The 57,671-nt window shown below is 38.0% G+C and carries 56 protein-coding genes (1 of these 56 running past the window's edge); 42 read left to right on the top strand and 14 right to left on the bottom strand.

The window, feature by feature from the left end; all coding sequences use genetic code 11:
- Positions 1 to 116: 116 nt before the first annotated feature.
- On the bottom strand, positions 117 to 254 hold the full coding sequence (locus IGI37_RS11750) for a hypothetical protein (RefSeq protein ID WP_438762140.1): 138 nt from the start codon (positions 252 to 254) through the stop codon (positions 117 to 119).
- Positions 255 to 697: 443 nt separating this feature from the next.
- Here IGI37_RS11750 and IGI37_RS11745 point away from each other — a divergent pair, with 443 nt between their 5' ends.
- Positions 698 to 2,026 carry an ISL3 family transposase gene (locus tag IGI37_RS11745; RefSeq protein WP_438759476.1) on the top strand — a complete coding sequence of 443 codons (1,329 nt, stop codon included), beginning with the start codon at positions 698 to 700 and terminating at the stop codon, positions 2,024 to 2,026.
- Positions 2,027 to 2,105: 79 nt separating this feature from the next.
- On the opposite strand, the gene IGI37_RS11740 is transcribed toward IGI37_RS11745, so the two are convergent.
- The 5 genes from IGI37_RS11740 to IGI37_RS11720 all read right to left on the bottom strand — a co-directional run bounded on the left by IGI37_RS11740 (position 2,106) and on the right by IGI37_RS11720 (position 4,167).
- Positions 2,106 to 2,657, bottom strand: coding sequence for a GNAT family N-acetyltransferase (locus IGI37_RS11740; RefSeq protein WP_438762138.1), 552 nt, complete (start codon positions 2,655 to 2,657; stop codon positions 2,106 to 2,108).
- Between the two features lie 110 nt (positions 2,658 to 2,767).
- On the bottom strand, positions 2,768 to 3,067 hold the full coding sequence (locus IGI37_RS11735; RefSeq protein ID WP_438763639.1) for an isochorismatase family protein: 300 nt from the start codon (positions 3,065 to 3,067) through the stop codon (positions 2,768 to 2,770).
- Entirely contained in the window at positions 2,995 to 3,279 is a 285-nt protein-coding gene (locus tag IGI37_RS11730) for a hypothetical protein (RefSeq protein ID WP_438762136.1), read from the bottom strand. Before IGI37_RS11730 ends, IGI37_RS11735 begins: the two co-directional genes overlap by 73 nt.
- 105 nt (positions 3,280 to 3,384) lie before the next feature.
- Complete coding sequence (locus tag IGI37_RS11725) at positions 3,385 to 3,555, bottom strand: hypothetical protein (RefSeq protein WP_438762134.1); 171 nt, start codon at positions 3,553 to 3,555, stop codon at positions 3,385 to 3,387.
- Positions 3,556 to 3,816: 261 nt separating this feature from the next.
- Positions 3,817 to 4,167 (bottom strand): hypothetical protein, encoded by a 351-nt coding sequence (locus tag IGI37_RS11720; protein ID WP_438762132.1) that lies wholly within the window; start codon positions 4,165 to 4,167, stop codon positions 3,817 to 3,819.
- 510 nt (positions 4,168 to 4,677) lie between these two features.
- On the opposite strand from IGI37_RS11720, the gene IGI37_RS11715 reads away from it, so the two are divergent.
- The 15 genes from IGI37_RS11715 to IGI37_RS11645 all read left to right on the top strand — a co-directional run bounded on the left by IGI37_RS11715 (position 4,678) and on the right by IGI37_RS11645 (position 22,960).
- The gene (locus IGI37_RS11715; RefSeq protein ID WP_438762131.1) at positions 4,678 to 5,277 is read left to right on the top strand and encodes a TetR/AcrR family transcriptional regulator; all 600 of its coding nucleotides are present in this window, start codon (positions 4,678 to 4,680) and stop codon (positions 5,275 to 5,277) included.
- A 28-nt stretch (positions 5,278 to 5,305) separates the two neighbouring features.
- Positions 5,306 to 5,971, top strand: coding sequence for a hypothetical protein (locus tag IGI37_RS11710; protein ID WP_438762130.1), 666 nt, complete (start codon positions 5,306 to 5,308; stop codon positions 5,969 to 5,971).
- Complete coding sequence (locus IGI37_RS11705; RefSeq protein ID WP_438762128.1) at positions 5,968 to 6,639, top strand: GNAT family N-acetyltransferase; 672 nt, start codon at positions 5,968 to 5,970, stop codon at positions 6,637 to 6,639. Before IGI37_RS11710 ends, IGI37_RS11705 begins: the two co-directional genes overlap by 4 nt.
- A 501-nt stretch (positions 6,640 to 7,140) precedes the next feature.
- Positions 7,141 to 8,238, top strand: coding sequence for a baeRF6 domain-containing protein (locus tag IGI37_RS11700; RefSeq protein ID WP_438762126.1), 1,098 nt, complete (start codon positions 7,141 to 7,143; stop codon positions 8,236 to 8,238).
- 521 nt (positions 8,239 to 8,759) lie between these two features.
- Positions 8,760 to 8,960 (top strand): cold-shock protein, encoded by a 201-nt coding sequence (locus IGI37_RS11695; protein WP_438762124.1) that lies wholly within the window; start codon positions 8,760 to 8,762, stop codon positions 8,958 to 8,960.
- 414 nt (positions 8,961 to 9,374) lie between these two features.
- Positions 9,375 to 10,814 carry a proline--tRNA ligase gene (gene proS / locus IGI37_RS11690; RefSeq protein WP_438762123.1) on the top strand — a complete coding sequence of 480 codons (1,440 nt, stop codon included), beginning with the start codon at positions 9,375 to 9,377 and terminating at the stop codon, positions 10,812 to 10,814.
- Positions 10,815 to 11,134: 320 nt separating this feature from the next.
- Positions 11,135 to 11,815: a response regulator transcription factor gene (locus tag IGI37_RS11685; RefSeq protein ID WP_438762121.1), complete on the top strand. Its 681-nt coding sequence runs from the start codon at positions 11,135 to 11,137 to the stop codon at positions 11,813 to 11,815.
- A 9-nt stretch (positions 11,816 to 11,824) separates the two neighbouring features.
- Positions 11,825 to 12,808 (top strand): sensor histidine kinase, encoded by a 984-nt coding sequence (locus IGI37_RS11680; protein WP_438762119.1) that lies wholly within the window; start codon positions 11,825 to 11,827, stop codon positions 12,806 to 12,808.
- Positions 12,809 to 13,025: 217 nt separating this feature from the next.
- Complete coding sequence (locus IGI37_RS11675) at positions 13,026 to 13,799, top strand: ABC transporter ATP-binding protein (RefSeq protein WP_438762117.1); 774 nt, start codon at positions 13,026 to 13,028, stop codon at positions 13,797 to 13,799.
- On the top strand, positions 13,771 to 15,867 hold the full coding sequence (locus IGI37_RS11670) for an ABC transporter permease (protein ID WP_438762115.1): 2,097 nt from the start codon (positions 13,771 to 13,773) through the stop codon (positions 15,865 to 15,867). Before IGI37_RS11675 ends, IGI37_RS11670 begins: the two co-directional genes overlap by 29 nt.
- A 316-nt stretch (positions 15,868 to 16,183) precedes the next feature.
- On the top strand, positions 16,184 to 18,967 hold the full coding sequence (locus IGI37_RS11665; RefSeq protein ID WP_438762114.1) for a helicase C-terminal domain-containing protein: 2,784 nt from the start codon (positions 16,184 to 16,186) through the stop codon (positions 18,965 to 18,967).
- A gap of 106 nt (positions 18,968 to 19,073) precedes the next feature.
- Positions 19,074 to 19,577, top strand: coding sequence for a cell wall elongation regulator TseB-like domain-containing protein (locus tag IGI37_RS11660; protein ID WP_438762112.1), 504 nt, complete (start codon positions 19,074 to 19,076; stop codon positions 19,575 to 19,577).
- A 22-nt stretch (positions 19,578 to 19,599) separates the two neighbouring features.
- Positions 19,600 to 20,790, top strand: coding sequence for a pyridoxal phosphate-dependent aminotransferase (locus IGI37_RS11655; protein WP_438762111.1), 1,191 nt, complete (start codon positions 19,600 to 19,602; stop codon positions 20,788 to 20,790).
- A 49-nt stretch (positions 20,791 to 20,839) separates the two neighbouring features.
- Positions 20,840 to 22,138, top strand: a complete 1,299-nt coding sequence (gene asnS, locus IGI37_RS11650; RefSeq protein ID WP_438762109.1) for an asparagine--tRNA ligase — start codon at positions 20,840 to 20,842, stop codon at positions 22,136 to 22,138.
- A 162-nt stretch (positions 22,139 to 22,300) separates the two neighbouring features.
- Entirely contained in the window at positions 22,301 to 22,960 is a 660-nt protein-coding gene (locus tag IGI37_RS11645) for an SGNH/GDSL hydrolase family protein (RefSeq protein ID WP_438762108.1), read from the top strand.
- Positions 22,961 to 23,062: 102 nt separating this feature from the next.
- On the opposite strand, the gene IGI37_RS11640 is transcribed toward IGI37_RS11645, so the two are convergent.
- Positions 23,063 to 23,719, bottom strand: a complete 657-nt coding sequence (locus IGI37_RS11640; protein WP_438762106.1) for a Crp/Fnr family transcriptional regulator — start codon at positions 23,717 to 23,719, stop codon at positions 23,063 to 23,065.
- Positions 23,720 to 24,018: 299 nt separating this feature from the next.
- Here IGI37_RS11640 and IGI37_RS11635 point away from each other — a divergent pair, with 299 nt between their 5' ends.
- The 15 genes from IGI37_RS11635 (at position 24,019) to IGI37_RS11565 (ending at position 43,566) form a co-directional block, all read left to right on the top strand.
- Positions 24,019 to 25,245: an MFS transporter gene (locus IGI37_RS11635; protein ID WP_438762104.1), complete on the top strand. Its 1,227-nt coding sequence runs from the start codon at positions 24,019 to 24,021 to the stop codon at positions 25,243 to 25,245.
- 7 nt (positions 25,246 to 25,252) lie between these two features.
- Entirely contained in the window at positions 25,253 to 25,435 is a 183-nt protein-coding gene (locus IGI37_RS11630) for a hypothetical protein (protein WP_438762102.1), read from the top strand.
- A 293-nt stretch (positions 25,436 to 25,728) separates the two neighbouring features.
- Positions 25,729 to 27,180 carry an APC family permease gene (locus IGI37_RS11625; RefSeq protein ID WP_438762100.1) on the top strand — a complete coding sequence of 484 codons (1,452 nt, stop codon included), beginning with the start codon at positions 25,729 to 25,731 and terminating at the stop codon, positions 27,178 to 27,180.
- 552 nt (positions 27,181 to 27,732) lie between these two features.
- A complete protein-coding gene (locus tag IGI37_RS11620) occupies positions 27,733 to 28,173 on the top strand; it encodes a CopY/TcrY family copper transport repressor (protein ID WP_438762098.1) in 441 nt (146 codons plus the stop codon).
- A gap of 46 nt (positions 28,174 to 28,219) precedes the next feature.
- Complete coding sequence (copZ, locus tag IGI37_RS11615) at positions 28,220 to 28,429, top strand: copper chaperone CopZ (RefSeq protein WP_438762096.1); 210 nt, start codon at positions 28,220 to 28,222, stop codon at positions 28,427 to 28,429.
- A 1-nt stretch (position 28,430) separates the two neighbouring features.
- The gene (locus tag IGI37_RS11610) at positions 28,431 to 30,614 is read left to right on the top strand and encodes a heavy metal translocating P-type ATPase (RefSeq protein WP_438762094.1); all 2,184 of its coding nucleotides are present in this window, start codon (positions 28,431 to 28,433) and stop codon (positions 30,612 to 30,614) included.
- Between the two features lie 213 nt (positions 30,615 to 30,827).
- Positions 30,828 to 32,987, top strand: coding sequence for a heavy metal translocating P-type ATPase (locus tag IGI37_RS11605; RefSeq protein WP_438763638.1), 2,160 nt, complete (start codon positions 30,828 to 30,830; stop codon positions 32,985 to 32,987).
- Positions 32,988 to 33,358: 371 nt separating this feature from the next.
- Entirely contained in the window at positions 33,359 to 34,711 is a 1,353-nt protein-coding gene (locus tag IGI37_RS11600; protein WP_438762092.1) for a hypothetical protein, read from the top strand.
- Between the two features lie 72 nt (positions 34,712 to 34,783).
- Complete coding sequence (locus tag IGI37_RS11595; RefSeq protein ID WP_438762090.1) at positions 34,784 to 35,296, top strand: type II toxin-antitoxin system Phd/YefM family antitoxin; 513 nt, start codon at positions 34,784 to 34,786, stop codon at positions 35,294 to 35,296.
- Positions 35,297 to 35,753: 457 nt separating this feature from the next.
- Positions 35,754 to 36,230, top strand: a complete 477-nt coding sequence (locus tag IGI37_RS11590) for a hypothetical protein (protein ID WP_438762088.1) — start codon at positions 35,754 to 35,756, stop codon at positions 36,228 to 36,230.
- Positions 36,231 to 36,551: 321 nt separating this feature from the next.
- Entirely contained in the window at positions 36,552 to 37,730 is a 1,179-nt protein-coding gene (locus IGI37_RS11585; protein WP_438762086.1) for a pyridoxal phosphate-dependent aminotransferase, read from the top strand.
- A gap of 409 nt (positions 37,731 to 38,139) precedes the next feature.
- Positions 38,140 to 38,994: a BglG family transcription antiterminator LicT gene (gene licT / locus IGI37_RS11580; protein WP_438762085.1), complete on the top strand. Its 855-nt coding sequence runs from the start codon at positions 38,140 to 38,142 to the stop codon at positions 38,992 to 38,994.
- A 120-nt stretch (positions 38,995 to 39,114) separates the two neighbouring features.
- A complete protein-coding gene (locus tag IGI37_RS11575; protein ID WP_438762084.1) occupies positions 39,115 to 40,974 on the top strand; it encodes a beta-glucoside-specific PTS transporter subunit IIABC in 1,860 nt (619 codons plus the stop codon).
- Positions 40,975 to 40,995: 21 nt separating this feature from the next.
- Entirely contained in the window at positions 40,996 to 42,453 is a 1,458-nt protein-coding gene (locus tag IGI37_RS11570; RefSeq protein WP_438762082.1) for a 6-phospho-beta-glucosidase, read from the top strand.
- Between the two features lie 222 nt (positions 42,454 to 42,675).
- A complete protein-coding gene (locus tag IGI37_RS11565) occupies positions 42,676 to 43,566 on the top strand; it encodes a phosphate ABC transporter substrate-binding protein (protein ID WP_438762080.1) in 891 nt (296 codons plus the stop codon).
- Between the two features lie 103 nt (positions 43,567 to 43,669).
- Here the strand turns inward: IGI37_RS11565 and pnpS are convergent, their stop codons facing one another.
- Positions 43,670 to 45,439, bottom strand: coding sequence for a two-component system histidine kinase PnpS (pnpS, locus tag IGI37_RS11560; protein ID WP_438762079.1), 1,770 nt, complete (start codon positions 45,437 to 45,439; stop codon positions 43,670 to 43,672).
- Positions 45,436 to 46,146, bottom strand: coding sequence for a response regulator transcription factor (locus IGI37_RS11555; RefSeq protein ID WP_438762077.1), 711 nt, complete (start codon positions 46,144 to 46,146; stop codon positions 45,436 to 45,438). The genes pnpS and IGI37_RS11555 overlap by 4 nt, the downstream gene beginning before the upstream one ends.
- Before the next feature lie 180 nt (positions 46,147 to 46,326).
- On the opposite strand from IGI37_RS11555, the gene IGI37_RS11550 reads away from it, so the two are divergent.
- Genes IGI37_RS11550 through ffh form a run of 3 tightly spaced genes read left to right on the top strand, consistent with a single transcriptional unit; the run spans position 46,327 to position 48,580 of the window.
- Complete coding sequence (locus tag IGI37_RS11550; RefSeq protein ID WP_438762075.1) at positions 46,327 to 46,797, top strand: DUF523 domain-containing protein; 471 nt, start codon at positions 46,327 to 46,329, stop codon at positions 46,795 to 46,797.
- A gap of 10 nt (positions 46,798 to 46,807) precedes the next feature.
- Positions 46,808 to 47,146 (top strand): putative DNA-binding protein, encoded by a 339-nt coding sequence (locus IGI37_RS11545; protein WP_438762073.1) that lies wholly within the window; start codon positions 46,808 to 46,810, stop codon positions 47,144 to 47,146.
- A gap of 15 nt (positions 47,147 to 47,161) precedes the next feature.
- Complete coding sequence (gene ffh, locus IGI37_RS11540; protein WP_438762072.1) at positions 47,162 to 48,580, top strand: signal recognition particle protein; 1,419 nt, start codon at positions 47,162 to 47,164, stop codon at positions 48,578 to 48,580.
- Positions 48,581 to 48,677: 97 nt separating this feature from the next.
- Here the strand turns inward: ffh and IGI37_RS11535 are convergent, their stop codons facing one another.
- Genes IGI37_RS11535 through IGI37_RS11520 form a run of 4 tightly spaced genes read right to left on the bottom strand, consistent with a single transcriptional unit; the run spans position 48,678 to position 51,688 of the window.
- Positions 48,678 to 49,205 carry a VanZ family protein gene (locus tag IGI37_RS11535; RefSeq protein ID WP_438762070.1) on the bottom strand — a complete coding sequence of 176 codons (528 nt, stop codon included), beginning with the start codon at positions 49,203 to 49,205 and terminating at the stop codon, positions 48,678 to 48,680.
- Between the two features lie 7 nt (positions 49,206 to 49,212).
- Positions 49,213 to 50,412, bottom strand: a complete 1,200-nt coding sequence (locus IGI37_RS11530; RefSeq protein WP_438762068.1) for a hypothetical protein — start codon at positions 50,410 to 50,412, stop codon at positions 49,213 to 49,215.
- 9 nt (positions 50,413 to 50,421) lie between these two features.
- Positions 50,422 to 51,309, bottom strand: a complete 888-nt coding sequence (locus tag IGI37_RS11525) for an ATP-binding cassette domain-containing protein (protein ID WP_438762066.1) — start codon at positions 51,307 to 51,309, stop codon at positions 50,422 to 50,424.
- Positions 51,299 to 51,688, bottom strand: a complete 390-nt coding sequence (locus IGI37_RS11520) for a GntR family transcriptional regulator (protein WP_438762064.1) — start codon at positions 51,686 to 51,688, stop codon at positions 51,299 to 51,301. Before IGI37_RS11520 ends, IGI37_RS11525 begins: the two co-directional genes overlap by 11 nt.
- Positions 51,689 to 51,891: 203 nt before the next feature.
- Here IGI37_RS11520 and IGI37_RS11515 point away from each other — a divergent pair, with 203 nt between their 5' ends.
- The gene (locus IGI37_RS11515; RefSeq protein ID WP_438762062.1) at positions 51,892 to 52,419 is read left to right on the top strand and encodes a dihydrofolate reductase family protein; all 528 of its coding nucleotides are present in this window, start codon (positions 51,892 to 51,894) and stop codon (positions 52,417 to 52,419) included.
- A gap of 62 nt (positions 52,420 to 52,481) precedes the next feature.
- Here the strand turns inward: IGI37_RS11515 and IGI37_RS11510 are convergent, their stop codons facing one another.
- A complete protein-coding gene (locus tag IGI37_RS11510) occupies positions 52,482 to 53,039 on the bottom strand; it encodes an NADPH-dependent FMN reductase (protein ID WP_438762060.1) in 558 nt (185 codons plus the stop codon).
- A 274-nt stretch (positions 53,040 to 53,313) separates the two neighbouring features.
- Between IGI37_RS11510 and rpsP the strand changes: the two genes are divergently transcribed.
- From rpsP to trmD, 7 genes are all read left to right on the top strand, one after another.
- Positions 53,314 to 53,589, top strand: coding sequence for a 30S ribosomal protein S16 (gene rpsP, locus IGI37_RS11505; protein WP_010769040.1), 276 nt, complete (start codon positions 53,314 to 53,316; stop codon positions 53,587 to 53,589).
- Positions 53,590 to 53,600: 11 nt separating this feature from the next.
- A complete protein-coding gene (locus IGI37_RS11500; RefSeq protein ID WP_438762058.1) occupies positions 53,601 to 53,846 on the top strand; it encodes a KH domain-containing protein in 246 nt (81 codons plus the stop codon).
- A 773-nt stretch (positions 53,847 to 54,619) separates the two neighbouring features.
- Positions 54,620 to 55,480 carry a hypothetical protein gene (locus IGI37_RS11495; RefSeq protein WP_438762056.1) on the top strand — a complete coding sequence of 287 codons (861 nt, stop codon included), beginning with the start codon at positions 54,620 to 54,622 and terminating at the stop codon, positions 55,478 to 55,480.
- Positions 55,481 to 55,659: 179 nt separating this feature from the next.
- On the top strand, positions 55,660 to 56,286 hold the full coding sequence (locus tag IGI37_RS11490; RefSeq protein ID WP_438762054.1) for an endonuclease III domain-containing protein: 627 nt from the start codon (positions 55,660 to 55,662) through the stop codon (positions 56,284 to 56,286).
- Between the two features lie 110 nt (positions 56,287 to 56,396).
- Positions 56,397 to 56,858, top strand: a complete 462-nt coding sequence (locus tag IGI37_RS11485; protein ID WP_438762052.1) for a GNAT family N-acetyltransferase — start codon at positions 56,397 to 56,399, stop codon at positions 56,856 to 56,858.
- A gap of 215 nt (positions 56,859 to 57,073) precedes the next feature.
- Complete coding sequence (rimM, locus tag IGI37_RS11480; protein ID WP_438762051.1) at positions 57,074 to 57,598, top strand: ribosome maturation factor RimM; 525 nt, start codon at positions 57,074 to 57,076, stop codon at positions 57,596 to 57,598.
- Positions 57,588 to 57,671: the 5' portion of a tRNA (guanosine(37)-N1)-methyltransferase TrmD gene (gene trmD, locus IGI37_RS11475; RefSeq protein ID WP_438762049.1), read on the top strand. Its footprint extends 654 nt past the window's final position; the window shows 84 of its 738 coding nt (coding positions 1–84); its start codon is at positions 57,588 to 57,590; its stop codon lies off the right edge, out of view. The genes rimM and trmD overlap by 11 nt, the downstream gene beginning before the upstream one ends.

Here is a 57,671-nt window from a genome sequence, read left to right as displayed (position 1 = left end):
TAATAAATTTCTAAGTCTAAAGTGTATCAGAGACTCCACTTAGTTTCAATGATTGATAGAAAACCTTAAGAAAGCCATGAAAAATGGATAGATAAAAAAATGTCAAAAAAAAATCGTCATGGAAGACGATCTCTTTTGGCTTTTTCTGGTACTCTCACTTGTTGACTTTCTTTTTGCATATAATTACTTAACCCATATAAAGAAATTCCTGTTAATAGAACTAACGTTACGACTGTTAATGTATTAATCATCATTTATTCCGCCTCTCATCATTTGTAACGTGGAAGGTAGGATTCGAACCTACACCTTGTGAAGAAGAAAAAATCATCCGATTTCATATCCTACGAACGGAACATCCTTGTTCATCCACCTAATAAACATAGTATACAGGAAAGAAATAAACTTTTACCTAAGGAAAGGTGTAGAATTCGGTAAGTATTTGTGAAGATTTTGCGAACTTTGGAAGCGATTGACTGATTCTACTTTTCTTTCAGAAAGCTATCAGAATCACTTCAGAAAACTAGCGCAGAGACCACAAAAAAAACTGGCACATTCGTCCAGTTTTTTCTTATTGGCTCTATAATATTTGGTGTTGTTACTCAAAAAATGAGTAGGAACTCCAAATTTTTTTATAACAAAAAGCATTTGGTTCCTCTATAATTAAGTCGCCTAAACAAAATATAGAAGGAGAAACCAAATGCCTATAACTAAGATTAACAGAAAAAAACAGGAAAAGACAAGTGAATTGATAAAAAAATTATTAAATATAAAAGATCCAAACCTTTACTTTGTAGAGGACCCCTTATCTAAAGAAACGATCTCCGGCAAGCTATCCAACGTCTTTACCGGTGTACTTACTTATACACCTTCTTGTTGCCCTGCTTGCGGCTCTGTCAATGAAGGACACTGTATTATTCGTCATGCGTATTATGAGAGTCTTATTCAGCTCATTCCGTATCAAGAGGTTCCTACCTACTTACGGTTATTTAAGCAGCGCTTCCGTTGTAAACAATGTACCGCCACTTTTTCTGCCCAGACGACCTATGTTCAGGAAAATTGTTACATTTCGAACCCATTGAAATTCGCTATTGCCATTGATTTGAAGCGGAAAATTTCAATGAAAGATATTGGCGAACGCTATTTTGTCTCTTTTAAAACGGTTGAACGAGTTCTAGACTCTTTTCATAGAGAACCCCGTTTTAACCCTCATTACTTGCCAGCTCATTTATTGATTGACGAGTTTAAAGGAACGAAAGATTGTGAAGGAGCCATGTGTTTTATTGTCAGTGACGCAGATACAGGACAAATTTTTGACATTTTAAGCGACCGAAGAAACTTCAAGCTACGTGCGTATTTTCAGCGTTTTACGCTAAAGGCACGAAAGAAAGTCACCCATATTGTCATGGACATGAATGCTTCTTATAGTAGCTTTGTAAAAGATGTATTTCCTTACGCCAAAATTTCGATTGATCGATTTCATGTGATTCAACAACTGAGTAGAGCTTTTAATAAACAACGAATTCAAACAATGAATCAACTAAAAAAAAGTGATGCCCTTGCCCAAAAGGACTATCGCAAGTTAAAAAAATATTGGCGGACTCTTTTAAAGAAACATAAAAATATCAACTACAGTGCGCTCAAGCAGTTTCCCCTCTTTCAAAAGAGATATGTAACAGAATCAGAGGTTTTGGACCATCTCCTAACCGTGGATTCTGACCTCAGAGAAAGCTATGAAATTTATCAAGAACTCTTAGAAACCTTTGAAACTAAGGATTATGAGGGCTTCTTTACTTGTATCGACCAACTTCCTGCGCAATTGAATAAAGGATTCAAGAAAGCCATTCTCTACCTGCGAAAGCATCGAAAAGCCATTTGTAATGCCTTGATGTACAGCTATTCTAACGGGAAACTAGAAGGAAAAAACAACCTAATCAAAGTAATCAAACGTATTGCCTTTGGATTCCGAACATTTCGCCATCTACGCCTGCGGATTCTAGTCCAACAAGGTCTCTGTGAACTCATTTAAAAAACAAAAAGAGAACACCAAAAGTGTTCTCAATTCTGTGACTTATTTTTAAAACAACACCATTTGACAAAGTGCCTTCTTATTTATGCCAGTCTTCTTTCAAAAGTGCATAGCGGTTCATATCCCGAAGCTCGCCATAGATAGTTACATCTTGACGATCGGTTCCAACCAAAGTAAAACCACTTGATTTGGCCACTTGATTACTTGGTAGATTTTCAGTATCTGCGACAATTGATAGTTTGTTTAATCCCATCTCTTCAAAAGCAATCTCACATACCTTATGGACAGACCTTGTCATAATACCTTTTCCTGTAAACTGTTTTCCTAACATATAACCGATTTCTGCGCGTTTATGTAGTTGACTAATAAAATGTAAATCGATATTCCCAACTATTTGGCCTTCATATTCAATTAAGAATAATCGATCGGTGCCACTCAGTTCATTCGTTAACTTCATTTTGAAATAATTTTCCTCATCCGTAACAGAAAGAGTCGTATCCACAAAATCCAGGTAGGGACGAAGATGATCACGGCTCGAATCGACTACTTGAAAAATTTCATCTGCTAATGAAAGGGTCGGAAAAACAAAGTTAATCTGATCATCAACAACGAGTCGAAATTTATTTTTCATAACAATTCCTCATTTCATTTTAATGGGAATTTTATCAAGGAGTGCGTTGAAAGCCAAACAGTTTTCTATAATTCTTTCATTTCGTTTCAAGCTAGCAATAATTTTCTTCCTTAATCATCTAGAAAAGATACAAATCGTCTATCCCAGATTGATTCATAAAACGAAATCGTTTGACTGGCCGTCATAAATTCCGTCGCATAGGTTGTCGTTGCTCCACGTTTCATAAAAATTTGATAGCCTAGCCCATGAGCAAATTTGACCGTCGCATCAACACAAAATTGCGATTGTGCTCCGCAAATTTCCACAGATGAAACAGATAAACGTTTGAGTAAATTCGCTAGTTCTGTCTGATAAAAGGCATTGGCATGTGTTTTTTCGATAAAATATGCGGGCGTGAGGGTCGTATTAATTTGCGGAATAATCGCCCAAGCGGGGGCCCCGTCATCAACTCTTCATCACAATGCTGAACAAAAATAATCGGGCGTTTCTCGTTCGCATATTGTTCCATTCGTTTATTCACAAGCTCAGTCAATGCTGCTAGGTGATCAATTGTCTGTTCCTCATTAAAACAAACCCCATTTTGTAAATCAATGACCAATAATACGTCTCCCATAGTTTCCATAACATATCTCCGTTTTCTGTTTTCTCAATTGTAGCATAAAAATTAGGGATTCTTAACAAACGGTCAATTAGCTAGCACCAAACATAAATCTGGTCTCTCCCTATTCTAAATACCCTCAACGATAATGCCAATAACCGATCCAGCGGTTGCTTGCGCGATTCTCAAAAGTTTATTTTTTGTTTCCAATACAGAATATAACTCTCGAAAATTCCTTTGAAATGAGTAAATTATAAAAATCAAAATAAGTACTACTAACCCTTTTAATAAAAACATCATTCATTCTCCTCCAATAAGTTCCTATCTTACACTTTAACAATTTTTGTTGATGAGACCATCAGACTTTAGAATGAAAAAAGAAGGGGACTTATGTCGGAAAAAGAGGGGGCAAATGAACATCTCAAACATGTAACACACCTCCTTCCAGTCGCAAGACTGTAGGATAGGCGACAGTTTATTATAGCAGATTTAAGAAAATAAAATCCTACTTAAAAATAAAAAGAAGTATATTGTATATCTAAATTAAATATATTTTACAAACTAATACCATATGATAGGCACATTAAATCTCATAGTGGATTGGAAACCCGTATCCCAACCAAAGTATTCAGAAGAACCCTGCATCCAAATCTCTACACCACTTACATTGGTATCAAGATTTTCTACTATTATAGCATTATTCGATCTTTGTACTTCTAATACTTTGCTTGTGTCATGACTTGGGCGAACCTCAACATCAATTTTTTTAAATTGTGAAGAATACTTAACTGGTTGCTCCAAAATAAATGTTTTAAGCTCCTTACTAACATAAACTGTAGGCAAATCAACGGTATTTCCATACGAATAAAAACTATGAAGATTATTTAAGTTTTCAAGAGGAGTTATATCCACAATATTTGCATACCCTAAATAAATCTTTTTACTATTTTTAAGCGAAGCAAATGGTTTTAAATCAATCAGGTTGTCCCCGCCAAGGCCTAGTGAGCTATATGCCTAGTAACTCTCTAGTGATGTTAAGTAAGATATTGGACGATAATCTAAAATACCTTCTGAAAATTTAAATGAAAATGAACTTTTCTTAAAAACGACTGTTTATGAGAAAGAGAAGATAAAGGATGAAAATCCTGTCACTTTTTAAGTTATTTGGCGTTATTTTATTTGATAAATGGCGCATAATTAACTTTTTTATTTAAGTCAAATACTTTATTCATTACTAGTTTCTGTTATTGAATGCCAACAGCTCCTAAAATGTGATCGTGAATAAGTTGTGATTAACGCCAAATAAAATGAAAGGAACATCCAATGTTCTGATCCTTCTAATTCTTTTTTAGCTACCACCGAATCTTTACAGTGTAAAGATTCGGTGGTATACTTTTATAAAAATATCAAGGAGGTCTTTTTATGAATAGTGAAACCTACCATCATGGCAATCTAAAACAAACACTCATTGAGTCTGGAATTGTGATGATAAATGAGGTTGGTGTAGAATCTCTATCACTTCGAAAAGTGGCAAAAAAATGTGGCGTGAGTAACGCTGCTCCATATGCACATTTTAAAAATAAGGAAATATTTCTAAATGATATACAAAGCTACATAGAAAAACAATTTGTTGACGTATTAAAATCAATTGTGATGGAGCATCATACTCAGTCAGATCTCTTACTTAAAATTGGAGAGGGCTATGTCTTTTTTTTTATCGACAATCCACACTATTACTATTTCTTATTTTCAAGAGAAAATAGTGAACTAAATTTTTCTTTAAAACTCTCAAACGAAAGCTCCATCAAACCATTAGAGTTCTTCAAAAAAATATCATTAGATGTGCTATCCAAAAGCAAGTTATCCCGTGAGGATATTCAAAATAAATTTATAGCTATGTGGTCACTCGTTCACGGATTGGCCAGTATTGCCATTATGCCCAACCAAACATCAGATATTGATTGGAAATCGAAAACCAATGAAATTATCCAATCTATATCAATGCCGTATCATTATGAATAGCACATTATCTAATCACTTAGGAAGGACCATGTTAATGAAAAACCTGTCAAAAAAATATCTAGTATTATCCTTTGTTATTTTTCTTCTTTTTATGTTAGAACTCTTTTCTTTAGGAATTTTAGAGCCCCTTCTTTTCAAGGTCACTTACATTAATTATTCTAATAGCCAGAAAGGGGGGCATTGGATAATGGCAGCTATTTTATGGCTGATTTCTAGTAGTTGTGTTATCGCATATGGTAATCAATTGACTGAAAAAATTAGCTATTTGAGTTATCAGAAATTAGAACAGAAAAACTGGATTATAGTTGGATTTCTCTTAATTATTTGCAAAATCATTACTTTTATTGATTGGCAAACGTTGAAAGTGATTGGTGAGTTTCAAAAAAAAAATAACCTTTATCTTTTCACGACCCAGTATCTCTACTATTTTATTGAAATATTCCTCGTATTGCTCATTGTAATATTTGCTCAAAAAGCATTTGAATTGTGGCAAGGAAAGACATCTACAACTCCTTTTGGCGGCCTATTTTTGGCCCTAACTTGGGGAGCTTTTCATTTTATTTCAACAGGCGGGGATCTGTGGAATGGTTTTTCATGCATGGTCTTTTCGATTATTTGTGGATTCGCCTATCTATATCTAATTAGAAACATCCCTCTGTTTTACTTATTTTTGTGTGTGGGGTATTTATTATGAGTGAGAATCCAAGAAAATTAACTCCTAAAACAGAATTTCGTGCCGCAAAAAAAGAAGAAATACCACAAATTATTGACTTATTTTCAGACGCATTTAAAAATGACCCACTCATGTATATTTTTAACCCTAAAGGAAAAAATCAAAAAATGTTTATACGTAATCTATTTTGTGTAAACACCAGATCCTATTTTCGTAGACATCTATGCTTTGTGACTATCATTGAAAAAGAAATTGTAGCCGCAGTATTAGTTAAAAAGAAAAATGTATCGGAAATAAATTTTTTAGATTATGCTATATCTGGTGGTTGGAAATTAATAGCCAACTTAGGGCTAACACGCTTTATAAAATTCTTATCAATTTATGACACGGCTCAAATTGATTGCAAACAGTTATCCCAAAATGCTTGGTACATAGACACTTTAGCTGTTAGAGTGAATCGACAAGGTGAGGGAATTGGGGAAGAATTTATTCAACAATGTATACTGCCTTATATCAAAAAAAATGGCGGTGGGCTACTAACTCTAATAACTCAAAACGCTAATAACTACGATTTCTACGTCAAAAATGGGTTCATCAATTTTTCAAATAAGACATTAATAAACGATGGGGTTGAAATTCAAAATTATAGCTTTAGTCAATTAATCACAACGAATAATTCTAACGAATAAAAAATTACAAAAACATCAGTCAGTTTGCTTCAAAAATAGATTATTTCAACCGATCAGTTTTCCTGAGTAAGGGGTGGCTCCTATAATGTGATTGTGAACAATTTGTTCGCAATAATATATTAAAGGGGGTGAGGCCAACAACCCATGGCTAGAAAGTAAGAAGACTAGCCGATTAATAAATTTTTTCTTTTACTTAAAAATGAGGACAAAAAAAAACCACCACGACCGTCGCCATGGTGGAAATGAAGGTTGTTATTTACTCTTTGGTAGGAGTAAGTATGAAAAACCAATTCGGGATAATTGGCATAGTAACATTATACAAAATCCTCCTAGATGAATCATGAATAACTGCTAGCGAAATCCTAAATTTTTTATGAGAAAAAACTCATTTTATCTTTTTGTTTGTTTTATTTTTTACAACTCGTATTAGTGTATGGATTTTTTTTAGTGTGGTACACTGGGGATTGTAAAGAGATTTTCAATTTAGGAGGCGTTCATTTTATGACGGAAATCGGTAAAAAAATATTGTCTCAATTGACTGCTACAGATGCAACTGGCCCTTTTGTCACTATTATGTTAAACACGCACGTGGCGCACCAAGAAGTCGAAAAGGATCAGATCAAGTTGAAGAATTTTGCAAAAGAAGCAAAAAGACGCTTTGAGAAAAAATACGTTGGACACGACTGGCTAGCTTTTCAAGAAAAAATTGATGCTCTATTAGCAAGTAAAGAATTTTGGCGAACAAATGCAACAAGTGTCGCAATTATTCTAACAGAAAAAGAAACATCGATTCATCGTTTATCGATTCGTGTAGACGATCAGTATTATGTGAGTGATACACCCTATCTTTTGGCCATCATCAAAAATGCCCAATTTAATTATTCCTATTACTTATTGGGCTTAACTCGCGATAGCATCAAACTTTATCAAGTCGACAATAAACAGGTGACAGAGGTGACACTACCCGACGATGCGCCTATCGATTTGGTCACCGCTCTAGGGGATGAACTGACCGACAACGGGGGTGCCTCAGGAAAAGATGGGCAAAGCTATCATGGGATTAATACGAAAGACGAAGAGGTTGAGATTGACTGGCTTAATTATTATCAAGCCGTTGATACGTACCTAAAGGATTCCTTTACAAATGAAGCGAATCTACCCATTTATTTATATGCACTTCCTGAAAACCAAACACTTTTTAAAAAAGTTGCGAAAAACCCTTATTATCAATCAAACATTGCGATTTCAGCTTCACCTTCGCAGCTCTCGACAAAAGACCTTCATTCAGCTGTCGAAAAAATTACGGATGAGCTAGCCAAAAAAGAGACCCAAAGCTATCAACATTTAATGAACAAAAAATTCCTCGATTCATTGGTTGACTTGGTGCCAGCCGCAAAAGAGGGGAAACTCTCTCATATTTTTATCGCAACCTCAAACTTAGCAGACGGATTTGGAGAAAACCCAGAAACAGAATACGACCGTCGCCAAGTCTTAAATAAACTAGCAGGTGATGTCCTCCAAACAAGTGGACAAGTCTTTGTTTTAGATCAAAAGGATGCTCCTGATGAAAAAAGCTTAGTTGGATTTCTTCGTTATTAAAAGTAATCCACTAAATGGACAAGAGCCTAACCGAAAAAAATCGGTTAGGCTCTTTAATTAAGCATTAAATATTTTATTAGTCTTGTAATAACGACCTACATTATTCATAAATTGGTGTTTCAATTTAACTATTAGTCACTTTTACAAGGTCATCGAAGGTAGTTCGTTTCTCATCTACACAATTTGAACCCATTCCTCTTTCAAATCTATGCGGTTCCATGACCGCGCCTTCAGAGTAGACTTCAATAAAACGAAGTAAAAGGACTTTCACATCTAATTTCTTAATACTTTTTGAGTATAACAGATAGAACGTTCGGTTGCTATCGCTTACTTTAAATTTAATAATTCCTTAAACATAAATTATTCTAAGAAAAGGCTAGCTCGGATTTTTATTCTATGCTATAATAGTGGTGTAGTTTTTGTTCGGTAATATATGGTAGTTTGTTTCATAATAAACATCTTCCACATTCACCATTCAAGTAATTGCAAAATATGTGTTCAACACAAGGAGGATTTTTATTATGGAAACAGGTACAGTAAAATGGTTTAACTCAGACAAAGGTTTTGGTTTCATCACTGCAGAAAACGGAAACGATGTATTCGTTCACTTTTCAGCTATCCAAGGTGACGGCTTCAAAACTCTTGAAGAAGGCCAAGCAGTAACTTTTGATATCGAAGAAGGTCAACGTGGCCCTCAAGCTACTAACGTTAACAAAGCTTAATTAACTTGTAGACTTCTAACTTCTGACAATTCGTTGTCAGAAGTTTTTTTTGCATAAACGATAGGCTCAACCTCTGAATAAAGCCCGATGAATGGCCTCTGTTTTTTATTTATTTTAAAAATCATTCAAAATAAACTTGCATTCTGCCAGCGAACCTTTTATCATAAAGAAGAATAGTTTTAGACTAGTACTTATCAAATGGTCCGAGAGAATCGATTCACGGCTGAGAGATTGATACCCACTTTGGTAAAGAACCTACTAAAATTGACTTGTTGTGAAAACAACACGACACCCATCGTTATCGGGCTTAAGTTGGGTTATCAAATGGATAACCAAGCAAGGTGGTACCGCGAAATTCAATCGTTTCGTCCTTTCATGGACGAGACGATTTTTTTATTTTTAGGAGGGAAAATTATGACAAACTTACAAACAGAAGATTTTTCGAAATGGTATCTACAAACCATTCAAAAAGCTGACCTAATGGCTTACTCGGCCGTTCGTGGCTGCATCATCTTTAAACCAGATGGTTATGAACTTTGGGAACACATTCAAGGAGAGTTTAACAAGTTTCTCCGTGCAGAAGGAATTCGAAATGCGTATTTCCCAATGCTGATTCCTCAAAGCTTCTTCCAAAAAGAAGAAGACCATATTGAAGGCTTTGCACCTGAACTTCCTTGGGTAACAGAAGTCGGCAATGAAAAATTAGAAGAACCCTTAGCATTACGTCCAACCTCTGAAACAATGGTCGGCTCGGCCTTTAGTGAATGGATTAATTCTTACCGCGATCTTCCTTATGAAATTAACCAATGGGCCAACGTTTTCCGTTGGGAGAAAAAGACCTTACCATTCTTACGGACCTCTGAATTTTTATGGCAAGAAGGACATACAGCTCATGAAAACGAAGAAGAAGCACGCGTGCGTACTGAGCGAGTGTTAGAAGCGTATGCTAGTCTAATCGAAGACTTCTTAGCAATTCCTGTTTACCGTGGTCAAAAAACCCCTTCAGAGCGTTTTGCCGGTGCGGTTGATACCTACTCAGTAGAAGCGATGATGAAAGATGGAAAAGCGGTTCAAGCTGGGACATCACATTATATGGGAACAAAATTTGCTGAAGCTTTCGATATTCGCTATTTAAATCGCGAGAACAAGCATGTACATGCACATACAACTTCATGGGGAATCTCTACTCGTTTGATTGGTTCATTAATTATGACTCATGGAGACGAACAAGGATTGATTTTACCGCCAAAAGTGGCTCCTACACAAATCATTTTAATCCCCGTTGGCCCTTGGAAGAAAAATCCAGCTATTTTAGAAAAGCTAACTGAATTGAAAGCTTCTCTTACTGATAAAGGCTACCGTGTACGAATCGATGACACAGATAACTCTGTTGGTTTCAAGTTCAACGAATGGGAGCTAAAAGGAGCAGCTGTACGTGTTGAATGTGGGCCACGTGACTTGGAAAACAATCAGGCGATGGTCAAAGCCCGTGACGTAGAAGAAAAACAAGCCGTTTCATTTGATGAGTTAGAAGATTACCTGACAAATGAATTAACAACCATGCAAACGCGCCTATTCGAAAATGCGTTACTTAGAAACAAAGAGAATGAACACCTTGATATTGAAACATTAGATGACTTAAAAGCACACATCCAAGCCTCTAAAGAAGCAAATAAAACACCTGGTTTTGTGTTAATCGGCTGGGATGGTAGTGAAGAAACAGAGAAACAAATCAAAGACGAAACAGGCTTCACAACTAGAAATATTCCATTTGAAGCACCTGTTCAAAAAACAGTTGACTTGGTTAGTGGAAAACCTGCAAAACATACAGTTTGGATTGCCCGAGCTTATTAAGAATGCGCTAGTTAAATTTAAAACAAATATAACTATTTATGTGTGAGTAATAGAGTGGAGTGTATCATTCCCTATCTTCGCACTAAAAAGACGATTGCCACAAAATCTGGCAATCGTCTTTTTTTAACGAAAGATCTCTTAGTAGGAAATTTTTTAATAGGGCCTAAAAGAGTCACGACTGAGCGAGGCATTCTTACCAACAAAGCAATAAAACCACTCAGAGTTTTTTAAAAATCTCCGGAACCTTTTTAAAAGCTTTTATTTCTTGTCGATAATCAGGTAAGATGGGGATAAGATTATTTTGTCTAAAGGAGCAGATTATGAAAATATTTTTAGTCGAAGATGATGAAAAGATTGTTCAACTAGTTACTTCTCAACTAGAAAAATATGGGTATCAAGTCGTCGTTCCTGACAGCTTTCAAACGGTGTTAGAGACGTTTCATAAAGAGCAACCTCAACTGGTTTTGCTTGATGTAAACCTTCCCTATTTTGATGGGTTTTATTGGTGTCGAAATATTCGGGCGACTTCTTTAGTGCCCATTTTATTTATTTCTTCGCGCGATAGTAATATGGATCAAGTCATGGCGTTGGAATATGGCGCAGATGATTATTTAGTCAAACCTTTCTCGTATGAAATTCTAATTGCAAAAGTGAAAAGTCTTTTACGAAGGGTGGGAGAATATCTCCCTACACAAGAAGAGCGGACACTCACTTGGGAAGGTCTTTCTTATTATCCTGAACGATTAGAAATGAGCTATTTAGGACAATCAGAGCTGTTAACAAAACGTGAAGGCGAGCTCCTAGACTTATTTTTAACCGCGACACCAAATATTGTCCGTAGAGAACAGATTTTAAATAAACTCTGGGATGACGAGAATTTTGTTGATGACAATACCTTATCCGTAAATATTACTCGGTTAAGAAAAAAGCTAGCAATCTTAGGCATGGAGAATGTCTTGTTTACCATTAGGGGACAGGGGTATCAATTACGTAAGGAGTAACAGTAAACCATGAAACTATATCTTAGAGAAAATGGACTTAGCTTCAGTTTTCAAATAGGACTTATTTTTCTCGTCCTGTTTCTTATCTGGCTAGATGGGTACCCAAATTTCCGCTTATTACTTTATATTTTTTTATTAAGTCTATTTTTAATCGTTCTTTTTTATGCGTATCATTATCATAAACAGAAAAATTTCTATCAAAAGTTAACTAATTCTAAAGGGATTTACGATGAACTGAACGAATTAGACACCCCCGTTGGTCGCAAATTAGATGACTTATTCCGCCGTCACTATCTAAAATATTACCAAGAGACCACTTCATTAAAGCTAGAACAACAACAGCAAAGAGAGTTTATGGACTTATGGATTCATCAAATGAAAACCCCCTTAGCCGTTATGGAACTGCTGATGCAAGAGGAATCAATTGATGTCTCAAGTTTAAGTGAAGAAACCGATCGCCTAAAAGATGGACTGATGGTTGCCCTAACGATGAGCCGTAGTCAAAACCTACGTGAGGACTTTGTCGTTCGCCCGTTAGTCATAAACGAGGTAGCAAAAAAAGTAATTCAAGAGCAGAAACAAAATTTCATTCGGAATCACGTCTATCCTAAGCTAACCGTTCCTACAAATATTCAAGTTCAAAGTGATGAAAAATGGCTTCATTTTATTCTTTATCAGCTAGTCTCAAATGCTATCAAGTATTCAAAAGAAGAGGGACATGTATCCATCTATGGAGAGATAAGAGCATACGGTTATGCACTGGTTGTCAAAGATGAGGGAATCGGTATTCCAGCTTCTGATTTACCTAAAGTTTTTCAACCATTTTTTACTGGTGAAAATGGTCGAACACAACAAGAAGCTACTGGAATGGGGCTCTATTTGTGTGAAAAGGCAGCTATAGAACTGGGGCTTTCCATCACCATTGCGTCAACAGTTGGGGTCGGAACTTCTGTTTCCATACTGTTCGACAATTGGCAAACTCTTTCAAACTAACATAAAAACGAGGCAGACTAGATAGCCGCAAAGTATTCCCCCTCTAGTCTGCCTCATTTTTGTCTATCACAATCACTGTCGGACAGGGCTAACGCACAAAATTACCATTAAACTATTTTAAGTGACAACATTGTAAGATTACTGACAAGTTTGCACATAGGAGTTTTTCTGGTTGTCTTGTAAACTGTAGGTAAGAGAAAAAAGGAGGAGTTTTTTAATGGCACTTTTAGAAGTTAAAGATGTATCGAAGGTTTATCAGGGAAGCGTTCCTGTTGAAGTTCTTAAACAAATTAGTTTGAAGGTTCAAGAGGGCGAGTTTGTTAGTATTATGGGTCCTTCTGGTAGTGGCAAAACGACTTTATTAAACGTCATAGCCACCCTGGATAAACCAACTGGTGGCTCCGTTTTTATTGAAGGACAAAATCCCCATGAGTTTTCTAAAGAACAGGTTTCGACCTTTCGCCGTCAAAATCTTGGGTTCGTTTTTCAAAGCTACAACTTATTAGCCCCTTTAAATGTTGAGGAAAATATTATGATGCCTCTGACGCTTGACCGTATTGCTCCTAGTGAAATGCGTACAAAATGCGAGCATTTACTAAAAGAGTTAGGGATTCAAAAATTGGCTAAAAAAAGAATTTTTGAGTTATCTGGTGGAGAATCCCAACGTGTGGCAATCGCTCGAGCATTAATCCATGATCCTTCACTTATATTAGCCGATGAACCGACAGGGAATTTAGATTCCAAGTCTGCGCGTACCGTCATGGAGCTGTTAAGTCAGACCAATAAACAGAAGAAGGTGACCACTCTCATGGTGACACATGACGCATTTTCTGCTAGCTACTCCGATCGTGTTGTCTTTATAAAAGATGGGAAATTTTTCAATGATATTTATTGTGGCAACAGCCGAGAAGACTTCTATCAAAATATTTTAGCGGTTCTCGCACATTTAGGAGGGGCAAGTCATGACTTTCAAAAACCTCATCATTCGTAATTTGACGAGAAATACACGAAGCTACGGAGCTTACTTTTTTAGTAGCGTGTTCTCTGTATTCGTCTTTTTTATCTTCTCATTATTATTTTTCCATCCACAGTTAAGTACAAATATTCGAGCAAGTAGTGATCAAATTAGCTTTCTTGCTGGCATTGGACTTCCTGTTTCTCAGGTGGTAATTGTCGTCCTTTCCTTTATCTTTTTGTGGTATACATTTTCGGTATTCCTACATTCGCGTAAACGGGATTTTTCAATTTACCTGACGCTGGGGATGAGCATTAAGGACTTAAGAAAACTAATCTTCTTTGAAAACTTAGCATTAGGTGCTGTTGCATCAACTATTGGGATCTTCCTTGGCGTCCTATTTTCAAAAGTTATTTTGCTGATTAGCCAAAATTTACTTGGCTTAAAAAGTGGTCTGAATTTTTATTGGCCTTGGAAAGCTATGATACTTAGTTTCGGCATTTTTATTATTCTATTTTTCTTAATCTCTGTATTTAGCCTTTTTCATTTACAAACCGAAGAGCTTTCTTCAATGGCTAAAGAGGATGATAAAGGTCAGCCTGAACCAAAAAGTAATGGTTTCTTAGGTTTATTAAGTTTCCTTTTTATTGGCATTGGTTATCTATCTGTTTGGTTATTTGCTACAGATACACAAGGCTCTAGTTACTTAATATTCTTACTATTATCCTGTGTCATCTGCACAATCATAGGAACTTTCTTGTTCTTTAGACAAGGGAGTATCCTGATATTAAAGTTACTCAAAAAGAGTCCACTTTTTTATCGTGGAACCAATATGCTAACCATCAGTGAATTGATTTTTCGAATGAAGGATAATGCGATGATGTATTCACTCATTGCGATTGTTTCTTCCGTGGCTTTTGTAGGAATTGGTGTCACCGCTGTTCTTGGCAGCTCAGGTTTTGGGAACACTCAAGGAACAACCGCCGCTTACGTCTATTCTGGAAGCATTGATACACCGAATACGGAGACGCAAAAAGAGAATTTCTCTTTTATTCGTGAAGAATTGAAGAAGACCGGGGAGCCCATCTTTGAAGAAACCGTCAGCTATCTGTATTCTCCTCTTTTGAAAGCAGATGGAAATTTTGGAGAGAACTCTTTTCCTGTCATTTCTTTCAGTACTTATAAAAAGCTAGCCAAAGAATTTGATTTACCAAAATTATCGATAAAAGACAATCAATTATTTATGTTTACCAATAGCAACTCTGATTTAACTGAAGTAAAAAAACAATCCCTAGCACAACGAACAATTATTTATTCAATGAATATGTCTAATAAAAAAAGCAATCTGGAAGTTGTCCGATTACCCTTTTCATTGAACTTAAACATTCTACAGCTGTCTGTTGTTTCCGATACCCTTTATGACCAATTTAACAAACTCAATAAGGAGCAAGATGGGGAATATGCTGTCAATCACGTGCAGCTCTTCCATATTAAAAACTGGATGGATTATCCAGAGATTGATCGAGAAATTATGACTGAGATGACTAAAAGAGAGGAAAAAGCATTCAGTAATATAGAAGACTCTTACACTGACGAAGAAAAGACGCAAGAGACAACCGATGAGAATCAGTCACCTGCAAACGCTTTGGATGCAGAGAGACAAGAATATTTCAACCTAGACTCTCTTTACTCGACTTGGCAGGCAGCTCGTCAAGCCAATGGACTCATCCTAATGATTGGGGTTTTATTAGGTTCTGTCTTCTTTAGCTTCTCAGCTTCAATTCTTTATTTCCGCTTATTTGGTGATTTAGACCGTGATGGACGCTACCATCGCTCACTAAATATCTTAGGTGTTTCTGAAAAAGACCGTCACAGAATTGTCCGAAAAGAAATGTTGTTGATGTATTTCCCACCTGTCTTGATTGCGATTGCTCATTTTGGCATGGCCTTTCTAGCGTTAACCACTATGATTGGTCGAGATGCTGGTTTTATTTGGGACATTTATCTAAAAATTATCGTCGTTTATTTTGTCTTTTTATTCATTTTTTATCTAGTTTCCAAGTTCCGTTATCTAAAGCACTTGGATAAATTGGCTGAAAAATAACCACGTGTATAATTAGTAATTGAAGACAAGAGGGCACTTTTCTTCTGGTGGAGGGTATTACACCTTAGTTTCTTCAAGTATATCTGTAAGACCCTTCAAAATAAGTTCGAGACAGCCACAGCTCCTAGAAATCATTCGGAGCTGCGGCTATTTTTATTGACTATTCTTGTTTACTGAGGTTGGGACGCAAACTCTTTGAGTGTAAGCCCAACCTCATTTTTGTTATCTAGACCAAGAAAGAAGAAGGAAGTGCATACTTTTTTTACAAGATGTAGTATAATTTTCAGCAGACAAAGGCGTAAAGGGAGGGAAAAATGTGAAACCAACAACTTACGCAATTGTGGATATTGAAACAACTGGAACGAATCCTAAAGAAGATCGGATTATCCAATTTGGCTGCGTGCTCGTCGAAAATGGACGGATAGTCTCTCAATTTGCGACAGACGTAAACCCAAATCGAGTGGTTTCAAAACAAATCCAAAGCCTAACGGGTCTGAGCAATAGCCGTGTCCAAAAAGCACCGTATTTTGAAGACATTGCTTTGACTATCTATAACTTATTAGCTGAAACGACATTTGTCGCACACAACATTTATTTTGATTATACATTTTTGAATCATGAATTAGTTCGCTGTGGTGTCCCTGAATTAACTATTCCAGGAATTGACACCGTTGAATTGGCTCAAATATTTTTGCCTACAGAAACCAGCTTTCGTTTAGGGGACTTGGCAGATAGCTTTGGGCTAGCCCACGAAAATCCCCATCAAGCGGACAGTGATGCCAAGGTAACCGCTGAACTATTTTTAACCATCGAAGCGCATATGAAAAGACTTCCGTTGATTACAATGGAACAAATTGGTAAATTAAGTGCGTTGACCGGTATGAATACCGGCGAATACATTGAACAGGTAACTGATTCTATGCGAAAGGATTCAATGCCTCTATCAGAAACTTTACAGGTAGTTGACGGTCTTGCCTTGAGAAAAAAAGAAGTGCCACTTTTTTCAGAAATCCATTATGGAGAGCACAGCTTCCCTCGAAAAAAAACTGGGAAACAAAAGATTTTTCAAGAAAAATTAGCTTATCGCAAAGAACAAAGTCGATTGATGAACCAAGTTTTTGACCATTTTTCAAAAGAAAACACCGGCAAAAATCTCATGGTCGAAGCCGCAACAGGGATGGGGAAAACGATTGGTTACTTATTTCCGCTAAGCTATCTAGCGACTCCTGAAAACCCAGCAATCATCAGTACGGTTTCGCTTCTTTTACAAGAACAGATTTTGAGTAAAGACATTCCTTTACTCAATCATGTGTTGGAACAGCCAATACAAGCAACCGTTGTTAAAAGTCAGCGTCATTATCTTGATTTGCAGCGGTTTAAGGCAACCTTAGCTCAACCTGCCGAACAAAAACAATATGCCCTTTACCAAATGAAGGTCCTCGTGTGGCTCACGCAAACAAAAACAGGGGATTTTGATGAGCTACATATGACCAGTCTCAATCATCTGTTTTGGCAGGAGGTTAGGCATCGGGGGATTGCTTCTTTATCAGAGAAAAAATCTTTCTATAGAGAGGATTTTTTACGTCATCTCTATCAAAAAATTGATCAAAGTAACTTCTTGATTGTGAATCATGCTTTTTTAGTCCAAGAATCGTCACGAGAAACACCTTTACTGCCTAAAAGTGAGTATCTACTAATCGATGAAGCGCATCATTTACCAGAGATTGCTGAAAAGATTAGTGACCACAAGTTTGATTCAATTCAGTTTAAAAAACGTAGTCAACAGAGTATGGAGCCTAACCAACTTTTTGCACAGCTGCGAACTCTTTTTTCAAAGGAGGAGAAGGTTCACCGATTAATCAACTTGTATCAACAAGAGATAGAGGAATTAGTAGAAGAGCAACTTGATTTTTTTCAAGAGCTGTACGCTATACTTCCTACAAAACAGACACAGGCTTCAGAAGAGGAGCAAGTCGTTTTCAAAGAACAGCTTGATGCGCTTTCTATAGAAGGAGAACGTGCCATTGAGCGACTTTCTCTATTGTATCGAGAATTACTAAGTCTTCAAGAACAATTAGCTGAGGTTCTTGAGCCTGCTCAAACACGACTAGCCAGCAAAGAAAGAAGTACATTAACTCAATTTTTCTTGTTGTTTGATTCCATCAAACAACAAGCCCAAACAGTCACTATTTGGCTAACCAATTGGGAAAATCAATTGGTTCATTGGGTCGTTCCTTCAAAAAATAAAGAAGACGGTACCCTACACATTCACGATTTCCACGCGGCCCTGCTCCCTAAAACGACTTGGTACAAACGCTATAAAAAAATCATGTATATGGGTGGTACATTAAAAATTGGTGCCGACAAAACCTATTTTGCGCAACGTCTAGGATTGCCTGAAACACCGCTTAAAGTCATTCCTAACCCCTATGATTATGGCAATCAAGCACGTGTTTATGTACCTGCAGAAGGCATTTCGATTGCGGAGGCTACACAACATGAATACACACAATATTTAGCGACAACCATTCAAGAATTAGCGGCACAGGAGAATCGCTCCATTTTAGTTTTGTTTACTTCTCATGACGTCTTACAACGAGTCTACTATGCGCTTCATGAATCGTTCTTGAATCAGGGACGCGAGCTGTTAGCACAAGGGATTACCGGCAGTCGTGAAAAAGTCTTAAAACGTTTCTTACTTTCTGACAACAGCCTTTTGTTTGGAGCTGACAGTTTTTGGGAAGGGATTGATTTACCTGGAGATGTTCTTCAAATAGTCATGGTGACTCGCTTACCGTTTGATAATCCAAAACGTCCACTCGTTCGTGCGCGAAATGAATTTCTACAAGCAGAAGGCGTGAATCCATTTTATCAAGAATCCGTGCCTCGAGCTGCTCTCAAAGTGCGCCAAGCTTTAGGACGTTTGATCCGTACAGAAACCGATAAAGGAGTGCTAATCATTTTGGATAGACGGTTTTTAACCGCCAAATACAGCCGACGCTTGCAAAATGCTTTACCAAAAAAACTGCCAATTAAAGAGCTGACTATGAAAGAAATGCTTACAGATATCCAGCAATTCTTAAGAAAAACAAAAGAATAATCTATCTCTGAAGTAACGTTTTTTCAAATAAAATCTGCTATAATTGTATCCAAGTGATTCTCACTAAGTTTAGCATTCACAATCAATAGAAAAGGAGCGCCATTTAGTGAATAGAGAAGCAAAAACAGAGAAGCGTGTCGGTCTCATTTTTATTTCAGTCATCGCGATTTTACTAACGGTGATTGTCTTAACGTCCATCTTTTATATCCGCTCAAATCGTCCCATGGCGCAGGCCAAAGCCGAAGCCGTTGAGATTGCTGAAAAGTATGCTCACGTAAAAACGGTGGATAAATTTTATTGGTTCACAAGAAAAGAAACCTACTTTAGTGTATTAGGAAACGATGATAAAAACCAAGCCGTTGCTGTTATCATTTCCAAATCGGGAGATACAGTAAAAGTAGTGAATCAAAAAGATGGTTTATCTGAGCAACAAGCTGAACAAGTCGTTTTAAGTGAACACCCTGGCGAATCAGTTCTCAAACGAAATCTAGGGCTTTACGAAAAGGAACCGGCTTGGGAAATTGTCACCAAAAATGGGCAAGATGAACTAGCATACTATCTAATTTCTTTTAGTGATGGGAAGGAATTGAACGTCATTAAAGAAGCCTAAAAATGAAGGGAGTTTATTTCGTATGAAAATCTCACAACGTGCTGAACAGTTAGAGCCTTCAGTGACTTTAGCCGCTTCAGCCAAAGCGAAAGCACTAAAAGCGCAAGGACTAGATATTCTGACTTTAACCGTCGGAGAACCAGACTTTGCCACACCAGAAAATATCCAAGAGGCAGCTATCAAAGCCATTAAAAACGGCAATGCGAGCTACTATACGCCAACTGCTGGGATTCCAGAACTGAGACAAGCAATTGTCACCTATTTGGAAACAAATTACGGTTTAACGTATAAACCAAGTCAAACAGTTGTCACAGATGGTGCCAAATTCGCACTGTATACCTTATTTCAAGCAATCCTGGACGCAGGAGATGAAGTGATTATTCCGGTTCCTTATTGGGTCAGTTACGGAGAACAAGTCAAACTAGCTAGTGGTACGCCCGTATTTGTTACTTGTAAAGAAAGTGAACAGTTCAAAGTCACGGTCGAACTGTTAGAAGCGGCTTATACGGATAAAACCAAAGCGATGATTCTCAATTCCCCTTCGAATCCAACAGGGATGATTTATACCAAAGAAGAATTGACAGCAATCGGTAATTGGGCTGTTGAGAAAGATATATTAATTATTGCCGATGATATTTATGGCCGTTTAGTTTATAATGGAAATACATTTACACCAATTGCGACAATTTCAGAGGCAATTCGCAAACAGACAATCATTATTAATGGGGTTTCAAAAACCTATGCGATGACGGGTTGGCGAATTGGTTATGCGGTGGGGGATGAAACAATTATTCAAGCAATGATTGATATTGCCTCTCAATCGACAAGCAATCCAACAGCTGTCAGTCAATACGCAGCCGTGGAAGCTCTCATTGGTGCGCAAGATACAGTCGAGGAGATGCGCAGTGCATTTGAGGAACGTCTGAACAAGATCTATCCTTTAGTTGAAGCATTACCTGGTGTACATTTAGAAAAACCTCAAGGCGCTTTTTATCTTTTTCCAAACGTCAAAGAAATGCTCACTATGTGTGGTTATGAAAACGTAACAGATTGGGTCGATGATTTATTAGAAGAAGCCCAAGTAGCACTTGTTACGGGCGAAGGATTTGGCTCCAACGAACACGTTCGGATTAGTTATGCCACAAACCTGGGCATTTTAGAAGAAGCAATTGGACGAATTGAAAAATTTATTGAAAGCAAACGAAACGTGTAAAAAAATCAAGCTCGGGATGGCTAGATAGAAATAGAATGGAGAGACAAACGTGGAACAAATTCAAATTATTGATGCCAAACATCACGTTGGCGAAACAGTAAAGATTGGCGCATGGGTCGCTAACAAACGCTCAAGTGGGAAAATTGCCTTTTTACAATTGAGAGACGGGACTGCTTATTTTCAAGGGATTGTTGTGAAAAATGAAGTCGGCGAGGACATGTTCCAGCTAGCAAAAAATTTACATCAAGAAACTTCAATTTGGATTGTTGGTGAGATTCGTGAAGATAGCCGTTCAAAATTCGGTTACGAAATCGGAATTTCTTCGATTGAAGTAGTCGGTGAAAGCCATGAATACCCAATCACACCAAAAGAGCACGGAACTGACTTCTTGATGGACCACCGCCATTTATGGTTGCGTTCTTCTCGTCAACATGCCATTATGCAAATCCGAAACGAGATTATTCGTGCTACTTATGAATTTTTCAATAACAATGGCTTTACAAAGGTTGATCCACCAATCTTAACAGGTTCAGCTCCAGAAGGCACGACTGACTTATTTGAAACTAACTACTTTGATCAAAAAGCGTATCTTTCTCAAAGTGGTCAGTTATACATGGAAGCAGCTGCTATGGCTTTTGGGAAAGTGTTCTCCTTTGGCCCAACCTTCCGTGCTGAAAAATCGAAAACACGTCGTCACTTAATCGAGTTCTGGATGATTGAACCAGAGATGGCCTTTATGCACCAAGAACAAAGCTTGGAAGTTCAAGAACAATATGTTGCTTTCTTAGTTCAAAATGTCCTTGATAATTGCGACTATGCTCTTGACGTATTAGAGCGTGACAAAGAACTATTGAAAAAATATACACAACTGCCATTTCCACGTATTACGTATGATGATGCAGTTGAGTTATTGAAGAAAAACGGCTTTGATGATGTTGAGTGGGGCGATGATTTTGGTTCACCACATGAGACGTTTATCGCTAACTCCTTTGAACAACCCGTCTTCATCTTAAACTATCCAAAAGCAATCAAACCATTCTACATGAAACCACATCCAACACGTGAAGATGTTGTCATCTGTGCAGACATGATTGCGCCAGAAGGTTATGGTGAGATTATCGGTGGTTCTGAACGTGCGACCGATTATGAATTTGTACTAGAACAAATTCGCAAACAAGGATTAGACGAGAACGAATACTCTTGGTACTTAGACTTACGCAAATATGGCTCTGTGCCACATTCTGGATTTGGTCTAGGACTAGAACGAACTGTCACTTGGTTATCAGGTATTGAACACGTTCGTGAAGCCATCCCATTCCCACGTTTATTAAACCGTATTTACCCATAAACAAAGGCGTTTTGTATTTGTTTTAATTATAAAAAAAATAAACGCTCAAGAACTTAGTGCTATTCAGCTAAGACCTTGAGCGTTTTTTTGGCTCAAAAAGAATTTTTTTCTTGAATACTTTAGCTCTTGTGGCATAATAAGAAGAAAATGGGAGGGGTTTCATTGAACAAACCAGAGTTTATCAAACCAACAGGAACACAACGAATTTTATTTATTGGAGACAGTATTACAGATGTTAACCGGAATCGTGAAGAATTACATGATTTGGGCCACGGTTATCCATTTTTAGTCGCAGCGACCGTCGCAAAAGGCTTACCCGGTTTGAGCTGCGAATGGATAAATAAAGGAATTGGTGGAAATAAGATTGCCGATTTGAAAAATCGTTGGCAAGAAGATTGTCTTGCATTACAACCTGATGTGATCTCAATTTTGATTGGAATTAACGATACGTGGCACAATACCGATTCTCCTGAATTTGGAAGTAAGGAAGAGGCCCTACGTTTTGAACAAATCTACCGCCAATTACTTGAACAAATTCGCAAAGAAACAAACGCGATGATCGTTTTGATGGAGCCGTTTGTTCTACCAGAACCTAAAGATCGTCTAACTTGGCGAAAAGATTTAGATCAAAAAATCCAAGTAGTCCGCATGTTAGCAGAAGAATTTCAGACAATCTTTGTGCCGTTAGATGGGAAATTAAACGCCTTAGGAATCGCACATGGACACGAACATTATACAGGCAATGATGGGGTTCATCCAACACTTGCCGGCCATGCTGTCATCGCTGACAGCTGGTTAAAAGCGACTCAATTCATTCAGTAGAACAGAGGAGAAGGCCCTTTAAACAAGCAACATCTAATCACTTATCACAGAAGACAAAAAAGTAGCTCCGAATGACAACACGGAGCTACTTTTTTTGTTTTTTTAAAAAATAATATTGTCTTCAATAATTTCCAAATCCTTGATAAGAATTTTGCGATTGGCTATTTCAACTGCACCGATATCTTTTAGCTGTTGCATCATCCGGTTAACGCTACTCGCAGAAGAGATACCACAGAAATGAGCGATTTCTTCATTCGTTACCACAAAATCAATTAGGTACCCATTCTCCGTCTTCACACCAAATGTATCGTATAACTCGTAAATTTGTGTGCATACCGCGCCAAACTTACCATTCATCAACATCTGTTGCATCTTTTTCATTGAATGAACCAAACAAAAACGATAATAATCCTTCACATATCCTTGCAAATCAGCGCTTTGATTGACATCCTGCCAGAACTGGACACGATCAATTTTGTATAATTCCGCTTCATCTGATTCCACCCGAATATTGAACGGTGCATCTGTGATTTGTGAATACTCATCCTTTAATAAAGAAACAATCTCCAACTCGTTAATGTAGCGCAAATTAAATTCACGACCATCTCTTGAGATGACACTGGTTTTTATGACGCCACTTTTCAATATGTAGACATATCGATCTTTGATTCCTTCATACGTCAAATATTTTTTTTTCAGTTTTACAACTACAGGGAATGAATGTTTGTCCAAGTATTCTTGCAACACTCGATTGTCCATTCCTTTGACCCCCATTCTCTAGCATGCTGTTTCTCTATTTTACCATAAATTGAGCGGAATAATGGTTTTCACGAAATAGATAACTCAACTTATTTAACCTAATTCCACGCCAACAAACAACAACAAATGTTAATGTTTTTTGTTAATGTGTTTTATCGTTATACTTTTTATTGATTGTTTGCTGTTTCATTTTAGCATTCACAAACCTGAATTTTTTTAAAATTGAAAGATAGTATAGTAATAACCGTAGAAAATTTCATAAAGTATTTTCAACAACACTTATAAATGGAGGAACAGCAATGGTTGAACAAAAGAAAGAAAAATTATTTAATAAAGGATTTATTAGCATCACCTTGATTAACTTTGTTGTGTATCTTGTCTATTATTTGTTAATGGTTATTATCGCGGTCATTGCACAAGATAAATTACACGCAACACTTGGACAAGCGGGACTTGCTTCTGGCATATATATTATTGGGACTCTTTTTGCTCGTTTGTTTATGGGTAAAACGCTTGAGTTGGTTGGACGTAAAGCAGTCCTTCGTTATGGCGCACTATTTTATCTAATCACAACCATCGCTTATCTTTATATTCCAACGATTCCTATTTTGTATGTCATTCGTCTGTTAAATGGGTTTGGTTATGGTGCCGTTTCAACTGCTACAAACGCTATTGTTACAGCTTATATTCCTAAATCACGTTATGGTGAAGGGATTAATTACTATGGATTAAGTACTAGCTTAGCGGCGGCTATTGGGCCTTTTATTGGGATGATCTTATTAAACTATACTAACTTTTACTTTATTATCATGTTTTCAATTATTGCAATTTTATTGACTACGGTCGCATGCTTCATTTTCCCAGTAAAAAATATTCATTTATCAGAAGCACACCGAACAATGCTGAAAAAATGGAACTTTGATAGTTTTATCGAAAAACGTGTTCTTTTCATTTCGTCAGTGGCCTTTTTAATGGGCTTATCGTATTCTAGTGTCCTTTCGTTTCTTTCTTCATACGCCAAAGTTATCAATCTGGTCAGTGCTAGCTCATTTTTCTTTGTTGTTTACGCGTTGGTTATTACCGCAACTCGTCCAATGTCAGGAAAAATTTTCGATAACCATGGGGAAGATTATGTCATTTACCCAAGCTATTTGTTCTTAACATTAGGGTTATTTTTGTTAAGTATCACAACAAGCAGCTGGATGCTCCTATGTTCAGGTGCTTTAATTGGGTTAGGGTACGGAACCTTTATGTCAAATGGCCAAGCAGTTTGTTTAAAAACAGTCAAGGATCCACATCGCGTCGGCATCGCCTTATCGACTTATTTCATTGGTTTAGATTTAGGGTTAGGCGTGGGACCTTATATTTTGGGCGAACTTAGAAATGTTCTTTCTTTTCAAGGCATCTATTTAGTTGCTGGTGTTTTACCAATCATCTGTACCTTACTTTACAAATTCTTTTATCATCCGAAAGAAGCGGAAGAACCCGCTGAAGAAAAAATCGTAATGGATTCAATTGAGGAGTGAATGACAAATGGAGACAGACACACGGATTATTGAAGTCTTAGAACAAGCCTTGTTAAAGCTTGATGAAGTGAGCACACAATTGAGCAAAATCGAAGGGAATACCCATTTGATTGAGCTTCAACAAGATTCATTGAGTAATGGGCTTAAAGAATTAAAAAATACGGTGAGAAATGACAACATTATTGGATAATTAACTGAAAATTATAAAATTAGATACGCATTAACACCACTTCCTCACTCTAGTAATTTCGCGAGTGGGGAAGCTTTTTTATTCCTCTTTAGCTTAAATTTATTGTTTTTTTATTTGATGAAAATGAGAATTCAACTTGTTTTTCTATTTATTTCATGAAATTACAATGGCTTAAAGATGGCTAGAGAATAAAATAACACACACTATAAATAAGCAATCATTGCTACTTGATGGGAAAATGATTATTATTACATAGTTAATTATATCTATTCACAAGACAAAGGAGAAAATTGATGAACGAAAAACAATTGCGTTGGTTTACCGTTGCTCTGATTGCCTTCAACATGGTTTGGGGTATGGGGAACGTCGTAAATAACTATGCACAACAAGGTATTTCAGTGGTCACATCTTGGTTATTAATTCTTGCAATTTATTTTGTCCCTTATGCTTTAATCGTTGGACAACTAGGCTCGGCCTTCAAAGATAGCCCAGGGGGAGTTAGCTCATGGGTTGAAAACACAACAATGAACAAACGTTTAGCTTATTATGCAGCTTGGACGTATTGGGTTGTTCATATCCCATACCTTGCACAAAAACCACAAGCAATCTTAATTGCACTAGGTTGGGCGGTTCAAGGAAATGGGGATATCGTCAACACGATGTCTGTTCAGTTAGTGGCTGTTATTTCTTTAATTATCTTTTTAGCATTTTTATATTTATCTACAAAAGGACTTTCTACCTTGAAAGTTATCGGTGGGTTAGCAGGAACAGCAATGTTTGTTATGTCGATTCTGTTCATTCTATTGGCAGTAACCGCACCTTTTATTAACTCAACAGTAGAATTTGCTACACAAAATATGACACAAGTGAAGACATACATTCCAACGTTTGACTTCACGTACTTTACAACCGTTTCAATGCTTGTCTTTGCAGTCGGAGGAGCTGAAAAAATTTCTCCTTATGTAAATGCAACTAGAAATCCAGCGAAAGAATTCCCTAAAGGGATGATTTTCCTTGCAGCTATGGTTGGTGTCTGTGCGGTCTTAGGTTCCGTTGCAATGGGGATGTTATTTGCAAGTGACAATATGCCAAAAGATTTGATGGCTAACGGCGCATATGCAGCATTCCAAATCTTAGGAAATTATTATGGCATCGGCAACACGTTAATGATTATCTACGCATTAACAAATATGGTTGGTCAAATTTCAGCGCTAGCCTTTTCAATTGATGCGCCACTACGTATTCTTTTAGCAGATGCAGATCCTGATTTTGTTCCTAACTGGTTAAGAAAACGGACGCCAAAAGGAACTTTAATTAACGGCTATGTGTTAACTGGTATTTTGGTAAGTATCATCATCTTATTACCAATCTTAGGAATTCAAGATATGAACGAATTGGTAAAATGGTTAACTAACCTTAACTCAGTCGTTATGCCAATGCGTTATCTATGGGTGTTCTTTGCTTATATGATGTTAAACAAGGCCTATAAAAAATTCACTTCTGAATACAAATTTGTTAAAAATCCAAAAGTCGGTTTTATCTTCGGCGCATGGTGTTTCTTCTTTACAGCCGTTGCTTGTATTTTGGGAATGGTTCCTAAAGTTGAATACGCAGCTAGTCCTAAAGCTTGGTGGTTCCAATTAATCTCAAACATTGTTACACCAATTGTTCTGATTTTATTGGGCATGATCTTGCCAGCTATCGCTCGTCGTGATAAACAAAAAGCACTAGATGCTAAAAAATAAAAAATTTAAAAAATCATTTGTTACTAGTGAGCTAGTGACAAATGGTTTTTTTTTGCGTTTAAAAGGCATGGTGCTCAGGAGCCTGAGCATGGGACATGCTAGAGTTGAAGGTTCGAAAAATAAGCTGAAATTGCTGTGAAACACTATTTACAAAGTAAATAGATGTAGAACAGTACCTACCTGGTGCTGTGAAACACTATTTACAAAGTAAATAGATGTAGAACAGTACCTACCTGGTCACAAAAATTTGAAGAGCACCACGTAGGAATCAATCAACATCGAAAGAAAGGCTTTCGTGTTTCTTGTCATTTCCGTGGATTCCCTCTTATTGCTGTAAAACACAACGAAGTATGAGTTGATGTTGCACAGTACCTACCCGGTTCTCGGAGTTAAACACTTCTGTCCCAACCTCAGGTCATCTTACGCTCGATTCGTTGAACAATTTAAAAGAAAAAAATTTTTTTAAACATTTCTCTTGACCTTTACCGTTTACAGTTGTAAACTTAAAAAGAATCAAAGATTACATTTGTAAACGGAAAAGAGGTGAACCTTATGAATACAGTACTTGAGCCAATAAAAATCAGTGATTCTGAATGGGAGGTCATGCGTGTCATCTGGACCTTAGATGCGGCAACGGCCCAAGAGATTAGTGGTATTTTATCTGAGTCAATGGATTGGAAACCAGCAACTATCAAAACATTGCTTGGACGCTTAGTCAAAAAAGAAATTGTCTGGACGGAACAATCTGGGAAAAAATTTATTTACCATCCGCTAGTGTCAGAAGAGTCCACAGTACGTAGCGCTACAGAAAATTTATTTTCACATATCTGTGCCAAAAAGGTCGGTCAAACGATTGCCGATTTAGTCGCTGAAGCTACGCTAACAAAAGAAGATCTTCAATTAATTATGGCTGAACTAGAGAAAAAAGAACCCGTCTCAGACATTGCCTGTAATTGTATTCCAGGCCAATGCAACTGTAACCATCACCAATAGAAATAAGAAATACACAACCAAACTTAAACTTTAGGAGGAACCAATCATGAAACAAAATTTTTCCATTTCAAAAATGAGCTGTAACCACTGTGTCGCAAAAGTAGAAGAAAGCATTAATCAATTACCAGGTATTCAAAAAGTAAAAATCAGTTTAAAGAAAGAATCAGGAACAGTCAAATTTGATGAAACAAAAGTCAGCGCACAACAAATTGCTGAAAAAGTGACAGAAGCTGGTTATACAACTGAGGTGGTGTAAGATGTCTTCAGCAGCAAAAATGGAAACCTTCGTCATTACAGGCATGACGTGCGCCAACTGTTCAGCGCGAGTAGAAAAAGAACTAAACGCTCATCCCGGTGTACTCTCAGCAACTGTCAATTTAGCTACAGAAAAAGCGACGGTTCAATACCAAGAAACAACGCCGTCTGAATTAATTCAGAGCGTCGAGTCAATTGGTTATGGTGCAATTATTTTTGATGAGTCCCATAAACAAGAAATCGAAAAAGAGAAAGAAAACTATCTGAAAAAAATTAAGTTTGATTTACTCTTCAGCGCTTTATTAACGGCCCCTTTAATGATTGCTATGATTGCATCTTTATTGGGTAGCCATGCAGTATGGGTCCAGTTTTTCCATAACCCATGGGTTCAACTAATTTTAGCAACGCCTGTTCAATTTTATATCGGTGCACGTTACTACAAAGGAGCCTACCATGCAATTAAAACCATGGCACCCAACATGGATGTTCTGGTTGCCATGGGGACAACAGCTGCCTATCTATTAAGTATTTATAATGGATTTTTCAGCCAAAACCACATGGATTTGTATTTTGAAAGTAGCGCAACTATCATTACCTTAATTCTTTTAGGTAAGTATTTGGAAACTAACGCTAAAGCAAAAACAGGCAATGCAATCAAACAATTAATGGCGCTTCAAGCAAAAACAGCGACTGTCATTCGAAATGGACAAGAGATCAGTATCCCTATTGAAGAGGTTGAGCTAGGCGAAATGATTCAAGTTCGCCCCGGTGAACAAATCCCCGTTGACGGTATCCTAATTTCTGGAACAAGTGCGGTCGATGAAAGTATGTTAACTGGAGAAAGCTTACCTGTTGAAAAAAAAGCAGACGATGTGCTTTTTGGCGGAACGGTTAACACAAATGGTAGTTTGCGAATGCAAGCAACCAAAGTTGGCCAAGACACTGTACTTTCAAAGATTATTCGTATGGTTGAAGAAGCCCAAGGAACCAAAGCGCCTATCCAACAAATTGCCGATAAAATTTCCGGGATATTTGTGCCGACTGTTTTAGTTGTTGCGCTCTTAACACTTTTGTTAACTGGCTTTATTTTAGGCGATTGGCAAACTGCTCTCATTCATAGCGTATCTGTCTTAGTCATTGCTTGTCCTTGTGCGTTAGGATTAGCAACACCAACTGCCATCATGGTTGGTACAGGACTAGGCGCCAAAAAAGGGATTTTAATCAAAGGCGGGGAAGCATTAGAAGCCGCAACCCACATTACTAGCATTATTCTTGATAAAACAGGAACCATAACAGTTGGAAAACCTAGCGTGACAGATTATGATAGTAATAGAGAAGACTCCTTAGCTATTTTTACCTCGTTAGAAAAAGATTCTGAACATCCTTTAGCCAAAGCTGTTGTTGCATACGGAGAAGAACAACAAGTGACGTCACACATTGTTACGAACTTTACAGCATTACCTGGCGCTGGGATAACCGGAGAGATTGGACAAACAACCTATTACGCTGGTACAAGAAAGTTACTCCAAAGTAAAAAAATCGATTATTCAGCTGTCGAAGAACAAGCAATTCTTTGGGAAAAGCAAGGAAAAACGGTCATGTTTCTAGCAAACGAAAGCTCTTTATTAGCAACCATTGCTGTCTCTGACCAAGTAAAGCCTTCTTCAAAAGAAGCGATACAGAAATTAAAAGAACGTCATGTTTCTGTTTATATGCTCACAGGAGATAATAAAACGGCTGCTGAGTTTATCGGCCAACAAGTCGGTTTAACACCGGACCATATTTTTGCTGAGGTCTTACCAGAAGATAAAGCGAATTATGTAGCGCAGTTGCAAAAGGACAACGAATTTGTAGGTATGGTCGGAGATGGCATTAACGATGCGCCCGCCTTAGCTTTAGCAAATGTTGGAATCGCTATGGGGAGTGGTACAGATATCGCTATGGAAACGGCCGATGTCACACTTATGAACAATGATTTAGTTTACGTTGAAAAAATGATTCACCTCTCTCAAGCAACACTCAAAAAAATCAAACAAAATCTATTTTGGGCATTTATCTATAACACGGTAGGCATTCCTTTTGCAGCGTTAGGCTTTTTGAATCCTATCGTCGCAGGAGCTGCTATGGCCTTTAGTTCAGTGAGTGTCCTCTTAAACTCACTCAGCTTAAACCGTAAGAAAATCTAGGAAGAAGGGCTTGTTATGGCAAATAAACTGTCAGAACATTCAAATGAAACACCCAAGTCTGTAAATAAGACAGAACAACAGGGGAAATCGCTAGAAATAGAACCCAAACAAACACCTGAGAACGAACAAACAGAACAGAACATGCATATGGGGCACGAGGACCACGATATGAGCAAAATGGATCATTCACATATGAGTCACAAGGACCATGATATGAACACGATGGATCATTCACATATGAGTCACGAAGACCATGATATGACCAAAATGGATCATTCACATATGGGGCACGAAGACCACAATATGAGCAAGATGGACCATTCGATGCATATGGGGCACGAAGACCACGATATGAGCAAGGATCATTCGATGCATATAGGGCATGGAGGGCACGATATGGGCGGCATGGATCATTCGATGCACATGGGGAATTTTAAGCAAAAGTTCTGGTTATCACTTATTGTGGCCATTCCGATTATCGTTCTTTCTCCAATGATGGGGATCCGATTGCCGTTTCAATTTACCTTTTCTGGCTCAGAGTGGGTGGTTCTCCTTTTAGCAACATTTCTATTTTTCTACGGAGGGCAACCCTTCCTCTCTGGAGCGAAAATGGAGCTTCAACAAAAAAGTCCTGCCATGATGACCTTAATTGCAATGGGCATCTCTGTTTCTTATATTTATAGTCTCTATGCTTTTATAACGAATACCTTTACAACACAAACTCACGTCATGGATTTCTTTTGGGAGCTGGCCACGCTAATTGTGATTATGTTATTAGGCCACTGGATTGAGATGAATGCCGTCGCTAGCGCTAGCAATGCTTTACAAAAACTTGCTGAGTTGCTCCCCGATACTGTTAAACGAATTACGAAAACAGGGCTAGAGGAGGAGATTCCTCTTCAAGAAGTGGTCGCTGGCGACATATTGATTGTTCGTTCAGGTGATAAAATGCCTACAGATGGTCAAATTATCAAAGGGACTTCGACAGTCGATGAATCAGCTGTTACCGGCGAGTCTAAAGGAATTCAAAAAAACATCGGGGATTCCGTCATCGGAGGATCAGTAAACGGAAGTGGCATGCTTCAAATCCAAGTGACCGGAACCGGTGAGAATGGGTATCTTGCCCAAGTCATGGAAATGGTTAGAAAAGCGCAAAGTGAAAAATCCAAACTTGAAAGCCTCTCTGATAAAGTTGCAAAATGGTTATTTTACATTGCTTTAGTGGCGGGTATCTCCGCATTTATCGTTTGGTGGTTGGTGGCTGATTTAGCGACCGCACTAGATCGGATGGTAACTGTTTTTGTTATTGCTTGTCCACATGCACTAGGATTAGCGATTCCACTAGTGATTGCCCGTTCGACTTCTATTGCTGCCAAAAATGGACTCCTTCTAAAAAATCGCAATGCTTTGGAGCAGGCCAATCAAGTAGACGTAATAATGCTGGATAAAACAGGAACACTAACAGAAGGAAAATTTACGGTTACCGGACTGGAATTATTTACTTCAGCCTTCAGTAAGACAGAAGTCTTCAGCTACATTGGTGCATTAGAAAAAAATGCCAATCATCCTTTAGCAATTGGCATTATGACCTATATTAAAGAACAAAATATTGATTCTTATGAAGCCCATGATTTAACGAATCTTTCTGGGATAGGTCTTGAAGGAATAGTCCAAGGCAAAACAGTTCGTATTGTCAACGAAGGAGAAGTCATCCGCCAAAACTATACTTTTAACACTTCTGTCACAACCAAATATAAAGAGCAAGGAAATACTATCAGTTATTTGATAATTGACCAAAAACTGATTGCCTTACTTGCTTTAGGTGATGAAATTAAACCTGAAGCCAAACAATTTATTCATACACTAAAAGAAAATCATATCTTGCCCGTGATGTTAACCGGTGACAACAAAACGGCTGCTGAAGCTGTAGCAAATTATCTTGGAATAAAAACCTTCTATGGAGAATTATTGCCCGAAGATAAAGAAAAAATTGTTCGTCACTATTTAGACGAAGGAAAACGTGTCATGATGGTCGGTGACGGGATAAATGATGCACCGAGTCTAGCCCGTGCGACTGTTGGGATTGCCATTGGAGCGGGGACAGATGTCGCTATTGACTCAGCAGATGTGGTTCTTACCAACAGCAACCCTGAGGATATCTTACACTTTTTAAACCTCTCCAAACAAACACGTAAGAAAATGATCCAAAATCTATGGTGGGGCGCAGGCTACAATTTATTTGCTATTCCTCTAGCAGCGGGCGTTCTTGCCCCAATAGGCATTTTGTTAAACCCAGCAGTAGGCGCCATCCTCATGTCACTAAGTACCATTGTTGTCGCAATAAATGCTATGACGTTAAGAATCGACAGATAAAGTTACTCACACGAAAATGAATGACGATAGGCTTTTGTGCGCCCTTACTTATTCAATCAAAAAGGCGGAGAACCTCAAGCTGGTTTTCCGTCTTTTTGAGGCGCTATGTCAAATGATGTGGATGACTAGAATATAATACACACTAAGCAGCTTTGTCAGTGATGACAGAATTGCTTTTTTGGGCTAAATTGGAGCTAGTTAAAATACGGTACTTGAAATCCCAAAAATTTCGGTAACCACAGACGACTCCTTTTTGATTGGCACTTCTAGCCATTATACAATTTTGAACGGTTTTCCTCCCAAAATAAAATAGCAAATATGTTTGTTTTTATGGTACTTTAATAGTGAGAACGATGAGAAGAGGTGCAGAGATGGATTGGGTTTCATTTTTAGAAAAAGATTATCAGCAAAAGCTCCGAATCCTTATCTATATGAGAGAAGGCTGCTTTACTTTCCAAGAGTTAGCTAATCATTTTTCTATACACCGTAAGACTTTACGAAAAAGATTATTCGAAATTGAGCGTATTTCTCCACAAATGAATTTGCATATCGATCATAAGTTCGTTTCTTGGCACTACCAAGAAACCATCTCCCTGCACAAAATCCTAGTCCTGTTTTTTTCTAAAAGCTCTTTATTTCGATTGCTCTCTCAAGCAATTTGGAATGAGCCAGCTACTACTAACTTCACAACTCGCCAATACTATCGACTCAACAAAGCCTTGTTTCCTTTAGGTTTTTATGTCCAAGAAAAGGAATCCGTTTTGCTAGGCGAAGAGGGGGCCGTCTGTAAACTTTCATTTGATTTTGCTCGTGACTTCCCTGAACTATGTCCTAAAAAAATTCAACTCATTTTCGCTCAAAACTCTACTCAACCTTTCGAAGGAGCTTTGTCTGAAAGTTTGATGACACATATTATTTACTATCGCCGAGAAGTCCATACTCTTCGACTGCCTAGGTTTTGCTGGCAGTTAATTCAAAAAGATAGTCGATTTCAGCTGTTTAAGAGAAAACATCTAAGCCTGACAGGTAGTGAATCTCTTTATCTCTATCTATTTTTATGCTCAGAGGCTTCCAGTGACTTTTCTAAAGAGAAGTTTCCTTTCACATTAGACACTATCTATCCGATTGTTCCGGAGATTAAACAATGGTTATTGGTCATTCAACGGACATTTCCTGAGTTTTCTAATCCCGCTAAACAAACCATCCTCGTGAAGATGCTTCTTCAGCGTCTTATTTGCCGAGCTATCCACACCGAAGACCTCCTAACGATGTATGAAAAAGAACGCATTACACAAAAGCTTCAGAAGCAGCCTAAAATGCTTGCACGCCTAAAGATTATTTCAGATCGCCAACCCTATGCCTTCACCAAAAATTCCGAAGATAAACAGATACAAAATCTCTATAACTATCAGATGATTGTCCCCATTCTTTCCTCGACTGAGATTGAGATTCCGATTCATATTTGTTTACTTTTAAAGTTATCTGAGAGTAAACTTAAACACTTGGAACAACTAATACAGAATCACTTTTCTTTATTTTGCGCGATTCGCGTGTCGATTCACTTTGGTAATGAGATTCCTAACTACGCAGATATTTGTGTGACAGATTACTATAGCTTAAAAAAATCCTCAAATAAGACGATTCGGACGATCTTCATCTCGACCTTATTTATTGAGGAATTAATAATTGAATTAACGAATGTTATTTTTCAATTAATAAAATAGATGAAGAAAAACATGAACCCATGGGAGAAGCTGTGATATAATGGTTTTTGTCAATGCGAGGAGGAGAAACGAATGGAACTGAAAAAGCTAGATGTTCCCACATCTTCGATCACAGAAGTGAAAAAATCACCCATGGATGTATTTAACCAAGCAAGAGAAGCGGGTACAGGTGTCTATGTTTTCAATCGAGAGAAGATTGCCGGAGTTATGCTAACCAAAGAACAATACGAAACATTGCTGCAGGAACTGCAAAGTCGCCCAGAGCCTGAACCAGAGATTCCAATAGCCGAAGAACTAGAAGGGCTGGCAATGATTCTCCATCAAACATTAGTTGATGGCGCGACTATTTCAGCCAAAAATTTGGATGAACGAATGGTTGCTCTTGGTTTTATTACCAAAAAGACTGGTTTTGGTGGTGTCGTTGATATGATGAATGAATTGAATGAATCTGGTAAGATCATTTACCAGTTAAGAAAAAAGAACAACCAAAAGATCATTCTCGCTGAAGTGATTGGCGAACAAGACAGCCAATCTCATTTATTTGATAAATTACTGATTAAAAAGGTCTATTTGAGAGAATTATAAAAAATGCCACTTTTTTGCAACCCAAAGAGAGGTTGGGGCAGAAGTGGTTAACTTCGAGAACCGGGTAGGTACGGTGCAACAAGAACCTTCAACGCTAGCATGGCCCACGCGTAGAAATTGTTGAGCGCGACACGCAGTCCTTCAATTCTAGCATGTCCCATGCGTAGAAATTGATGAGAGCGGAATGTAATGGAGATTGGAGTTGCTTTAGTGCCCACCGTTTATTCGGATAAAAGGAGTTTGGTACATAACTTTCTGAGTTATGTACCAAACTCCTTTTTTTCAAAATGCACAAATATTTTACTCACAAATGAATAAAATTTAATGCTCCTTTCGTAAAAAAACAAGCAATTCCCAAACAATATTTCGTTTAGGTTTGATATAATTCAGTATATTGCTAAAAATATAAACATTATCTAGCAAATTTTGGGATAGATACTTACAAAATTGTTGAGGAGTGGTACGGTTGAAAAAAGTAATTCACTATAAAAATATCTTTCTTGTTTTTTGGCTACTACCGATTGTCCTACTTCCCTTTCGTTGGTTAAGTGCGGTCGTTAAAGATGCAGAAATATTGGGTTCGGTACAAGGAACCGGGTGGCTAATCTTAAAAAATTTCCCAGCATTAGGATGGCTCTATTTCTTATTAACTGTCTTCTTAGTTTGGTATCACTTTTCCCGTGTAAAAAGGGTTCTCGCACCTATATATCTTTGCTGTCTCGCTTGTTTCACAACAGGAATCGCTTTGATGCCGAGAATGATTTTGGGACCTACAGGACTTAGCCAAAGCGGACTATTTGATAGTCAGGCTTACTATTCGCTTTATTTTATCGCAATTAAACCCATTTTTTACGTAGTCGTCTTATCTTTTATTTTAACAATTATCACATTTTTTATTTTCCATATCTTACCCACTCAAAAAGAGACCGACTAAACAAAGTGGCAGATGCTGAAGTTAAAGATATTCAGACATACTTAATTTTTTCAAATGAATCGCTTGAAGCTAGCCATGTACACGGCTGGTTCCAAGCGATTTTCTGATTTTTTATATGTAGTCTACGCGGCATAAATAATTTTTCAAGAAATTCTGGATACAACTTCTCTTTTATACAGGAGTATTTTATACATCCCAAAACAACCAGAAATTTTCTCATATTTTATACATTATATTGTAATTAAAAATTCATTTTAAAATTCTTTTATGGTACTATAACTATACTTAGAGATTTCAAAAAAAGTTAAGGTGGTTATGTGTGTGAATAAGCTAGAAAATCGATTTAATCAGCAAGTTTATCAAATTGCCGTTTCAACCATTCGACAATTTGATGAAGCCGTCTCTCCAATCCCAGACATTTTAAAACTAACGTTGGGTGAGCCTGATTTTAATACGCCAGAACATGTGAAGACAGCAGGGAAAGAAGCTATCGAGCAAAACTTCAGTCACTACACAGGGATGGCTGGTTTGTTAGACGTCAGAGAAGCCGCAACCTATTTTTTGAAGGAGAAGTATCAGCTCTCTTATAACAGCCAAACTGAAGCCCTAGTGACAGTCGGCGCGACCGAAGCGATTTCTGCGACACTATTGGCTATTTTAAATAAAGGGGACAAGGTTTTGTTGCCGGCACCCATTTATCCAGGATATGAACCGATGATTACCTTAGCTGGTGCGGAGCCAGTTTATATTGATACGCGACCAAACCAGTTTGTTCTTTCCCCTGAGATGATTGAGCAGGCGATGGCTGAGCATGGTGATGCCGTCAAAGCAATTATTTTAAACTATCCAAGTAACCCAACTGGCGTGACGTATTCAAGAGAAGAGGTTCAAGCAATTGCAGAGGTCCTCAAAAAATATCCAGTCTTTGTCATCAGTGATGAAGTCTACAGTGAATTGACGTACGGAGAACCCCATGTCTCAATTGCAGAGTATCTAAGAGAGCAGACGATTCTGATTAATGGACTTTCAAAGTCACATGCGATGACAGGTTGGCGAATTGGGTTCATCTTTGCGCCTTCTGCCTTAACCAATCAGATTATTAAAGTCCATCAATATTTGGTAACCTCTGCTGCGACGGTTTCTCAAAAAGCGGCTGTACGAGCACTTGTCGAAGGAATTAATGATGCCGCCGTGATGAAAAAAGAATATTTAGAACGCCGTGATTTTCTTTATGAAAAAATGACTTCTTTCGGGTTCACTGTAGCTAAACCGTCTGGCGCCTTCTATATTTTTGCAAAAATTCCTGAAGGCTGTCTTCAAGATTCGATGGCTTTTTGTGTCGATTTGGCTGAAAAAAATGCCTTAGCAATTATCCCAGGAATTGCGTTTGGTCCCGAAGCAGAGGGGTACGTTAGGCTAAGTTACGCTGCTTCAATGACTGTTTTAGAAGAAGCAATGAGACGGTTAGAAAACTATTTATCTGACTACACCTCTAAGTAAGTAGGAATAGATTAGAAGTTTGCAAAAAAACAGGTAGATCTTCAATTAGTTGGAAAAAAGCTTTATTATGCGCGACAATCGTCCCAAGGTTAAGTGGAGGATTGTCGCCCTTGTTTTAACCAACGAACCACATGTTCAAGTTATTTCTTCGAGGTGTTTTTCGAATTATTCTAACTGCTAAGGTTTATCTCAAGCTTTTCCAGAAATAACGCAAAAAATTTAATTCGTTATTTATTCCAGTTTTTTTGTTTTTTTCGAAAGAAAGGGCTTGCAGTTGATTGCTTTTTATGATATTCTCTAACAGTAATAAGGATTGTTACTGTTCGGCAGGCAAAACTAGAATCTAGCTAACCTTTTTTTGTAGGGCGGATTCTAGGTTTTTTTATTTTCTTTTTGGGGAGGAACATCAATGTACATCGAAAAAATCTACAATAATAATGTTGTTCTTTCAAAAAATGAAGCTGGGGATGAGATCATCTTTATGGGAAGAGGGATTGCTTTTCAGAAAAAAATTGGTGATTCTCTAGATACAGATAAGATCGAAAAAGAATTTATTCTCAAGGATTCTTCAGCCATGGGACAGTTTCAACAGCTGCTCGTAGATGTCCCCACAGAAGAGATATACCTGGTGAAAAAAATCGTTGATATGGCAGAAGAAAGGCTAGCAACTGAGCTTTCTCCAAATATTTATGTCACATTAACTGACCATATTCACTATGCCTTGCAACGATCCAAGGAAAACGTCTTAATTCCTAATCCTTTACTTTTTGAGATTAGAAAGTTTTATGGAAAAGAATTTAAGATTGCCAAGGATGCGCTCAAAATCATTGAGGAGCGGACAGGTATTTTATTTCCAGAAGATGAAGCAGGCTTTATCGCTTTTCATTTTGTTAATAGTCAACAAGCGAACGGCAACATGGAGGTGACCATGACGGCAACCACTATGGTTCGTGATATTTTAAGTATCATCAGCCGATATTTTGGGCAGATATTCAATGAGGATTCCTTGAGTTATCAGCGGATTGTAACCCATTTACAATTTTTTGCTCAAAGATATTTAAGAGATGAGGTCTATGAAGAGGCGGATGCGTTTCTGTACGAACTCATTCAATCCAAATATCCACAAGCATTTCAATGTGTCCAAAGAATCAATGACTTTTTGGTACAGACTCAACAAAAACCGATTGATAAATCGGAACAAGTTTACCTAACGATTCATGTTCAACGAATTGTTGGAGAAAATCAACATTCTACTCAATCATAAGGATTGTTACTGTTTGGCAGGCAAAACCTAGATTGGAAAAACAAGCTTTGTTTTCGGACAGAAGTGTTTTTTCAGTTTAGGTTTTTTTGTATACATAAAACACAGAAAGAAGGAAAAAAAATGGATAACAAAGCAGTAGGGAAACGCGTACTTGAAGCAGTAGGGGGGGAAAAGAACGTCAATAGTCTCGTTCATTGTGCCACCCGTCTTCGCTTCAAATTAAAAGATGAGGCAGTTGCGGATACAGCAAAATTAAAAGCTGATCCAGATGTCATTCAAGTTGTCCAAAGTGGTGGGCAATACCAAGTCGTTATCGGCAGCAATGTAGCTGATGTATATAAAGCAATCTTAGATGATTCAGGACTTGGCGAATCACCTGTTGATGAAGGCGAAAAAGGCAATCTTTTAAATCAATTTATCGATGTTATCTCAGGAATCTTCACGCCATTCTTAGGAGCGATGGCGGCAGCCGGTGTCTTAAAAGGATTTCTTTCTCTAGCAGTTGTCTTAGGTTGGTTAAGTGATGCAGATGGTGCTTACCAAATTCTTTTTGCCGCAGCAGATGGCATCTTTACGTTCTTACCGATTCTTTTAGCTATCACTGCCGCAAGAAAATTCAAAACCAATGAGTTTCTAGCAGCGGGTATCGCGATGGCATTAGTTTACCCAGCAATTTCGGCTATTGCAGGAGCGGGAACTGGCTTAGACTTCTTTGGTATTCCAGCAATCTTATCACCATCAGGCTATACTTCTTCGGTTATTCCAATAATTTTAGCAGTATGGTTACAAAGTAAATTTGAGCCATTAGTTAAAAAAATGGTTCCACAATTCTTGCAAACCATTTTGGTTCCATTGATCGTTTTAGTAGTGATGGTTCCAGTAACCTTTGTAGCAGTTGGACCATTAGGAACTATCGCCGGTGACGCATTAGGTAGTCTATTTAACACCGTTTATGGTTTCAGCCCACTAGTTGCAGGCTTAATTATGGGTGGTTTCTGGCAAGTATTTGTTATGTTTGGGATGCATTGGGGCTTTGTTCCATTGATGTTCTTAAACCTTGAACAGCTTGGATATGATGTTTTAGTGCCAATGTTGTTACCAGCCGTTATTGCTCAAGGGGGCGCGGCCTTAGCAATTGCTTTACGTACAAAAAACTCAAAACTTCGCCAATTAGCTTTTACTTCAACAATTACTTCATTCTTTGGAATTACTGAGCCAACTGTATATGGAGTTACTTTACCTTTGAAAAAACCATTTATCGTGGCCTGCGTAACAGGTGCATTAGGTGGGGCAGTTGTTGGGATGAGCGGTGTGAAAGTTTTTGCTAACGGATTAGTTAGTTTATTATCAATTCCTTCATTCATTAGTACGATTGACGGCGTTGAATCAAATGTTATGATGGCGATTATCGCAACAGCTGCTTCTTTCGTTCTTGCGTTTATCGGAACATTTGTCATCGGCTTTGATGACCCAAAAAATCCAGAAAACACTAGCAACACTCAGTCACACGCAGCAGAAACGAATACACGTCACATTTTACAAAGTCCTTTAAGCGGTAAAATCATGCCTTTAGCTGATGTCAAAGACCCTGTATTTTCTTCTGGCGCTATGGGTAAGGGACTAGCAATTGAACCTGAACAAGGTGAATTAATTGCACCGGCTGACGGAGAAATTACCACAATTTTCCCAACTGGTCATGCGGTTGGTTTTACAACAACGGACGGTATTGAAATCTTGATGCACATCGGAATGGATACTGTAGAATTAGATGGCGAAGGCTTCACAGCTCACGTCAAACAAGGCGACCAAGTAAAAGCGGGTCAATCATTAGTTTCTTTTGATCTTGCGAAAATTAAAGCAGCTGGGTATTCAATCATCACACCAATCGTGATTACGAACACCAATGATTTTGCTGACGTAGTAGATTTAGACCAAGAAGAAATTATTCAAGGCGAAGATTTTCTAACTATTGTAAAATAAATTTGAAAAGAGGGCGCACAAATGAGTGAACGTAAATTTAGACCAGACTTTTTATGGGGTGGCGCAACAGCAGCCAATCAATTAGAGGGGGCTTTTGATCGTGACGGCAAAGGTTTATCTGTCGCGGACGCCATGCCAGGCGGAAAACAACGGTTTAGCATCATTGGTGGTAAGGATTTCGATTGGACCATTGATTCAGAGAGATTCATTTATCCAAATCATAAAGGAATTGATCATTTTGACCGATTTAAAGAAGACATTGCCTTGTTTGCCGAAATGGACTTTAAATGTTACCGATTTTCAATTGCTTGGACACGTATTTTCCCAAATGGAGATGAGCTTACGCCAAATGAAGCTGGCTTAAAATTTTATGATGAAGTCATTGATGAATGTTTGAAACACAATATTGAACCAGTGATTACTATCTCTCATTATGAAATGCCTTTACACTTAGCAAAAACATATGGTGGCTGGAAAAACCGTCAATTGATTGATTTCTATGAACGATTTGCTTCAACTGTCTTGACTCGTTATGGCAAAAAAGTGACTTACTGGATGACCTTTAACGAAATTAATTCAGCCTTTCATTTCCCAGCCTTGAGTCAAGGATTAGTTCAATCAAATGGAGCAGGTAACTATCAAAACGTCTTTCAAGCGTGGCACAATCAGTTTGTTGCTAGTAGTAAGGCAGTCAAAATCGCACATGAAATAAATCCTTCAATTCAAATTGGCTGTATGATTATTTATGCGACAACTTACAGCCTGGATGCAAATCCAACGAATCAAGTAGCTACTTTGGTTCAAAATCAAGAATTCAACTTTTTCTGTACGGATGTTCAAGTTCGCGGAAAATATCCAGCGTATACACAAAGAACGTATGACAAATACGGTGTTGATGCCAACGCTCTTGAAATCACTCAAGAAGACTTGGATTTGTTAGCTAGTTATCCAGTTGACTATATTGGGTTTAGCTACTACATGTCGTCAGCTATCAATGAAACCTTGACGCAAGAGGAAGCTGACACTGTAGTTGGGAATCTATTGGGTGGGGTTCGAAATCCATTCTTAGAAGCCAGCGAATGGGGTTGGCAAATTGATCCTGATGGTTTGCGAATCGCCTTAAATGAATTATATGACCGCTATCAAAAACCATTGTTCATCGTCGAAAATGGCTTAGGCGCACTAGATACCATCGAAGCAGATGGCACGATTAACGATGAATATCGTATCGATTATTTGCGCCGTCACATCCATGCAATGGCAGAGGCCGTTTCTGATGGGGTTGATTTGATGGGCTATACGCCTTGGGGTTGTATTGATTTGGTCAGTGCTTCAACAGGTGAAATGAGTAAACGTTATGGGTTTATCTATGTTGATTTGGACGATAAAGGAAACGGAACCTTAAACCGTTCTAAGAAAAAGTCCTTTGATTGGTACAAACAAGTTATTGAAACAAATGGGACAAATCTAGATTCATAATAGGAAAAGAGAGTCGTGAGCGGCTCTCTTTTTGTATTCCCATAGTTTCCCTGATAACCTTTTACCAGTTTAACTCTAGCTTTCTCGATAATTTCTATCAACAAAACTTTTTTGAATCTTTACACAAACATTACATGCCTTTACCACATCTTTACTTCAAATCAATTTGGTATTTACATCCAATTGATAAGCTTTGTTTGTACCTAAGAGAGGAGAGTACTCATGAAAAAAAGCACGTTTGTTTTAACCACCTTAAGCCTATTATTAGTTGGCTGTGGCAATCAAGGGACAACCGACAGCACAGATTCAGGAGATTCAAATAAATCTTCAACTAATCAGCCTGTCAAAATCGTGGCGGTTGGCTCGACAGCACTCCAGCCTTTAGTTGATGCGGCACAAACAAGCTTTACTGAAAAAAATCCAACCTACCAAATTTCTGTTCAAGGTGGGGGAAGTGGGACTGGCCTAAGCCAAGTCGCTGATGGTTCTGTGACTATTGGCAATTCAGATGTGTTTGCAGAGGAAAAAGAGGGAATTGCTGCTGAAAAACTAGTTGATCACAAAGTAGCTGTAATTGGAATGGCTCCTGTGGTCAACAAAGAGGTCAATATCAAAGAGCTTACCAAACAGCAGCTGATTGCTATTTTTACGGGTAAGATTACGAACTGGAAAGAAGTTGGGGGTGTTGATGAACCGATTTCTGTTATAAACCGACCTAGCGGAAGCGGGACACGGGCAACATTTGAGAAATGGGCACTAGATGGCGCAACCACTGTTCAGACACAAGAACAAGACTCCTCGGGAACTGTTCGCAAAATTGTGGCCCAAACACCTGGAGCCATCAGCTATCTTGCTTTTTCTTACCTGGATTCTTCTACGCAAGCACTAAGCATAGATGGTGTGGCGCCGACTGCTGAAAATGTGGCGGAAAATCGTTGGTCAATCTGGTCCTACGAGCATATGTATACAAACGGCAACCCGGATGCTTCGGTGAAAGCTTTCTTGGACTTTATGATGACCGACGAGATCCAGCAAGGACCTGTAAAAGAGTTAGGTTATCTACCCATTACCGATATGAAAGTCGAACGTGACGTTGACGGAAATGTAACCTAATTTCTCGCAGGTCTTGACCTTCCCCAAAACAATAAAAAAGCAATCGTCCCTTTATAAATGAGTCAGGAGATTGCTTTTTTATTTCAGTCAATTTAAGGACCTGTTATTGAATGGGTAGATGGATGGTGAAGGTCGAGCCTAAACCTAAATGACTCTCCACTTCAACATACCCACCCAAAAGTCGTGTATAGTCTTGAACAATCGATAACCCCAATCCCGTACCACCTGAATGGCGACTACGCGCTTTATCCACACGATAAAAACGCTCGAAAATTCGCTCACGATCCTCTTCATCAATGCCAATCCCTGCATCTTGAACAGATAAAACCAATGCCTTATCTTGATGATAAGAAATGTGAATCGTTCGGTTTTCAGGAGAATACTGAATCGCATTTTCAACCAAGTTTTTAATAATTGGATAAAACAATTCTAACTTCGTCTCAATTTCTAGCCCATTATCTCCAACCACCTCAAACTGTAGTTGTTTCTCTTTTCCCATTGATTGATAACTTTGAATTAACTGATCCAGTAGGGGACGGAGCGCAATTTTTTTTGTCTCATAAGAAACAGAATCGCCATCTTTTGAAAGCTGCAGAATTTCTTGAATTAATTTCTGTAATCGTTGCGCATCTTTTTGCATAATCTGTAAAAATTCTTTGAGCGTTGTTGGATCGTCCATCGCTCCATCTAACAAGGTTTCTGTAAAACCAATTAGCGACGTAACTGGTGTTTTGAGTTCATGAGAGACATTACCCACAAAATCCTTTTGCATTTTTTCAAGACTACGAACGCGAGTTAAGTCATAGGCAATCCCAATAATTTGACGTTTATTCGCCTGCGTTAAATAACGTAAACTAAATGACAAGACCTGTTCAGATGGCTCTTTTATTGAGAGCTCTTCATGAACAACGGATTGTTCCAGTGTCACTTGATGAATCAGACGAATAAGCTGTGGGTCTGTGACGACCTCCGTATAAAGCTGATTGGGTTTAAACTCTATCATCCCCAAGTGCTCTTGCATTTTGGGATTGACTAACACCAGCTGACCTTCTTCATCAATAATAAACACGCCAATCATTAACTCATCTAGCAGTGTATAGAATTGTTCCTCTGTTGCAGTATAGGCAAGATAGGTTTCACTCGTCTGTTCACTCAATGTATTAATCGTTCGATACAGTTCCGACCATTCATCAGATGCTTGCATGATAACCCCAGCTTGTTCCGGCTGGCGTACCATTTTTTTCAACACCGGTAGGACCGTTTCTATCGGACGATTTTTTTGTCGAATCAAGTAGAGAATCAGACTGCCAATAATGATAAAAAATAACACGAATATGATGAATATAGAACGCCTAAAACTCTCAGCTTGTTTTAAGAAGCCACTCGTTGGCTCGGATAAACGCAGGACTCCCACTAACTCGTTGTCTAGTTTGATGGGTAACGCAATGTACAATAATTCTTGTTTGACAGTCAGACTCTTTCGTAAAGAGCTACCCATCACACTTCCAGAGAGCACCGATTGAACCTCTGGACGCGTATCTCTTTTCCCATGTAACGCTTCATTTGTTGTATCAAAAAGAATCGCACCTTGTTGCGTCAATAAGGTGACTCGCTCCGTAGAATGGGCGACATAGTTTTTCAATAATTGTTTGGTTTGAGGGGGCACTTCAGCGGGTACCTTAGGATAATTTTTAGATTGTTCCGCTTGTAGCTGTCGAATGAGTAAGCTCCCTTTATTTTGAAGATACGTTTCTTGTTGGGCTACTACTTCGTTATGAAAAAAATGAGTAATTAACTGCCAGCTTCCGGCAAATACTAACACTAAGAGGAACAATGCAGCGAGCGCTTCTGTCTGTTTTTTTACCTGTTTCATTCGTGGGGCTCCTGAAATTTGTAGCCAAAACCACGAACTGTTTTTAGGTAGCGTGGATGTTTGGGATCGACTTCAATTTTTTCTCGAAGATGACTCACATGGACATCAACAATTCGACTTTGACCAGCAAAATCAAACTTCCAAATTCGATCCAATAAGGTATCCCGGTTAATGACACGATCTTTTCGTTTCATAAAATAAACCAGTAGTTCAAATTCTTTCGGCGTCAAAATAATTGCTTGACCCTCAACCGTTACTTGATAGTTAGTTAAGTCCGCACGAATTGCGCCTACTTGAAGAAACTCTGCTGATGGCTCTTCTGTCACCGTTGCTGAGGTTCTCGGAGCCATCCTCCGAAAGATAGCTTTCATTCGAGCTAAAACTTCTCGTGGGCTAAATGGTTTGGTTAAATAGTCATCTGCGCCCATCTCCAGTCCTAATATACGATCAATCTGGTCATCCTTCGCCGTTAGCATGAGGATTGGCGCATCAATTTTTTCTTGGCGTAAAGTCCGAGTAATCTCCATACCATCCATTGAGGGGAGCATCACGTCCAAAATAATAAAATCAAAAGGCTGATTTAATGCCAAATCTAATCCTTCAAGACCATCCGTTGCACTAGTCACCTGATAGCCTTCTTTTTCTAGGTTAAACGTAAGCAGGGTCACAATTGATGGTTCATCATCAACAACGAGTACTTTTTTCATAAGTTGACTCCTTTTTTTTCGTTTATCTTTAAAACGAATAAAAATTTTTTTGTAAAAATGACTGTCACTTCTTCATTTTAGCATAGAATAGGCTTTTAGGACTATTTCAAACGCACAATAAATGGTATAATGGGGGAGCGATTTTATTTTCCAACTACACGAACAAAAAGGGGTCTTAAAATGATTGGCATTAGTGCTTGTTTGGGCGGCGTGTTTTGTCGATATGATGGGCAAGCCAAAACCGTAGAGCCGTTAAAAGAACTCGTTCAACAAGGAAAAGCAATCATGGTCTGTCCAGAGGTTCTTTCAGGACTGCCTATTCCTAGAGAGCCAGCCGAACTAGTTGGTGGAGATGGGTTTGACGTTTGGCAGAAAAAGGCGAAGGTTCTGACCATTACGGGTGTGGACGTGACTGAAAAATATAAGCAGGGCGCACGTATCGCCTATGAAAAATTACAAGCACAGAAAATCACCCAGCTAATCACAAAAGAGAACAGTCCTTCTTGTGGACGCCATTTTATTTATGATGGTCGATTTAGTGGGCAGAGCAAACAAGGGGTCGGAGTAGCTACGGCCTATTTTATCCAAAAAGGTCTATCTGTATTGTCCGACGAAGAATGGTTGGCACAACAAGAGATGACAAAAAAATGAGGCGAGACAAATGGAAATTGAAAAAACAAATCGTATGAACGCACTCTTTGAATTTTACTCCACCTTACTAACAGAAAAACAAATGAATTACATGGAGCTTTATTACGCAGATGATTTTTCATTAGGAGAGATTGCTGAAGAGTATGCAGTTAGTCGTCAGGCTGTTTATGATAACATCAAACGAACCGAAAAAATTCTTGAAGATTACGAACGGAAACTTCACTTATTTTCAGACTATATCGTTCGTGGAGAATTATTGGACAAGATGGAACTCTATGTTAGAGAACACTATCCAAAAGATGAGATGCTACCTGAATTGATGAAAAAAATACAAGAAATTGATGAATAAAGGACTGAATAAACTATGGCATTTGAAAGCTTAACAGAACGCCTACAGCAGGCGATGAGCAAACTACGTAAAAAAGGCAAAGTATCAGAGGCTGATGTCAAGGAAATGATGCGGGAAATCCGCCTAGCTTTACTTGAAGCCGATGTTAACTTACAGGTCGTAAAAGAATTTACCAAAAATGTTCGTGAAAGAGCAATCGGAGCAGAGGTTTTAGATAGCCTGTCTCCTGCACAACAGATTGTCAAAATTGTGGACGAGGAACTGACAAAAACATTAGGTTCTGAAACCGTTGAACTGACAAAATCGCCAAAAGTTCCGACTGTTATTATGATGGTCGGTTTGCAAGGGGCTGGGAAAACCACCTTTGCTGGGAAATTAGCAAAACATTTAATCAAAACTGAAAATGCCCGTCCATTGATGATTGCCGGAGACGTCTACCGTCCAGCCGCTATTGATCAATTAAAAGTCTTAGGACAACAACTGGATGTCCCTGTGTTTGATATGGGCACCGAAGTAAGCCCTGTTGAGATTGTTCGTCAAGGGATGGCCTTAGCGCACGAAAAGAAAAATGACTATGTCTTGATTGATACGGCTGGTCGTTTACACATTGATGAAACTTTGATGGATGAATTGAAACAAATCAAAACAATTGCCGAACCTAACGAGATCCTCTTAGTTGTAGATGCCATGACCGGGCAAGATGCCGTCAATGTTGCAGATAGCTTTAACCAACAGCTAGGGATTACTGGGGTTGTCATCACAAAACTTGATGGGGATACACGTGGCGGGGCAGCACTTTCGATTCGTTCCGTAACAGGTGCACCCATTAAGTTTATCGGGTCGGGTGAAAAATTAACGGACTTAGAAATCTTCCATCCAGATCGTATGTCTAGCCGAATTCTTGGAATGGGGGATATGTTAACCCTTATCGAAAAAGCACAACAAGATTATGATGAGAAAAAAGCAGAAGAGCTTGCACAAAAGATGCGTGAAAACAGCTTTGACTTTAATGACTTCATCGAACAGCTTGATCAAGTAATGGGGATGGGCCCAATCGAAGACCTTTTAAAAATGATTCCTGGAATGAATCAAATGCCAGGGATTGAAAATGTCAAAGTTGATCCAAAAGATGTTGAACGGAAAAAAGCGATGGTGTATTCGATGACACCTGCTGAAAGAGAAAATCCTGATTTATTAAACCCAAGTCGTAGAAGAAGAATCGCGGCAGGGTCTGGGAACAGCGTGGTGGAAGTAAACCGCATGATCAAACAATTTAAAGAATCCCGTAAGATGATGCAACAAATGTCTAAAGGGGATATGAACATTCCAGGCATGGACCAAATGTTTGGTGGCGGCGTCAAAGGCAAGCTAGGTAAGATGGCCATGAACCGCATGATGAAGAAAAACAAAAAGAAGAAAAAGAAGAAAAAATAAACCAACTAGCAAAAAAACCAGAGTCTGAGATTTTCTCAAGCTCTGGTTTTTGTAATTAACTTTAAGTAACGGGAATAATTGTACTTTTGCTAAATTTTTAGTTCCTCAAAAATAGAAACATCAGTAATAGAGTCAGTGGTAACCCCACCACAACGCTTAGAATCGTCATACCTGTTTTGATTTGTTCAGGTGTTCGTCGAAAAACTAACAGCAGGCGATAGAGTAGCCAACCCAAGAATCCACCAGTAACATTTAACAATATATCATCAATATCTGCACTCCCCAGAATCAGCAGATATTGAATAACTTCAATAGATACGCTAATTCCTAGTAATAAACACATCGTTTGAAAAAATGAGCCTTTTTTTCTTATCAAAGGTACATAAATTCCCAAAGGTAAAAACATCAGAATATTGCCCCAAATATTTACATTAAAAGTTAGCTTACGTGTTCCCATCTCATATATATACAGATACGACTGGATTGAATCAAAAGGAACTAGATTGACTCTGCGAAGTCCCATTCCGATTGAATCCATCCGACTAAAAAAGACCACCTGAAATAATAGAAAAAGATACAGGAAAAACATGCCCCAAAACAGATAATTTATGCTATTTTTTTTCATAATTAACCTACCTGACCGCTCGTCGAACAAAACGAAGCAAGCGTTTTTTGAGTGGCGCCATATAAATCACACCAATCGTAACGACTGCAATGAGCACGCCAGAAATCAGGCAGCGAGAAATAAAATACACTGTATCTATAGACTTGTAAGGGACGATTGTTAACGCATACGTAAAGGCTTCACCCCAGAAAATAAAACAGCTATACACGATAACAAGAATCGTTATTGGTAAACGACTTTTATCTATCAAAAGATTTTGGTTACTTTTTTCAAGTGATGTCTGCTTAAAGATGGACCAACTAATAAAAACGAGAAGTAAACTAACGAGAAACATTGCCAAACACACCCATAAATTAACTGGAGACTTTCCGATTTCAATCGAAAAATCCAAATATCGATAATAGTTTCGCTCAAAATCTTGTGTTTTGTAAAAATTAATGGCATACAAATAGTTAGTGAGCGAGCTAGGAATATACATCGATGATACGAAAAATGACACCACAATCACTAAAGCAAAAATCAGATTCCCAACTGCCGCACCGATAAATAAGCCAAAAGTGAAGTACAGGAAGGTGATTAACCAACTATTGAGCGCAGTTAACAAGAGTGTCGAAAGCTGGACGTTAATGAGCTCGAATGGAATCAATAGGTAGATGCTCGCAATAAAAGCTAATTTGGCAAGTAGAAGAGTCCCAAGTAGTGGAACCGCAACAACTTTGAGCTTTTCCAGAAAAATCTGTCTACGCGTTACGCCTAGTGAAAAAAGAAATGTATTAAAATTAGTTTTTAGATCAACAAAAAATAAAAGAAATCCTAGTAGAAAGAAAATTACCATAAACACCCATGAATTTTCCATAAAGAATGTGTTGGGGTAGATAGCGTCACTTTTAATTTCCTTATTACTTAGTAGATTAGGATCTTGCCCGCCATTAGCATCTCCATATAAATAAGTATTCGCCCGAATATATTCGTTAATGTTCTTATAAGGAATAGCTACCGTCCCATCTTCAGGATAATAAACAAAGTGTTCAACATTTTCTTCATAGTCTGCTTGGAACGTTTCAGAATGATAATACTCACTTATTGATTTCCACTGACGAAATTCCGAGTTAATATTGACTAGATAAAACAAACCTAGAAGTAGCATGCCAATGATTACGAATTTTTGATAACGCATTTTGATAATTTGTTTGATATCTATACTCATCATATCCTCCTAATTAAACAATTGATAATCTGACTCTTGACTCAGATTGGCTTCAAATAAATCTTCTAATGTTAACGGTAATTCTTCAAATAAGACCGGCTCAATCTCACGAATTTGCTGTTCAACTTCTTCCGTGTAATTCTCAAAAACTGCGATAATCACACGGCCTTGTACGCGAAGTAATTTACAGTTTTCTTTAATAAAATGAGGGACTTTTTTCGTTTTGAAGACCATCTGAACTTTTCTTGCTTGTGCACGCATTTCTTCTAATTGATAATCCTGCACAATCGTCATATCCTTCAAGATTAACGCTCTATCAATGATTCCTTCTAGCTCATTCAAATTATGAGAGGAGATTAACACTGTTCGTTGCCCATCACTTAAACTTTCTAGTAACAAACGAATGACATTCTTTTTAATAATTACATCAAGCCCATCAAACGGTTCATCCAAAAGAATGTAACGCGCATTAGTCGTAATCGCAAGAATGATTTTAAACAATCCCTGCATTCCTTTTGACAGGGCACGAAAGCTTCTATTTAAAGGGAGATTTTGTTTTTCTATCAACTCAAAAAATCGTTTCTCATCAAAATTGGGATAGGCATTTTGATAAAACCGACCAATCTTTTTTAATGAATAACTTGAGAAAAAATGAATCTGTTCATCTATATAAAAAATTAACGGTTTCAATTCAGGATGAGAAAAAACAGATTGTTCATCAATAGTTACATCCCCAGAATCCACCAAATAGTGCCCAGCTATCGTTCGAAACAGACTCGTTTTTCCAGAGCCGTTACGACCAATCAAACCAATAATTTCATTATCATGGACCGAAAAGTCAATCTCTTTTAATACCAATCGATCATTAATTGTTTTTGAAATAGTCTCAATTTTCATTTTTTATTCCCCACATCTCCTCGAATTCTTGCACCCACTCAACAATTTCCTCGTACGTCACCTGTAAATGCCCAGCTTCAATCAATACATCTTTTAGCTTCCCCTTGAGCAATTCAATCCGATAATCGTCTCGTTGAGTGGGATTGGATTTTTTTACAAAGGTTCCTTTTCCTTTAACAGTAATCAAAACTTGCTCTGTTTCCAGTAATTTGTAAGCCTTACTGATTGTATTAGGATTCATCATCAAATCCCGAGCCAGCTCACGAACAGAAGGTAGTTTGTCCCCAGCAACCAAGATTCCTTGTAGGATATCTTGTTTGATGCTTAACATCAGCTGTTCGTAATAGGGTTTACTACTGGTTTTATTAATAAAAACCATGGATAGCTCCTTTCAAAACCAAAGTGTGTTTACGTGTACTAGTATACATAGTACACTTGAGTGAGTAAATAAAATTTTGAAAGTTTATAAGAAACGCAAAAAAAACTTAAGAAAAGGAAATAAATCCATCAAAAGTACAAAAAATCCCCTAATTTCCTTAACTTTTGGTAAACTAAGGACAGACACATTTTAGGAGGGAAATAATGAGAAACGTTGTCTTTTATGGTGGCATTAGCCTCGATGGTTACCTTGCAGATGCGTCTCATAGCTTGCAGTGGCTATTTGATGCAGACGATGGGACACCTATGAATTATGATTCTTTTATCAACACGATAGACACAACAATCATGGGTAGAAAAACCTTTGAAGAATCGTTAAACTACTTAGAAGGAGACAATCCTTACCCGGATAAAACAAATTTTGTGTTTTCTCGTCGCCCACAGGCAGATAAAGAGGGAATTACCTTTCTATCTGAAGACCCCGTAGCCTTCATTAAAAAACTTAAGGAAGAAGAGGGGAAAGATATTTGGGTCGTTGGTGGAGGGAGTTTGATCAAACCTTTACTAGAAGAGAATCTGATTGATGAGTGGTGGATTCAGTTCGCCCCAGTTTTATTAGGAACAGGGATTCGCCTGTTTGAGGAAGGAAACTACCGCAATTACTTAGAACTGCTTGAGGTGAAGCAATTTGGCAACTTCGCCGAATTACATTTGAAGAAAAAAGAGCAATAAAAAAGAGTTGGCCCCCCAAAGAAATCACTGGGGGCCAACTCTTTTTTACTATTTAAGACAAATTATGCTTTTGTATTGGCTTCATAAAATGCTACATAGGCATCGACGATTGTTTTTAAGAAATTCATTGTTCCTTCAATAATCGTGCCGTCCTCATTAAACATACCTGTAACGTTTCCTAAATAAGCTTCGGGTTGTTGCAAAGTAGGGACGTTTAAGAAAACTAATGATTGACGTAAATGATGGTTCGCACCAAAACCGCTGATTGCTCCTGGAGAAACACTGACTACTAAACCAGGTTTACCATCCCAAACGCTTTGTCCATAAGGTCTTGAACCGACATCTAAAGCATTCTTTAACACAGCCGGTACGGAACGGTTGTATTCAGGTGTAACAAATACAAAACCAGTCATTTCTTTTACCTCTGAACGGAAAGTCGTCCAAGAGGCAGGTACACGGTTTTCATCATCAAAATCTTGATTATACATCGCTACATCATCTAATGAGATAAAAACTGCTTCATACTCTGCAGGAAATAGACCCGCGATCGCCTTGGCTACCTTTTTACTGTATGAATCTTTTCTCAAACTACCTACTAAAAAACCAATTTTTTTTGTCATATCAAATTTCCTCCTTATGTAAATATAAATCAAATCTACTTACTAATAATAAGTCGCTCTCGAAAAACTTGCAAGCAAAGACACTTACAAAATAAAAACGATTCAATTACCGCCAAAAAAAGACCTTTATTTGTATGAATGAACAAGTGGAAAACCAAGTGTTCCATGAGAAAAATAGGTATTTTATTTACTGTAAAGAAAAAAAGCTTTACAGGTCGATAAAAAACTGGTAAACTAGCTCTTGTGAATAAATTAATGGAGGTGTAATTATATAATGGCAGTTAAAATTCGTTTAAAACGTATGGGTTCTAAAAAGAGTCCTTTTTACCGTATTGTTGTAGCTGATTCTCGTTCTCCTCGTGACGGACGATTCATCGAAACTGTAGGAACTTACAATCCTTTGAAAGACCCTGCAGAAGTAGTTTTAAAAGAAGATTTAGTTTTAGACTGGTTATCTAAAGGTGCGCAACCTTCTGATACTGTTCGTAACATTCTTTCAAAAGAAGGCGTTATGAAAAAACACCACGAAGCTAAATTCGTAAAGAAATAGGGTGATTGGATATGAAAGATTTGCGAGAATTAGTCTTAACGATCGTTCGTCCACTCGTTTCTAACCCTGATCAAGTAAAATTGGAAATCGTAGAATCTGATGATTTTTATGAATACAATTTGACTGTGGCACCCGCTGACATTGGTCGTATCATTGGCAAACAAGGACGTGTTGCAAAAGCAATTCGAACAATTGTTTACGGTGTTCGAACAGAGGGCCCAAAAAAAGTTCGTCTGAATATTTTAGACGGAAAATAAAACAATCCAGAGGCTGGGACATAACTTCATACGTTATGTCCTAGCCTCTCTTTATCCGAATAAACGGTGGGTACAGAAGCAACTCCATCTTCACTCCGCCCCATCAATTTCTAAAGGTGGAACACCTTTAGAATTGATGGACTGCGTTCCGCTCTCAACAACTTCTACGCATGGGACATGCTAGAGTTGAAGGTCTTCACTACGTAAAAACCATACTCCGATCTCATCAATCTCTAAAGGTGAAACACCTTAAGAATTGAAGGACGTTGTTCCGCTCTCAACAACTTCTACGCATGAGGCATGGAGTTGAAGGTTCGAAAAATAAGCTGAAATTGCTGTGAAACACTATTTGCAAAGTAAATAGATGTAGAACAGTACCTACCTGGTCACAAAAATTTGAAGAACACCACGTAGGAATCAATCAACATCGAAAGAAAGACTTTCGTGTTTCTTGTCATTTCCGTGAATTCCTTCTTATTGCTGTAAAACACAACGAAGTATGAGTTGATGTTGCACAGTACCTACCTGGTTCTCGGAGTTAAACACTCCTGTCCCAACCTCTTTTTTTGACGAAAGTTTGCAAAAGGCCCAGGACAGGGGACGCTTTGCCGCACCACTCACTAGAAGTTCTCGATTATGACCCAATCTTGTCAGATTAGGTATTGTTACAGCACTTATGATAACTCTCGTTTCTTTATTTTTCTTTAATGTTGAGTGTTTCACTTTTTCCCAAAAATAAAAAGGGGTATAATTAAGCGAAGGAGGCGTTCTCAATGAAAAAGACTTATCTACTTTTATTACTTGTGCCGTTTATTCTGGGGGCTTGTGGAAAATCAAATAATACGGAACAAATATCAACAAGCAGTACGGCAATAGTCTCGAGCACTGATAAAACAAGTGATAGTGCAAGTAAAAGCTCTACTACAGCTACAAGTGAAACAACCGAAACAAGTAGCGAATCGAAGAACAGCTCATCAACAAAAAATTCTGAAACAACCAATACAACAGATACTCAAGCAACCTCAAAAGAAGCAGCTGATGCAAAAGCGCAACTAGCGTCAGCCTATCCAGAAGTCTTACTGCCAACCACTGTACCTATCAATGAGGGGACTTACCTAAACGTTGCCTCAGACGGCAGTAATCAAAAGCTTTCGGTGCTCTATTTTGCACTAGGCGAACCATTAGTTTTAAACTCGAAACAATTAAACCTTGAAACACCGATTGCTTCTTATTTAAAAAATACCTTTAACAGTGTAGAAGAAGCGACAACGGCTGTCAACCCAATCAGTGATAACGGCGGTCAAAAAGTCGATCTCGGTTACGGGATTACAGGCTATCAACAAGGGGCGGCTGGCTCGACTTATCTTTCTTGGGAAGAGGGCAATTGGAACTTAGTTGTTCGGGCAAGCAATGTCCAAGGGCAAGAACCTCAGACACTTGCTAAACAAGTAGTGGACTATCTAGAAAAAGCAACCCTTCCAGCACCCAAGGATAACGGACAAATCACGCTTGACTTAAACCAGTCAGGAGCAAAAACAAATCAAGTGGTTTGGCAAGAAGGCACTGTTGTCTACACCGTTACCCACCAAAATCCTATGAGTGCCTTAGAAATGGCCGTATCAATGAATCAATAGTTAGAATGGAACTTATAACCAATGTTTAACAGGAACATTTTGGTTATGAGTTCTTTTTATTTGTCTAGAATAGAACAGGTTCACAAATCGTGAATTTTTTGATACTCGTAAGGGAATACTATGATAGGATTGGAATTAGAACAATCCTTAATTAATGGCTAGATAAAGGAGTAACGATTATGAAAATTGATACAAAAAAAATCAATGTACTAAACCGACTCGTTGAGCGTTACGGATTTCAAGAGTGGTGGCAAGATGAGAACCGAATAGCAGACTGGGTTTCAATGATTCTCATTCAGCAAACAACAGAAAAAAATGCCAAGCGTGCCTTGCAGAATTTGGAAGGTCACTTATCTGTTACACAACTACATAATATGGATATGGAGTTACTACAGGAACTCATTCGGCCGGCCGGTTTTTTCAAACAAAAAAGCCTCTATATCAAAGAATTGATGCATTGGTTTATTGGTCATGGCGCCAATATAGATAAGTTTCAGAGCTATTCTACACCAGACTTACGTAAAGAATTATTGTCAATCAAAGGTGTTGGACAAGAAACAGCCGATGCGATGTTGTTATACATATTCGAAAGAAACGTCTTTATTTGTGACCAGTACGCGATTCGATTATTTACACGACTCGGTTTTGGCACCTACAAAAACTATACCGAGATGCGTAAAGAATTTGACCATTTAGTAGAAAACGTTCCGCATGATTTATGCAAAGAATGGCATGCTGCAGTTGATGTACACGGAAAACACTTTAACGCCAATAAAACGATGGATGAAACTTGGTTACTCCAATAACGGCATCAGTTTATGAAAGCTAGATATTGAGGATGTTTTCAATAGGGTACTTCCCATCGATTCTCGTTTCCCCTTCTGTTATAATAGAAGAGAAGACAGAGGAGGACTTTATGACTATTTACTGGGAAACAGACGCTGAGAAAAAAGCGCAAGTAGCGACAAGTGTTCTAGACGATTTACCTGAATGGTTCGGACTCCCTGAATCAACAAAAGAATATGTAGAAAATACCAGACACTTGGCGACACTATTTGTTAAAGAACAAAATCAGGTGGTTGGCTTTTTATCCATCAAACAAACTGCTGAGAAAACGGCAGAAATCGATTGTATGGGTGTTCTAAAATTAGCTCAAAGAAAAGGGTTTGGGCAACAACTAATTGAAGAAGCCTTGAGTTGGTGCCACAAAAAAGAATACACACTTCTTCAAGTGAAGACTTTAGCTGCGATACATCCAGATATCTACTATCAAAAGACGCGAGCCTTTTATCATAAGATGGGCTTTATGGATGTTGAAGTATTCCCTGATCTATGGGGTCCCGAAAATCCTTGCCTACAGCTGATTCGTCCAGTTTAATAATTCGATAGCAAATATTAGAAAACAACTTTATTTATAAAAATATTTTTGGCTGAATGCGGACCTGCATGTGAGTCATTTTTAGAAACCGTTCAAAAACTCGTATGACGGAACAATTTTTTAGCTCTCATTATAAACATACGCAAAACTGCGTAGAATTCCCTTGTAACTCGTGCTAAAATAAAACGGATAACCAAAGAAATGAGGAGACCTTTTTGACTGAATATTTAAATGTAGGAAAAATTGTAAATACACAAGGAATCAAAGGAGAAGTTCGTGTTATCTCTCAAACGGATTTCCCAGAAGAACGTTACAAAATTGGGGCAACTTTGCTCTTATTTCAGGAGAATAAATCACCAATTAAATTGATTGTTAAAAGTCATCGTAAGCATAAAAACTTTAATATCCTAAGCTTTGAAGGCCACCCGAATATCAATGATGTTGAAAAATATCGTGATGGGATTCTTAAAGTTTCCAAAGAGGACTTAGCTCACTTAAATGATGGAGAATTCTACTATCATCAAATTATTGGCTTAGTCGTTGTAAACGAAGAGGGAACCGAGCTTGGTAAGATTAAAGAAATTCTTTCTCCAGGAGCCAATGATGTCTGGGTCGTTCAAAGACCAAAGAAAAAAGACGCTTTATTGCCTTATATTGATTCTGTAGTAAAACGAATTGACTTAGAAGAAGGAGTCGTACATGTTGAAATTCCTGAAGGGTTGTTAGACGATGAGAATTGATGTCTTAACCTTGTTTCCACGAATGTTTGAGGGACCCATGGGAGAATCTATCATCGGAAAAGCGGTCGAGAAA

Origin of the sequence: Enterococcus sp. AZ194 (assembly GCF_051713825.1) — a bacterium.
In the GTDB taxonomy this organism is placed as follows: domain Bacteria; phylum Bacillota; class Bacilli; order Lactobacillales; family Enterococcaceae; genus Enterococcus_K.
Note: the sequence above shows the minus strand (reverse complement) of the source record. Positions and strands in the feature narration are given on the sequence as shown.

Excerpts from the sequence above, each read along its gene's own strand:
- IGI37_RS11715 (WP_438762131.1), top strand. The coding sequence starts at position 4,678 with ATGAATAGTGAAACCTACCATCATGGCAATCTAAAACAAACACTCATT.
- IGI37_RS11510 (WP_438762060.1), bottom strand. The coding sequence starts at position 53,039 with ATGACAAAAAAAATTGGTTTTTTAGTAGGTAGTTTGAGAAAAGATTCA.
- IGI37_RS11740 (WP_438762138.1), bottom strand. The coding sequence starts at position 2,657 with ATGAAAAATAAATTTCGACTCGTTGTTGATGATCAGATTAACTTTGTT.
- IGI37_RS11630 (WP_438762102.1), top strand. The coding sequence starts at position 25,253 with ATGGAGACAGACACACGGATTATTGAAGTCTTAGAACAAGCCTTGTTA.
- IGI37_RS11605 (WP_438763638.1), top strand. The coding sequence starts at position 30,828 with ATGAACACGATGGATCATTCACATATGAGTCACGAAGACCATGATATG.
- licT (WP_438762085.1), top strand. The coding sequence starts at position 38,140 with ATGTACATCGAAAAAATCTACAATAATAATGTTGTTCTTTCAAAAAAT.
- IGI37_RS11695 (WP_438762124.1), top strand. The coding sequence starts at position 8,760 with ATGGAAACAGGTACAGTAAAATGGTTTAACTCAGACAAAGGTTTTGGT.
- IGI37_RS11495 (WP_438762056.1), top strand. The coding sequence starts at position 54,620 with ATGAAAAAGACTTATCTACTTTTATTACTTGTGCCGTTTATTCTGGGG.
- IGI37_RS11655 (WP_438762111.1), top strand. The coding sequence starts at position 19,600 with ATGAAAATCTCACAACGTGCTGAACAGTTAGAGCCTTCAGTGACTTTA.
- pnpS (WP_438762079.1), bottom strand. The coding sequence starts at position 45,439 with ATGAAACAGGTAAAAAAACAGACAGAAGCGCTCGCTGCATTGTTCCTC.
- proS (WP_438762123.1), top strand. The coding sequence starts at position 9,375 with ATGACAAACTTACAAACAGAAGATTTTTCGAAATGGTATCTACAAACC.
- IGI37_RS11485 (WP_438762052.1), top strand. The coding sequence starts at position 56,397 with ATGACTATTTACTGGGAAACAGACGCTGAGAAAAAAGCGCAAGTAGCG.
- IGI37_RS11745 (WP_438759476.1), top strand. The coding sequence starts at position 698 with ATGCCTATAACTAAGATTAACAGAAAAAAACAGGAAAAGACAAGTGAA.
- IGI37_RS11625 (WP_438762100.1), top strand. The coding sequence starts at position 25,729 with ATGAACGAAAAACAATTGCGTTGGTTTACCGTTGCTCTGATTGCCTTC.
- IGI37_RS11680 (WP_438762119.1), top strand. The coding sequence starts at position 11,825 with ATGAAACTATATCTTAGAGAAAATGGACTTAGCTTCAGTTTTCAAATA.
- IGI37_RS11530 (WP_438762068.1), bottom strand. The coding sequence starts at position 50,412 with ATGAGTATAGATATCAAACAAATTATCAAAATGCGTTATCAAAAATTC.
- IGI37_RS11600 (WP_438762092.1), top strand. The coding sequence starts at position 33,359 with ATGGATTGGGTTTCATTTTTAGAAAAAGATTATCAGCAAAAGCTCCGA.
- IGI37_RS11710 (WP_438762130.1), top strand. The coding sequence starts at position 5,306 with ATGTTAATGAAAAACCTGTCAAAAAAATATCTAGTATTATCCTTTGTT.
- IGI37_RS11595 (WP_438762090.1), top strand. The coding sequence starts at position 34,784 with ATGGAACTGAAAAAGCTAGATGTTCCCACATCTTCGATCACAGAAGTG.
- IGI37_RS11610 (WP_438762094.1), top strand. The coding sequence starts at position 28,431 with ATGTCTTCAGCAGCAAAAATGGAAACCTTCGTCATTACAGGCATGACG.
- IGI37_RS11565 (WP_438762080.1), top strand. The coding sequence starts at position 42,676 with ATGAAAAAAAGCACGTTTGTTTTAACCACCTTAAGCCTATTATTAGTT.
- IGI37_RS11525 (WP_438762066.1), bottom strand. The coding sequence starts at position 51,309 with ATGAAAATTGAGACTATTTCAAAAACAATTAATGATCGATTGGTATTA.
- IGI37_RS11545 (WP_438762073.1), top strand. The coding sequence starts at position 46,808 with ATGGAAATTGAAAAAACAAATCGTATGAACGCACTCTTTGAATTTTAC.
- IGI37_RS11750 (WP_438762140.1), bottom strand. The coding sequence starts at position 254 with ATGATGATTAATACATTAACAGTCGTAACGTTAGTTCTATTAACAGGA.
- IGI37_RS11620 (WP_438762098.1), top strand. The coding sequence starts at position 27,733 with ATGAATACAGTACTTGAGCCAATAAAAATCAGTGATTCTGAATGGGAG.
- rpsP (WP_010769040.1), top strand. The coding sequence starts at position 53,314 with ATGGCAGTTAAAATTCGTTTAAAACGTATGGGTTCTAAAAAGAGTCCT.
- IGI37_RS11500 (WP_438762058.1), top strand. The coding sequence starts at position 53,601 with ATGAAAGATTTGCGAGAATTAGTCTTAACGATCGTTCGTCCACTCGTT.
- IGI37_RS11570 (WP_438762082.1), top strand. The coding sequence starts at position 40,996 with ATGAGTGAACGTAAATTTAGACCAGACTTTTTATGGGGTGGCGCAACA.
- IGI37_RS11520 (WP_438762064.1), bottom strand. The coding sequence starts at position 51,688 with ATGGTTTTTATTAATAAAACCAGTAGTAAACCCTATTACGAACAGCTG.
- IGI37_RS11515 (WP_438762062.1), top strand. The coding sequence starts at position 51,892 with ATGAGAAACGTTGTCTTTTATGGTGGCATTAGCCTCGATGGTTACCTT.
- IGI37_RS11685 (WP_438762121.1), top strand. The coding sequence starts at position 11,135 with ATGAAAATATTTTTAGTCGAAGATGATGAAAAGATTGTTCAACTAGTT.
- ffh (WP_438762072.1), top strand. The coding sequence starts at position 47,162 with ATGGCATTTGAAAGCTTAACAGAACGCCTACAGCAGGCGATGAGCAAA.
- IGI37_RS11635 (WP_438762104.1), top strand. The coding sequence starts at position 24,019 with ATGGTTGAACAAAAGAAAGAAAAATTATTTAATAAAGGATTTATTAGC.
- IGI37_RS11730 (WP_438762136.1), bottom strand. The coding sequence starts at position 3,279 with ATGGAAACTATGGGAGACGTATTATTGGTCATTGATTTACAAAATGGG.
- IGI37_RS11575 (WP_438762084.1), top strand. The coding sequence starts at position 39,115 with ATGGATAACAAAGCAGTAGGGAAACGCGTACTTGAAGCAGTAGGGGGG.
- IGI37_RS11700 (WP_438762126.1), top strand. The coding sequence starts at position 7,141 with ATGACGGAAATCGGTAAAAAAATATTGTCTCAATTGACTGCTACAGAT.
- IGI37_RS11550 (WP_438762075.1), top strand. The coding sequence starts at position 46,327 with ATGATTGGCATTAGTGCTTGTTTGGGCGGCGTGTTTTGTCGATATGAT.
- IGI37_RS11705 (WP_438762128.1), top strand. The coding sequence starts at position 5,968 with ATGAGTGAGAATCCAAGAAAATTAACTCCTAAAACAGAATTTCGTGCC.
- copZ (WP_438762096.1), top strand. The coding sequence starts at position 28,220 with ATGAAACAAAATTTTTCCATTTCAAAAATGAGCTGTAACCACTGTGTC.
- IGI37_RS11670 (WP_438762115.1), top strand. The coding sequence starts at position 13,771 with ATGACTTTCAAAAACCTCATCATTCGTAATTTGACGAGAAATACACGA.
- IGI37_RS11640 (WP_438762106.1), bottom strand. The coding sequence starts at position 23,719 with ATGGACAATCGAGTGTTGCAAGAATACTTGGACAAACATTCATTCCCT.
- IGI37_RS11535 (WP_438762070.1), bottom strand. The coding sequence starts at position 49,205 with ATGAAAAAAAATAGCATAAATTATCTGTTTTGGGGCATGTTTTTCCTG.
- IGI37_RS11675 (WP_438762117.1), top strand. The coding sequence starts at position 13,026 with ATGGCACTTTTAGAAGTTAAAGATGTATCGAAGGTTTATCAGGGAAGC.
- IGI37_RS11490 (WP_438762054.1), top strand. The coding sequence starts at position 55,660 with ATGAAAATTGATACAAAAAAAATCAATGTACTAAACCGACTCGTTGAG.
- IGI37_RS11555 (WP_438762077.1), bottom strand. The coding sequence starts at position 46,146 with ATGAAAAAAGTACTCGTTGTTGATGATGAACCATCAATTGTGACCCTG.
- IGI37_RS11725 (WP_438762134.1), bottom strand. The coding sequence starts at position 3,555 with ATGATGTTTTTATTAAAAGGGTTAGTAGTACTTATTTTGATTTTTATA.